Origin of the sequence: Secundilactobacillus folii (assembly GCF_009720675.1) — a bacterium.
In the GTDB taxonomy this organism is placed as follows: domain Bacteria; phylum Bacillota; class Bacilli; order Lactobacillales; family Lactobacillaceae; genus Secundilactobacillus; species Secundilactobacillus folii.
On the sequence record NZ_WNJO01000004.1, the window covers coordinates 57,672 to 115,342 of the forward strand.

Consider the following 57,671-nt stretch of genomic DNA (forward strand, 5'->3'; position numbering starts at 1 on the left):
TAAAGAGGCGTTACAGGAATTTGAAAATTTGCGTGGCCAGTTGGATGTAATCTTACTGGACTGGATGTTGCCTAAATTAGATGGTCTAGAAGTTTTAAGACGGATTCGACGAAATAGTGATATTCCGGTGATCATGATGACCGCACGGGATTACGTTGGTGATAAAGTTGCAGGTCTCGATACTGGTGCGGATGATTATATCACCAAGCCCTTTGAAATTGAGGAATTACTGGCAAGGTTACGTGTTATCTTACGGCATAAAAAGAAGCACACACCGCAGGAAGAGACCCAAAATTATCGGGTTGATGACCTGGTGCTGAATCCCAAACTTAGACAGGTTACCCGAAATAATAAGATTATTCAGCTCACACAGCGTGAATATGAGTTGCTTTTGACCTTGATTCAGCATTCTGGTGAGACGATGTCACGCGATGACTTATTGAACACGGTTTGGGGCATTGATTTTGAAGGACAGCCCAACGTTGTGGACGTGTACATTAGGTATCTGCGCTTAAAAGTCGATCACGATTTTGAACACCAGCTGATTCACACCGTAAGAGGTATTGGTTACGTTTTAAGCGCTAATTATCAGGGTTAGGAGATTAAAATGGCGTCTAAAAATAAACGGCCAGAAACGACCACCAAACAGATTCAAAGCCGATTTATGTCTTTATTTACGGTTTTTGCGTTGCTGATTGGCTTCGGCGTTGTGTCGGTAGTGGGTGTTCAGTTAGTGCGCCAGCGTCAACAGGAGTCTGTTGAGCTGTTAAGTAGTTTGAAAAGATCCATCATTGATGACCGTCCCGATTGGAATCAGTGGCGAAAAAGTAGCACGATCAACACTCGGGATACTTTCGTTCGTGTGCATAATAGTCGGATCGGCGAAGCACCTGGCACCTATTACTCTAAGGGGACCCAGGACTTTTTAAAGGCTAAGAAAATTCACGTTTTGGGATTTCCAGCATTAACTTACGTTAGTCATTATGGCTTTATGTACTACCGTTCTGGGACCCGCTTAGGCATCCGTTCCGAAATTTGGTTGAGCTTGCAACCCATGGTCGCTGTTCTTATCTCAGTACTGATGACCGTGGTCATCTTTTTACTACTTGGATTGACCATTGGCAGCTATTTAATCACGCTCAGTGCCAAACAACTGACGCGTCCTCTGTTGCAACTGACTAATGCCGCTGCCAAGCAAAGTCAAGATGCGAATGACTATGCGTCAGCGTTGCCGGTACCTGATAATCCCCTTGAGGTTGAACAGTTAGCTAGTAGTTTTAACCAACTGCTAGAGACCGTCAATCAAAAAAGTGAGCAGGAAAAAGCGTTCGTTTCGAATGCTGCCCACGAGTTACGAACGCCAATTGCCGTCATTTTGGGTCACAGTAAGTTAATTCAACGACGGGGAAAGAGTCATCCAGAACTCGTGAATCACTCCGTGGCGTTTATTACCGATGAAGCAACCCGGATGCAAAGGCTGGTCAATCAGCTGCTTGTTTTATCAAGAGCCGATCGTGCCAAAAGTGAACGAAGTTATATCAACCTTTCTGACGTTGTGTTTGAAACGGTTGAGGAGGAGCGAGCAGTTTTATCCCAACGAATTGCTGTCACTGGAGACCATTCCGCTGTGGTGTACACCAATGCTGATAACGTCCAACAAATTCTACGGACGTTGCTTGATAACGCAGGCAAATACTCCCCAAAAGGGAGTTTAATTTCAGTTAAAATTCAGACTACCGATACTAAAATTATATTGTCGGTTACTGATGAAGGTCCGGGGATCAAACCTGAAGATCAGCCACGAGTTTTCGATCGATTTTACCGCGGTGATTTTGCTCGCGATGAGCATATTCAAGGAACTGGCTTGGGTTTATCAATTGCTAAACAATTAGCTAATCTGAATCAAATCGAACTAGATGTCACTTCGAATCAGCCAGTAGGCACAATTTTTACCCTCAGTTTTAACAATCCTAAGTATCAATTAAGTTAATATCAGGTATCCAGCATGGAGGCTAACAGCTCAAACTTAGAAGTTTGAGCTGTTAGCCTTTTTATTTTGAATTTGTGTAAAATTTTTCCTTGGATAAACTAGACACCCTTCCCTGAGAACTGCCCAAGTCTTACCATTGCAAGCATTTCTGATATTTTCTAATAAAACTCTTTTATTTTGGCTGTATTTTAAAATCTTTCTTTTTTCTAAACTAAGGGCATCAAGTTTGATAAGAAGAAGGGAGCCCGAAATGAAAACTATTTCAATCGTTGTACCTTGTTATAACGAAGAAGCTGCAATTCCAATTTTTTATCGCACGATTGAGTCGATACTACTCACGTTTTGCGAAAAGGAAACCGAGATGTATCGATGGGAGTACTGGTTTGTTAACGACGGCTCAACGGACAAGAGCCTTGACCAAATGAAAATTATTAACGCCTCCGCGCCTCATCAGGTTCATTTCGTTGATTTCTCGCGAAATTTTGGTAAAGAAGCTGCTTTAAAAGCCGGCTTAGAACAAGCCAAGGGTGATTATGTGGCTGTCATGGATGTTGACCTCCAGGACCCACCCGAATTACTACCTCAAATGATTCGCATTTTGAATACCACGGATAACGATGTTGTCGCCACAAAGCGGGGTGACCGAAAAGGAGAACCAAAAGTTCGATCATGGTTATCCAACCTATTTTATAAACTGATTAATCATATTTCACAGGTCAAGATGCAGCCGGGTGTTCGGGATTATCGCCTGATGCGGCGTGCCGTAGTAAAAGCTGTTCTTGCCTTACCTGAATCAAATCGTTTTTCGAAGGGAATCTTTAGCTGGGTCGGCTTCAAAACAGAGACGATCACGTTTAAGAATCGGCCTAGAGTTGCCGGTGAGACGCATTGGTCAATGAGGCAACTGCTAGATTACTCGTTAGGTGGTATTTTGGACTATTCTGAGCTTCCCCTTACGCTGGCTTCCTGGGGTGGTATTAGCGCGTTTGTGCTGGCCATTATTGGGATGGTCACCGTAGTGGTTAGAAAAATGATGTTTGGTGATCCGACAATGGGTTGGGCGTCTCTAGTCTCAATCATTTTATTCGTTGGTGGTATTCAGCTATTTAGTCTTGGCATTATTGGTAAATACATTAGCAAGATCTACTTAGAAACCAAGCACCGCCCAGCGTTTCTAATTCGTGAAAAGAGGTGATTGGATGTCGCGCGCAAAAGAAATTGGACCAATCGCGTTAAATTGGTGCGGTTTCATTATTTTTTCAATGCTGGTTTGCTTAACTCAGTATACTTTGGCCTATGATCGACAGATTACTGGGGTTGTTCAACACTTTGTCAGTCCAAGCCGTACCATCATCTTCAATCTGATTTCAATCACGGGTTCCCCCATGGTCACACTAGGATTGGGAATGCTCATCGCACTCTTCTTTATTATTCGTGAAGATTTACAGAAGGGTGCTCTGGTGATTTCAGTTTTCCTATTTACAAATGGGATTGGCTGGGTACTGAAAGATTTACTGCGCCGGCCACGACCGCTGGCTCAGCTCACGCAGACCCAAGGCTTTAGTTATCCTAGCTCCCACGTGATGGGCTCACTGTTATTAGTGATCGTTGTCTTACACTTTTGGCACCCAGTGTTGGTCCGAAACCGTGTGCTTCAAATCGTCATTTTGAGTGGCTGGTTTGGTCTGGTTTGCCTCTCGCGAATCTATTTACAGGCTCACTTTTTAACGGATGTGATTGGTGGCGCATGGCTAGCGGCTGTGAGTTATCAGTCCGTTGAATTTGCAGTCCAGGGATTCGTTGATCGTCATACGCATCAGGATTCAGCAGAATCAAAGACTTAACCGTTCCTGGTATTTAATTCTGAGAAATTCTCAGAAGTTTCACTATTTTACCCTGTATTTCATTCTGGTATACACGACTATGCTGGTATCTATAAAGAAATGGAACGGAGAAATACTATGGCACGTTTACAAAAATTAAGTTCAAAGATGATACTTGCGGGTCTTCTGACAATTGTCTGTTTGACAGTTATCTTTGGTTACTATCGAATTACGCCGTTTGGTTCAAATAATTTACTTGTGGGAGATATGTCGGCACAATACGTCCAATTTTTGACTTACTTTCGTCATATTTTCCTCGGCGGGCACTTTGAGACCTTCAGTTTCACGTTTGGTGTCGGTGAGAACATGGTTCCCATGATGGCTTACTACCTCATGAGTCCGTTTAACTTATTAGTCTTACTAGTTTCAACAAGTCACATTCCAACGATCATTACCCTGATTTTTATGCTTAAAATGGCTTGTATCTCAGCGACAATGACTTATTTCTTGGCTAAACATACTGGTCAAAGTCGCTGGAGCGCCGTAATTTTTGGCGTTGCCTTTAGCCTTTGCGGGTTCATCGTGGCCGACTACCTCAACATTATGTGGTTAGATAGTCTGATTTACCTGCCACTGATTGCGGATGGCATCGATCGACTTGACGAAAAGTCTGGCAAAATACGGCTTTTTGTGTGGTTAACTTTGAGCCTTCTTTCCAACTATTATCTGGGTTACATCACTGGCATCTTCACTCTGATCTATTTTATTTACGTCAGGTATGTGCGACACGAATCGCTCCGCTCGCGTATGTCAGTCGATTTCGTGGTGACTGAAGGTTTGAGCGTGTTCTCAAGTATGGCGATTTTACTGCCAACTTTAATGGGCATGCTCAAAACCGCAAAAGTGGCTTCTGTAGCTGCGGAATTTGCACTGCGGCCGATGTTTGGCTGGGAAATCGTTTCTCAATTAGGCAGTGGCAGCGAAAATTATACGAATCGACTCAGTCACGCGCCAGCAATTTTTATTACCCTAACGCTGACCTTGTTAGTGTTCAGTTATTTCGTTAATAAAACCATTGACAGTCGAAAAAAGAAAGCAGCGCTGACGGTCTTTATCATTATGCTGTTGTCAATGTTTATTCAGCCACTGAACACCGCTTGGCACATGTTCCATCAACCTGCGGGGTCACCTTTCCGAGATGCTTTTTTAGTGAGCTTTCTTGCGATTACTCTAGCTTATGAGGCTTGGATTGCGAACCCCAGAATGTTGTCAAAAACTAAACAGGCTGGTATCGTGGTCGGCACTCAGTTATTACTAATTTCCGGCTTTCTTTATCTACGATTAGCTAAAAATGGCCCCAGTGCATTTGGTCTTGCCAGACATTACGGCTATCAGCCAAATTCAGCTGCAGTTTTGTTAGTTAATTTAGTTGTTGTGGCGATTGCCGGTAGCTTGATTTTTGTCAGAGCCAAACGGCAAAACATGTTGACTCTGGGTGTGTTAGCGACAGTGATGGGCGAAAGTATTTTTAATTTTGGCTACGAGCTGCGGCACGCACCATTGGGTAATCAAGCCGGTTACAAGACTGACATCGCGCAGGAAAGCAAACTGTTTACTCAGTTACCAAGCTCACAAGCGTTATACCGAACTAATTTTACTGGCCGGTCGTTGCCCAATTCGTTTAAAGGGACAGCTTACTCGGGCTATAATGACTCCTTACTCTATAATTTTAATGGTATTAAGCAGTATGACTCGACCATGAACGAACAGACCCGCGAGAGTTTGAAATCGTTGGGGCTTTACAGTAAAAATGCACGCCGAATTAGTAATTTAGGTTTAACAAGTGTGTCAGCCTTTCTGTTAGGTGTCCGCTATGAGGTCAATACTCAAACTGGCGTCACCAAGAATCCCAATTATATTGGAATGGGCTTCCCTGTATCCAGCCGGTTCAAACAGCTGACGCTGCATAAAAAGGCCATTTTAACTAATTTAAGAACTATTTTACAAGCCATCAAACCAAGTCAAAAAGCTTACTTTCTTGGTTTAAAAAAGAGTCAAAAATCAGCAAGTCCCGTTATTACTAAGACTGGTCGCCATCCGTATGCCTTCCAAGTGAAAACCAAAGTTAGCGGTCCTGTTTACCTCGATTCTAAGAGTACAATGATCAATAATTCCAGCATCATTGTGAATGGCAAACCGCTTAACATCATGGGGACTGTCAATAATACCTACCTTGTGAACTTAGGCAATTATGCGGCTAACCGGAAGTTAACGATTCGAATTTCCGCTAAAAATGCTAGTGTCTTCAGTAAGGTGCACGTTGTTGATTTGGACATGAATCGTTTCCACTCGCTAGTCACAGCCCAGACTGGATTTAAACCCCAAATCAAGCGGAATTCGATCACAGGCACTGTGACGCGGACTAACAGTAAGGATAAATATCTTTACGCTTCGATCCCTTACGATTCTGGTTGGCACGCCACCGTCAATGGTCGTCGAGTTAAGGTCAGTCCGGCCTTGAACAACTTTATGACGATTCCACTGCGAACGGGCAAAAACCGAATCAATTTAACTTATCATGTACCTGGTTTAGCCACTGGGTGGGTATTAAGTGCACTCGGTGTGTTAAGCTTCGGTGCGTTTGCGATCTATCGGCGTCGACGCAATTGAGATTGAGCTTTTAAATTAAATCGCTAGTTGTCATCTCTCGTAGTATGAGGATTACAGCTAGCGATTTTTTGATCGTTTACCTGCACACGGACTGACTAAGAGCCGTGAATTCAATCATTGTCAATTTTGGATTATGAGCTGGCAAATTGCTTGATTTCCGCTCAGTGATCACGAAAAGATCTCTCAGCTAATTGACATCTCTAACCGAATTCTAATATAATCCTCATAAGACGTTTAATCACGTCGATTGAGAGGGAGTGTTAAGGGATGGATCAATCATTAGCAGTGTCAGTTAACCAAGCGTTGAGTGATGATTATCAGCGGTTAGCCGATTATTTACATATTGAAACGGTCTCGGCTCAGCATCGGGGTATTAACGAGACCGTCGCGTTTTTAAAGCAGAGTTTTGAAGCTCTGGGTGCAATAGTTCAGATTTTCGACGAGTTCGAGGGCAATCCATTTGTATTTGCCACTTTTTCGGCAGGTCCCCAAGGCAATGCCAATAAAACATTACTGTTTTATAACCACTATGATGTTCAACCGCCGGAACCCTTAGACGAATGGCAGACCAAACCGTTTGATCTGGCCGAGGTTGACGGCAAATACGTCGCTAGGGGTGTAGCGGATGATAAGGGTGAATTAATGGCCCGTCTGTCAGCAGTTAAAGCTTTGCAAAATGCCGGCGGTTTACCGTGTAATTTGAAGTTTATCGTTGAGGGCGAAGAAGAAGTTGGCAGTTTGCACGTTGATCAGATGACCGCGGCTCATGCGGCTGATTTGAGGGCGAATGCGCTCGTCTGGGAGACTGGTGGTAAAGATGCCAATGAGGACTTCGCCATTACTTGTGGCGTGAAGGGCATTGTTAGCTTTGAACTGACGGTTAGCACCGCCGATGTTGATCTGCATTCATCGTTGGCAGCTTATGCGGATAACGCGGCCTGGCGGCTGACTAAAGCACTCGCTTCGTTGAGAGATGCAGATAATCACGTTCTTGTAGATGGTTTTTATGACGACATTAAACCACTGACGCTATCTGAGCAGCAAGCTGTTCACGACATGCATTTTAACGGGGAGAAAACCAAGCAAGCGTGGGGATTAAAGCGCCCCTTCGTTTCGACTGACCCGAAAATGGCAATTGTGAATGAACCTACCATGACCATCAATGGCCTTACTTCAGGCTATGAAGGTGATGGTGTTAAGACCGTTATCCCAAAGTTTGCTAAGGCTAAGCTAGATTGTCGTTTGGTACCGGGTCAAGAGCCGCAGCACATCGCTGAGCTAGTTGCTGCCCAACTGGTCAAAAACGGGTTTCCTGACGTTAAGCTTCAGTTTCTACTCGGTGAGCAACCGTTTCGCTCAAACCTTGACGCCTCATTTATTCAGCAGGCCGCAACGGTTGCGCATGAAGTGTACGGTGACCACGTAGCGTTAGTTCCAAACGCTGCTGGCGGCGGGCCACAAGCCCCATTCTATGATGCCGTGCAGGTTCCAATCGTGGCAGTCGGCGCTAATTGGTCTGGTTCGGGACCGCATGCGCCGAACGAAAGTGTCCGGATTTCGGACTATGCTCAGGATGTTTTGTATACGGCAAGACTTCTACAGGCATTTGGTAAGCAATAAACTAGCTTTCACAGATTGTGATAGCAGTTATTTTTGAGTTTTAACACCAAAAGTCCAACCTTTCTCAATCATTTCCAGCAAAATAAGTTGACCAATGTTTTATAATAGAGTTGTACGGGTAACCAGCAATTATTCAGTTGAGTCTTTAGATTCTAAATAGTTAGCAATTTCGTTTTGTAGAACTATTTGCGGTTTCATGAAACAAATTAAAGCCTAAACCTTTGCATTTTCACCAAACATTCGTATAATGAAAGTCAACATTAGTCAAAGTAGATTGCTGAGTTGGTGAATGGAGGGAGTAGCGTGCAAAATCAAAATATTTCCGATATTATTGAGCAGTACCTCAAAGAGATTTTATCGGACACCGAGCACGTCGAAATTCGCCGATCTGAAGTTGCGGATCTATTCAACGTGGTCCCATCACAGATAAATTACGTTATCAAAACACGTTTTACATTGTCAAATGGATATTTGGTGGAGAGTAAACGTGGCGGTGGCGGATATATTCGGATCGAAAAAGTTAACTTGTTAGATGATACCGATGTTTTAGACTCCTTAATTGAAACGATTGGTGATTCAATTGGACAAAGAGATGGTTACGCCGTCGTTCAGGGGCTTTACGAAAGTGGCGTTATTGGTCGGCGAGAGGCTAACATTATTTTGACCATTATTAGTAGAGAAACTCTGCAGATGGACAACCGTGCAGAAGAGAACGGCTTGAGAGCGCGGATATTAGTCAGCATCTTGAAACATTTACGTTACGAGAGCTAGGAAAGTGAGGAATTGATATGGATAACCTTTTTACCCCCAGTGCAAAGAGCGTCTTGGCTTTAGCTCAAGATCAGGCGAAGTACTTTAAACACCAAGCGGTCGGCACAGAGCACTTACTTTTAGCACTCACTATTGAAAAGAATGGAATTGCCAATAAGGTTTTGCAGCAATTCTCCATTAGCGAAGATGATGTCCGTGAAGAAATTGAACGTTTTACCGGCTACGGTACTTTAAACAACGTTGATAAGGACACTTACTTGCCATATTCACCGAAGGCAAAGGACATGCTGTCTGTTGCCGGTGAAGAGGCCAAACGAATTGGCGCCACTAAGATCGGTACGGAACACTTGTTGCTGGCACTGCTCAGTGATGAGACGATTCTATCTTCACGAATTTTAATGAATTTAAACATTGATTTAGCCCAGGCTCGCAAAGTTATTTTGCGTAAGCTCGGGGTAACAGAGACTCAGGATAAGCGGCGTAATCAACGCGCCCGCAAGACGCAGGGTGGCACGCCAACGCTTGATTCACTGGCGCGTGATTTAACACAGCTTGCTCGTGATGACCGGATGGATCCAACGGTTGGCCGGAATCGAGAAGTTCGTCGTGTGATTCAGATTTTAAGTCGTCGGACTAAGAACAACCCGGTTTTAATTGGTGAACCAGGGGTTGGTAAAACGGCGATTGCTGAAGGCTTGGCCCAACGGATCGTTAAGGGTGACGTGCCAGAAGATATGAAGGAAAAGCGGTTGATGGCGCTCGACATGGGCTCATTAGTTGCAGGCACTAAGTACCGTGGTGAATTTGAGGACCGACTAAAAAAGGTCATTGAAGAAATCTATAACGATGGCCAGGTCATCTTGTTTATCGATGAACTGCATACCTTGATCGGTGCCGGTGGTGCTGAAGGTGCAATTGATGCCTCTAATATTTTGAAGCCGGCTTTAGCACGTGGTGAACTGCAGACGATTGGTGCGACTACTCTAGATGAATACCAGAAGTACATTGAGTCCGATGCTGCTTTGGAACGTCGATTTGCAACGGTTCAGGTCAACGAACCTACGGAAGACGAAACAGTTGAGATTCTTAAGGGTCTGCGTCCTCGTTACGAAGAACACCACAAGGCTAACATTACTGATGAGGCTTTGGACCAAGCTGTCAAGCTATCATCGCGTTATATTTCAGACCGGTACTTGCCAGACAAGGCGATCGATTTAATGGATGAGGCTGCAGCTAAGGTTCGCATCAGCCAAATGGACAAGCCGAACACGCAGTCAAAGCAGGAAGCTAAGTTGTCAGACTTGTCAGACCAGCGTGAAGCTGCTATTTTGGATCAGCGTTTTGAAGAGGCGGCTAAGCTTCGTGAACAAGAAATTGCATTGAAGGATAAGCTGGATAAAAAAGCTGAAAAGCAGTCCGAGTCGGGTGATAAATACAGTTTGAACGTTACCGGTGAAGACGTTGCCGAAGTTGTGTCAGAGTGGACTGGTGTTCCAACCACCCAGTTGCAACGAACGGAACAGGAACGTTTGATCAACTTGGAAGGTATTTTGCATAAACGAGTCGTCGGTCAAGAGGAAGCCGTTTCAGCTGTTTCTCGGGCCATTCGGCGGGCTCGTTCCGGGTTGAAAGATCCTAATCGTCCAATTGGTTCATTTATGTTTCTTGGCCCTACTGGGGTTGGGAAGACTGAGCTTGCAAAGGCTCTGGCCGAAGCAATGTTTGGTTCTGAAGACAACATGATTCGGGTCGACATGAGTGAGTACATGGAGAAGTATTCGACTAGTCGGTTGATTGGGTCAGCACCAGGATATGTGGGTTACGATGAAGGTGGTCAGTTGACTGAAAAGGTTCGTCAAAAGCCATACTCAGTTGTGCTGTTTGATGAAGTTGAAAAAGCTCATCCAGACGTCTTCAACCTGTTGCTTCAGGTTCTTGATGATGGCTACTTGACCGATTCCAAGGGTCGCAAGGTCGACTTCCGTAACACGATTTTGATCATGACTTCTAACTTGGGTGCTACCCGTCTTCGTGATGAGAAGACCGTTGGATTTGGTGCTGAGGACAAGAGTGGCGACTACACGGCAATGGCCGATACCATTCGGGATACGTTGAAGCAGAGTTTCCGTCCTGAATTCTTGAACCGAATCGATGAAATCGTGATTTTCCACGCGCTTAAGAAGAAGGAACTTCACCAAATCGTCAAACTGATGGCTAGAACCGTTATTCAACGGATCAGCGACCAAGGCATTCACGTCAAAGTCACTCCAGCTGCCATTGATGTGATCGCCGATGCAGGCTTTGACCCAGAATATGGTGCCCGGCCAATTCGGCGGGCATTGCAAACGAAGGTTGAAGATCGGCTGAGTGAAGCCTTACTTTCAGGCGAGATTCAAGCTGGCAATCAGGTTACGTTAGGTGCTTCTCATGGAAACATCACGGTCAGTGTAAAGGAACCAGAGAAACCGAAGACTAATCCAAATCAGCCAGTAGGCAGTAAATAGTATTCAACACGTAAATTAATGAGTTCGGTTTTAGCTGAGTTTTGGCTGAGACCGAACTCATTTTTTTAATTCCGGTGCCGGAGACTAGGAAGCTGAACAAGTCAGGCTTTCATGCTGATTAAGTGTAGTTCTGGTACCGTTATCAGTAATTTCGTGTTAAACTGGTATTCAGATTAATTTACGGTGTACGGTGAAATAGAAGGGATAGTTGGAGATTGAAACGAGAAGTACAGCTTGAAAGGACTCACCAAGCAATTTTAGATGCAGCGCGAAGCCTTTTTCTTACTAAGGGATATTCTGGCACGTCAACTCGTGACATCGCAAAAGCCGTTGGCATCACTCAGCCGGCACTTTACCATCACTTTGAGGATAAAGAAGTGATCTTTTTGCAAGTCATCGATACGGTTGGGGGTTCTATCAAACAACGAATCGACGCTATCAATGCGCAGAAAACTGAGATTGAGGCGGATGAACGATTGGTACGCATCACGCAAGTGCTGACCGATACGCATCCTCGAGACATTTTTACGGTCATTCATTCTAGTTTTTCTGAGTTGAAGCCGGAAAATATGCGGCAACTTGGCATGCTTTTCCAAGTCGATTATTTGACGCCAATTGAGAATTTTTTCAAGAGTGATGATGTGCATTTGCGGAACCATTTAGAACCGAAGGAAGCTGCGGAATTTTACATCACTAGTTTGAGCCCGCTGTTTAGTCGCTTCCACAGCATTGGCGGGGTGGAAATGACCCAGGAGCAACATATTCGCCTATTACTGGATATGATTCTGCACGGCTTAACATCAAGTGAAGACTAACCGTTTGACAATTGAATATGAAGTAGGTATACTACTTGCAGTATGTAACTGTGAACTGAAATGAGTGGTTGCGATCTATTGTCCGTAACGGCTCTCATAAAAACCAAAAGTAAGAAATTATTCTTATTTTTGGATTTTTTTTGCCATAAAACAGTGAAGAATGCGTTTTCTTCTGAAATGTAATCAAACTGTAACATTGGTTTCAGCCCACTGAATTTAATGGAGAGGTGAACAACTTGGCAGGACACTTGGTTAAATATGGCAAGCACCGGACCCGCAGAAGCTACGCACGAATTAAGGAAGTTTTAGACCTTCCTAACTTGATTGAGATTCAAAAAAATTCGTACCAATGGTTTCTTGATGAAGGCCTTCGGGACATGTTCGATGACATTATGCCCATCGAAGATTTCCAAGGAAATCTTTCATTAGAGTTCGTTGATTACCAGTTACTGGAACCAAAATATACCGTTGACGAAGCAAGAGAGCACGATGCCAACTTTTCGGCACCATTACACGTCACTTTACGGTTGACCAATCATGAGACTGGTGAAATTAAATCCCAAGATGTTTTCTTCGGCGATTTTCCACTGATGACGGAACAAGGGACGTTTATTATTAACGGTGCCGAACGGGTTATCGTTTCTCAATTAGTCCGTTCTCCTGGCGTTTATTATAATGAAGAGACTGATAAGAACGGCCGCACGGTTTACGGTGCAACTGTCATTCCTAACCGGGGTGCATGGTTGGAATTTGAAACCGATGCGAAAGGTCTTTCTTACGTTCGTATTGACCGGACCCGTAAGATTCCAATGACTGAACTTGTTCGGGCATTGGGCTTTGGCTCTGACGATGAAATTCTTAAAATGTACGGCGATAACGACAGCTTGCAAGCAACTCTGGAAAAGGATGTTCATAAGAATACCGAAGACTCTCGTGTTGAAGAGGCCTTGAAGGATATTTACGAACGTCTACGTCCCGGTGAGCCTAAGACTGCTGATTCATCTCGTAGTTTACTGACTGCTCGTTTCTTTGATCCGAAGCGCTATGATATGGCGCCAGTTGGCCGTTACAAGACTAACAAGAAGCTCGTTTTAAAGAATCGTTTGCTCGGTTTAACTTTGGCTGAAACCTTGGCTGACCCAGATACTGGTGAAGTCTTGGCACAAAAGGGCGATGTGATCGATAAAGATCGCCTGAAGACCTTAACACCTTACCTTGACCGTGATGATTTCAAGACGGTAACCTATACACCATCTGATGAAGCGGTCGTCACTGAACCAATTACACTTCAGACCATTTTGGTACAATCGCCTGATGATCCAGAGCGTGCAATTCCAGTGATCGGTAATGGTCACATTGATTTAAAATACAAGCACATTACTCCTGCTGATATCTTAGCTTCAATCAATTACTTCTTCGATTTACAAGATGGAATTGGTTCGACTGATGACATTGACCACTTGGGTAATCGTCGAATTCGTTCCGTTGGTGAGTTGCTGCAAAACCAATTCCGAATCGGTTTATCCCGAATGGAACGGGTTGTCCGTGAGCGGATGTCGATTCAAGACGCTGCGACAGTGACTCCTCAACAATTGATCAACATTCGACCAGTGGTTGCTTCCATTAAGGAATTCTTTGGTTCTTCACAACTATCACAATTCATGGATCAAACGAACCCATTGGGTGAACTAACGCATAAGCGTCGGCTTTCAGCCCTTGGCCCTGGTGGTTTGACTCGTGATCGTGCTGGTTACGAAGTTCGTGACGTGCACTATACCCACTACGGTCGGATGTGCCCAATCGAAACGCCTGAAGGTCCAAACATTGGTCTGATCAACAGTTTGTCCAGTTATGCTCGAATCAATAAGTATGGGTTCATTGAAACACCATACCGTCGTGTTTCGTGGACGACTCATAAAGTTACTGATAAGATCGATTATTTGACGGCCGACGAAGAAGATAATTACGTTGTTGCGCAAGCTAACTCACCGTTAAACGATGATGGTTCGTTTGTGAATGACGTGGTTATGGCGCGTGCCAAGTCAGAAAACATTGAAACCAGTATTGATAACATCGATTACATGGACGTTTCACCAAAGCAAGTTGTCTCGGTCGCTACGGCCTGCATTCCTTTCTTGGAAAACGATGACTCTAACCGTGCTTTGATGGGTGCGAACATGATGCGTCAAGCCGTTCCGTTGCTTGACCCTCACTCACCATTAATTGGTACTGGTATCGAATATAAAGCTGCTCATGACTCTGGTGTTGCTCTGTTGAGTAAACATGAAGGGACTGTTGAGTACGTTGATGCTCGTCAGATTCGAGTTCGTCGTGAAGACGGCGCATTAGACACTTACAAGTTAATGAAGTTCCAACGTTCTAACGGTGGTAAGAACTACAACCAACGGCCAATCGTTAAGGTCAACGACCATGTTGATGTTGATGAAGTTTTGGCTGATGGACCATCGATGGAAGACGGCGAATTGGCATTGGGTCAAAACCCGTTAGTTGCTTTCATGACTTGGCAAGGTTACAACTTCGAAGATGCCATCGCCATTAGCGAACGATTAGTTAAGGACGATGTTTACACGTCAATTCATATTGAAGAATATGAATCCGAAGCACGTGACACGAAGTTAGGACCGGAAGAGATCACTCGTGAGATTCCTAACGTTGGTGAAGATGCACTTAAGAACCTGGATGAAGAAGGGATTATTCGGATCGGTGCTGAAGTGCATGATGGTGATATCTTAGTTGGTAAGGTGACGCCTAAAGGTGTGACTGAATTATCTGCTGAGGAACGGCTGTTGCACGCCATCTTTGGTGAAAAAGCCCGTGAAGTTCGTGATACGTCACTTAAGGTACCTCATGGCGGTGGCGGTATTATCCAAAACGTCCGGATCTTCACCCGTGAAAATGGTGACGAATTATCACCTGGTGTTAACATGATGGTTCGTGTCTACATCGCTCAAAAGCGGAAGCTGCAAGTTGGTGATAAGATGTCAGGCCGTCATGGTAACAAAGGGACCGTTTCAGTTGTGATTCCTGAAGAGGATATGCCTTATATGCCAGATGGGACACCAATTGACATTATGCTGAGTCCTATGGGTGTGCCTTCTCGTATGAATATCGGTCAAGTGCTTGAGATCCATTTGGGCATGGCTGCACGTAAATTAGGCATTCACATTTCAACTCCTGTCTTCGATGGTGCTCGGGATGAAGATATCTGGGCAGCCGTTAAAGAGGCAGGTATGGCTGACGATGCTAAGACCGTTCTTTATGATGGTCGTACCGGTGAACCATTTGACAAGCGGATCGCGGTTGGTGTCATGCACTATATGAAGCTGGCTCACATGGTTGACGATAAGATTCATGCTCGTTCAATTGGACCATACTCCTTGGTTACACAACAACCACTTGGTGGTAAAGCACAATTTGGTGGCCAACGGTTTGGTGAAATGGAAGTTTGGGCTCTTGAAGCTTACGGTGCTGCTTACACGCTGCAAGAAATCTTGACTTATAAGTCAGATGACGTTGTTGGCCGTGTGAAGACGTATGAAGCCATCGTTAAAGGCGAGCCAATTCCGAAGCCGGGTGTTCCTGAATCCTTCCGTGTGTTGGTTAAGGAATTACAATCACTGGGTCTGGACATGAAGGTCTTGGGCAGCGATAAGAAAGAAATTGAGTTGCGCGACATGGACGATGAAGATGATGACGTTGTTAACGTTGACGCTTTGAGTAAATTCGCACAGCAACAAGAAGAACAAAAGAAGGCCGCTGAGCAGAATCAAGAAGCCCCAGCAGCAAATACGAACACAGATGAAGCTAACACTAACGCTAAGGATTAATTAAAGGGAGGTCGATCCATTGGTCGATGTCAATAAGTTCGAAAGCATGCAAATTGGACTTGCATCGCCGGACAAGATTCGGAGTTGGTCTTATGGCGAAGTTAAGAAGCCTGAAACCATAAACTACCGAACTTTGAAGCCAGAAAAAGACGGACTGTTTGATGAACGGATCTTTGGTCCAACTAAAGATTGGGAATGTGCTTGTGGAAAATACAAGCGAATTCGTTACAAGGGTGTTGTTTGTGACCGTTGTGGCGTGGAAGTTACCCGTTCAAAAGTTCGTCGTGAACGGATGGGACACATTGAATTAGCTGCCCCAGTTACTCACATCTGGTACTTCAAGGGTATCCCAAGTCGGATGGGCCTTGTCTTAGACATGAGCCCTCGTTCACTTGAAGAGATTATCTACTTTGCATCATACGTTGTGTTGGAACCAGGCAACACACCACTTGAAAAGAAGCAGTTACTCTCAGAACGTGAATATCGTGACAAGAAAGCCGAATATGGCAATGGATTTACCGCTGAAATGGGCGCTGAAGCCATTAAGAAACTCTTGCGCGACGTTGATTTGGATAAGGAAGTTTCAGAATTAAAGGAACAATTGAAGGAAGCTACTGGCCAAAAACGGACGCGTGCCGTTCGTCGTTTGGACATTTTGGAAGCCTTCGTCACTTCTGGTAATAAGCCGGAGTGGATGGTCATGGATGCTATTCCGGTCATTCCACCTGACCTACGGCCGATGGTACAGTTGGAAGGGGGCCGTTTCGCCACTTCTGATTTGAACGATTTGTACCGTCGGGTAATTAACCGGAATAATCGTCTCAAGCGGTTATTGGATCTGCATGCTCCCGGTATCATTGTTCAAAACGAAAAGCGGATGTTACAAGAAGCTGTTGACGCTTTGATCGATAACGGGCGTCGTGGACGTCCAGTTGCCGGCCCAGGCAATCGGCCACTGAAGTCGTTGTCACACATGTTGAAAGGTAAGCAAGGGCGATTCCGTCAAAACTTACTTGGTAAGCGTGTTGATTACTCTGGTCGTTCAGTTATCGATGTTGGACCTTCACTACGGATGAACCAAATGGGCTTACCAGTGCCAATGGCAATGGAACTCTTCAAGCCGTTCATCATGAAGGAACTGGTCAGTCGTGGGTTAGCTTCTAATATTAAGAATGCTAAGCGAAAGATCGACCGTCAAGATGACGATGTCTTCTCCGTTTTGGAAGATGTTATCAAGGAACACCCTGTTTTGCTGAACCGGGCACCTACACTTCACCGGTTAGGGATTCAAGCTTTTGAACCAGTACTGGTAAGTGGGAAGTCAATGCGGCTTCACCCATTAGCTTGCGAAGCTTACAATGCCGACTTTGATGGTGATCAAATGGCGATCCACGTTCCACTATCTGATGAAGCACAGGCTGAAGCACGTTTGCTGATGCTTGCAGCTCACCATATTCTGGCACCAAAGGATGGGAAACCAGTGGTTACACCATCTCAAGATATGGTTATTGGTAACTATTATCTAACGATGGAAGAAGCCGGCCGTGAAGGCGAAGGCATGATCTTTAAAGATATGAACGAAGCCGTTATTGCTTATCGTAATGGGTTAGTTCACTGGCACTCTCGTGTTGGTGTTCAAACTTCTTCTTTGAAGGGCAAGCCATTTACTGACGAACAAAAGAGTAAGATTTTGGTTACTAGCGTTGGAAAGTTAATTTTCAATAATATTTTACCGAAATCATTCCCATACTTGAATGAGCCAACGAGCACGAATCTAAACGGTTATGTGCCTGACAAGTATTTCTTGGATAAGGGTGAAGATATTCATGATTATCTGAAGAATGCGGAGTTGATTTTGCCATTCAAGAAGGGCTTCTTGAGTGATATTATCGCGGAAGTTTACAAGCAGTATAAAGTGACTGAAACATCACTGCTACTTGACCGGATGAAGGACTTAGGCTATGACGAATCGACTCAATCTGGCCTAACCGTCGGAATCGTCGACGTTACCGAAGTGCCTGATAAACCACAAGTTATTGATGAAGCACACAAACAGGTTGCAACGATTACCAAGCAATTTCGTCGTGGTTTAATTACCGACCACGAACGTTACGAGCGAGTTATCGGCGTTTGGAACGATGCTAAGGATAATCTGCAAGATAAGCTGATTCATAACTTTGATCGTCAAAATCCAATCTTTATGATGAGTGATTCTGGTGCTCGTGGTAACATTTCAAACTTCACTCAACTTGCTGGGATGCGTGGTTTGATGGCCGCTCCAAATGGTGAAATCATGGAGCTGCCGATCACTGCGAACTTCCGTGAAGGACTTTCCGTTTTGGAAATGTTCATTTCCACTCACGGTGCTCGTAAAGGAATGACTGATACTGCCTTAAAGACGGCCAACTCAGGTTATCTGACCCGTCGTTTGGTTGATGTCGCGCAAGATGTTATCGTCCGTGAGAAGGATTGTGGTACCGACCGTGGTTTAACCATTAGCGCTATCAAAGAAGGTAACGAAATGATTGAACCATTGTATGACCGGATTCTTGGTCGTTACGCAATGAAGGCTGTTCATGATCCTAAGACTGGTGACGAAATCGTTGGCAGAAACCAAATGATCGATGAAGACATCGCACAAAAGATCGTTGATGCTGGCATTGAAAAGGTTACGATTCGTTCGGTCTTCACTTGCAACACGGCACACGGTGTTTGCGAACGTTGCTACGGTCGAAACGTTGCTACCGGTGATCCAGTTGAAATTGGCGAAGCAGTTGGTACTGTTGCTGCTCAATCAATTGGTGAACCAGGGACTCAATTGACCATGCGTAACTTCCATACCGGTGGTGTTGCTGGTAACGAAGATATCACCCAAGGGCTTCCTCGTGTTCAAGAAATTTTTGAATCTCGGAACCCTAAAGGTAAAGCTGAGATTACTGAAGTTACTGGGACTGTTGAATCAATCGAAGAGAATCCGGCAGAACGGACGAAGGAAATTACAATCAAAGGTGAAGCCGATACTCGTAGTTATACTTTGCCAATCAATGCCCGTCTACGTGTGACTGAAGGCGACTTTATTCACCGTGGGGCAGCACTGAACGAAGGTTCTGTTGATCCTAAGGAATTGATCCGGGTTCGAGATGTCCTTTCCACTGAAAACTACCTCTTGCATGAAGTTCAAAAGGTTTACCGAATGCAAGGTGTTGCTATCTTGGATAAGCACGTTGAGATCATGGTTCGTCAGATGCTTCGTAAAGTTCGGATTATGGATCCAGGTGATACCGACGTCTTGCCAGGTACTTTAATGGATATCAAGGACTTCAAGGATCATAACTACAAGTCTCTGATTTCTGGTGGTACACCAGCTACGGCTCGTCCAGTTATCCTCGGAATTACTAAGGCAGCCCTTGAAACTAATAGTTTCTTGTCAGCCGCTTCATTCCAGGAAACTACTCGGGTCTTGACCGATGCCGCTATCCGTGGCAAGAATGATCCACTGATTGGCCTGAAGGAAAACGTGATTATTGGTAAGATCATTCCAGCTGGTACTGGGATGCCTAACTACCGTAAGATCAAACCAAAGGAAGTTGGTGGCACTTCCACTGATGGTGTATACTCGATCAACGAGTTGGAACGCCGGATGAAAGAAGAAGACGCTAAGTAATTTGGTTTAAAAAAGAGAATGTAACAAAATTCATTTGGATCACAGAGTATTGTGATTGAAAAGTGGGTTCCCCCTGAACTTGGGGGAACCCACTTTTTGTATCGTTAGGCGCTCGCAATCTGAGTTTTGAACCGATTTAAGCAAGGTAATCGTTGTTAGATAGATACTAAATCTTGAGTGAAAAAACGAGTGGTATTTTTGCAATCTGCGAATTCTATCACGCTGGCTTTTACGTCAGTATCTGATACCCGAGTTCAAGAAGATAACTAAGCGCCATAAAGGGGACAAATGCCAAGCGCCGCTGTTTGATAACTAGACTAGTAACTAGGGCGAAGGCACTGCTTAAAAGTAACAGCCACCCGAGTGCATTTAATCCGTGAAGGATAAATAGGCTTAGTAAGATATCTAAATCGCCAGCGCCAACGTATCGATTGTTTATATCAATAAATTGGAGGGCGAACCATAAGAGGACCACCAAGATTATGGCTGAATTTGGCGAACCGTTTAAGAGGTTGGCAGCCGCCGAGACCATCATTAATAACCAGCAATAAATTGCGGGGAAGGCCATGTATCGATTATCGCTGATGGCAGCAAAGAAGAGAATCAGACCAGCAATCAGATCAAGTGTACTGGGTAGTGTTGGCTGCCAACAAACTAGCAGACACGCAAAGTAAATCTCGGCCAATAAAGTTGCCTTAGGAATTCTTTGACCACACCATTTACAGTGTCCATGGAGTATAATATATGAAAGAATGGGTAATAAATGGTACCATTCAATGGTCTCATCACATGAGTCGCACTTCGAACGGGCGGGGGTTAAAAGGCTTTGCCCAACCAGTCGGCGTGAGTAACTGGCGTAAAAGAATGATCCTAGTGTGGCGCCTAAAATAAATTGTAATATTAACATTTTTTCACCTCGTAGATAAATACGGCAGAACTTCCGTGGATGTTTGCAAGCGGCTGTAAATTATTCGCGAATGTATCGTGGTTATCGTTGACATTAAACAACCATGCGTGGTATTCTTTTAAAGGTGCTTTTTGTAGACCGGTTTCTGCTTTGCAGACATGCTGACGGAAAACATAGCACGATAAAGAATCAGCATCCGCTTTTATTTTTACCCGAAAATGAATCACCTGGATGTGTGGACTTAAAATAAACTAGAAAAAGGAAGGAGGACTCTTAGATGCCTACAATCAACCAATTGGTTCGTAAAGGTCGTAAATCTAGAAGTTCTAAATCAAATGCCCCAGCTTTGAACTATGGGTATAACAGTTTTAAGAAGAAGCAAGTTAGTAATCCTGCACCACAAAAACGTGGTGTTGCAACTCGTGTCGGTACGATGACACCAAAGAAGCCTAACTCAGCTTTGCGGAAGTATGCACGTGTTCGCTTGTCTAACTTAATTGAAGTGACTGCCTACATTCCTGGTATTGGTCATAACCTTCAAGAGCATAGTGTTGTTTTAATTCGTGGTGGCCGTGTCAAGGATTTACCTGGTGTTCGTTACCACATTATCCGTGGTGCTTTGGATACTGCCGGTGTTGAAGACCGCCGTCAAAGCCGTTCCAAGTACGGTACTAAGAAACCTAAAGAATAAGACTAAACACTAGTTTCAACAAGGAGGATATTAAGTAATGCCAAGAAAAGGAAACGTTCAAAAACGTGAAGTCCTTCCTGATCCAATCTACAACTCAAAGATGGTTACCCGTTTAATCAACCACTTGATGTTAGATGGTAAGCGAGGCACTGCATCACAGATTCTTTATGGTGCATTTGATTTAATTAAGAAGGAAACTGGCAACGATCCTGTCGAAGTATTCGACGAAGCAATGAAGAACGTAATGCCGGTTCTGGAAGTTAAGGCTCGTCGTGTTGGTGGTTCTAACTACCAAGTACCGATTGAAGTTCGTCCAGACCGTCGTTCAACTTTAGGCCTTCGTTGGATCGTTCAGTACTCACGTTCACGTGGGGAACACACAATGACTGAACGGTTAGCACGTGAGATTATGGATGCTGCCAACAATACTGGTGCATCAGTTAAGAGACGTGAAGATACACACAGAATGGCCGATGCCAACCGTGCATTTGCTCATTACCGCTGGTAATTTGCAAATTTACTTGCTGTCAGCACCACTACGGTGGGCTACGCCACAAGCTAGCTAAATTGTTGATAGTGAAGTTTTCGGGATGGCTATAATTGAGTCTTAATTTAGCCATCCCTTTTATGACAATGTCATTTAACTGAGAGGAGTTACAGATTTAACATGGCAAATACACGAGCTTTTCCACTAGAAAAGACCCGTAACATCGGGATCATGGCACATATCGATGCTGGTAAAACTACCACCACTGAACGGATCCTGTATTACACTGGTAAGATCCATAAAATTGGTGAAACCCACGATGGTGCTTCACAAATGGACTGGATGGAACAAGAACAAGAACGTGGTATCACGATTACTTCAGCTGCTACAACGGCTGAATGGAAAGGCCACCGTATCAACATCATCGATACCCCAGGACACGTGGACTTTACCGTTGAAGTTGAACGTTCACTGCGTGTGCTTGATGGTGCGATTGCGGTCTTGGATGCCCAAGCCGGTGTTGAACCCCAAACTGAGACCGTTTGGCGTCAAGCTTCCGACTATGATGTTCCACGGATCGTTTTCGTTAATAAGATGGATAAGATTGGAGCCGATTTCGACTTTTCAGTTCAATCAATCAAGGATCGTCTCCAAGCTAACCCAATTGCTGTTCAAATGCCAATCGGTGCTGAAGACAACTTTGAAGGGGTTATCGACCTGCTTGATATGAAGGCTGATATTTATGACGAAGATGAACTTGGTTCTGAATGGGATACCGTTGATATTCCTGAACAATACAAGGCTGAAGCTGAAAAGCGTCGTGACGCAATGATCGAAGAGATTGCTGACGTTGATGACAGTATTATGGAAAAGTATCTTGAAGGTGAAGATATTCCAGTTGCTGAATTAAAGGCTGCGATTCGTAAAGCTACCTTGAACCTTGAATTATTCCCAGTTCTCGCCGGTTCTGCATTCAAGAACAAGGGTGTTCAAATGTTGATGGATGCCACTGTTGACTATCTACCATCACCATTGGACGTTAAGCCATACAAAGCTACCAATCCTGAAACTGGCGAAGACATTGAATTGAAGGCTAATGATAATGCCAGCTTTGCTGCTTTAGCATTCAAGATTGCCACAGACCCATACGTTGGTCGTCTGACATTTATCCGGGTTTACCAAGGTACCTTGGAATCGGGTTCATATGTATTGAATGCTACCAAGGACAAGCGTGAACGTGTTGGTCGTTTGCTGCAGATGCACTCGAATCACCGTCAAGAGATTCCAGAAGTCTTCTCTGGTGATATTGCCGCTGCTATCGGCTTAAAGAACACCACCACTGGTGATTCTTTGACCGATGTTGATCACCCACTTCACTTGGAATCAATGGAATTTCCTGAACCAGTTATTCAGGTTGCTGTTGAGCCAAAGACTAAGGCTGACCAAGATAAGATGAACAACGCCTTGCAAAAACTTTCAGAAGAAGACCCAACTTTCCGGGCTGAAACTAATCCTGAGACTGGTGAAACTTTGATTGCTGGGATGGGTGAACTTCACTTGGATATCATCATCGACCGTATGCGTCGTGAGTTTAAGGTTGAAGCTACTGTTGGTGCCCCTCAAGTTTCCTATCGTGAAGCCTTCACGAAACAAACTTCTGCACAGGGTAAATTCGTTCGTCAATCAGGTGGTAAAGGTCAATATGGTGATGTTTGGATTGAATTCACGCCTAACGAAGAGGGTAAAGGATTTGAATTCGAAGATGCCATTGTTGGTGGTGTTGTTCCGCGTGAATACATTCCATCTGTTGAACAAGGTGTTAAAGAATCAATGGAAAACGGTGTCCTTGCCGGTTATCCATTAATTGACCTGAAAGCTAAGTTATACGATGGTAGTTATCACGAAGTCGATTCTAGTGAAGCAGCCTTCAAAGTTGCCGCATCATTAGCTCTACGTAATGCTGCTAAAACGGCTGCCCCAGTTATCTTGGAACCAATCATGAAGGTTGATATTCTTGTACCTGAAGAGTACATGGGTGATATCATGGGTCAAGTAACTGCTCGTCGTGGACGTGTTGATGGTATGGAAGCACGTGGCAATGCACAAATGATTCATTCATTCGTGCCACTGGCAGAGATGTTCGGTTATGCCACTACTCTTCGTTCTGCATCACAAGGTCGCGGTACCTTTACAATGACCTTTGATCACTACGAAGCAGTGCCGAAGTCAATTCAAGCTGAAATCATTAAGAAAAACGGTGGCACACCAGCTGCTGAATAGTCTTAAAAAAGTCGTTGCATTTTTGCAACGATTTTTTGATACATAATATTATAGAAGAAAAAATATTTCTCACGAGTTGATAGCAGGTATTTGTCGCGTTGAAAAGGAGAAATTTAAAAAACATCTCGATAATCCTTGTCAAGCCGCGTTTTATTTAGTATTATAGATAGGTGCTGAATTTCAGGGGGGGATAACCCTGCCCTGAATTTGCATAGCAAAGCGATGATGTGAAAGGTTGCGGCACGCCCGGCCGCTTTGCCACGGGGCGTGGCGGTAATTTTCACGGAGTTAGTCTTATTTTTAAAATAGACGTAAGGAGGGAATCCAATGGCAAAACAAAAAATTCGTATCCGTTTGAAGGCTTACGAACACCGCATTCTTGATCAATCTGCAGAAAAGATTGTTGAAACTGCAAAACGTACAGGTGCAGAAATTTCTGGTCCTATTCCGTTACCAACGGAACGTACGATTTACACGGTGCTTCGTTCACCACATAAGTTTAAGAAGTCGCGTGAACAATTTGAAATGCGCACGCACAAACGGTTAATCGATATTGTTAACCCAACACCTAAGACGGTCGACTCATTAATGAAGTTAGACCTGCCTTCTGGTGTGGATATCGAAATCAAATTATAATTCTAGATTCAAGACAATAAATTACATTATATCGGAGGTGTACTCATGACCACAAAAGGAATCTTAGGTAAAAAAGTCGGGATGACGCAGGTCTTCACTGATAACGGCGAATTGATCCCAGTAACTGTAATTGAAACCACTCCTAACGTTGTATTACAAGTTAAGACGGTTGAAAACGACGGCTACAATGCAATTCAATTAGGCTATGAAGATAAGCGCGATGTTTTAAGTAACAAACCCGAAAAAGGTCATGTAGCAAAAGCAAACACGACTCCTAAGCGCTTCATTCATGAAATCAGAGATGTTGAGCTGGGAGATTACAAAGTAGCAGATGAAGTTAAGGCAGACATCTTTGATGCCGGTGAATATGTTGATGTCACTGGTACAACAAAGGGTCATGGTTACCAAGGCAACGTTCATAAAGATGGTCAAAGCCGTGGACCAGAAAGTCACGGTTCTCGTTACCATCGTCGTCCAGGTTCATTAGGTGCAATTATCAACCGGGTCTTTAAAGGTAAGCCATTACCAGGCCGGATGGGTAACAACACGCGGACGATTCAAAACTTAAAAGTTGTTCGCGCAGACGTTGAAAACAATGTTTTATTGATCAGCGGGAATGTTCCTGGTGCCAACAAATCATTCGTTGAAATTAAGAGTGCCGTTCGCGCACCTAAGAAATAAGAAAGGAGGAAACGTAAATGACTAGTGTTACATTATTTAAGCAAGACGGCAGTCAAAATGGTGATGTCACTTTAAACGATGCTATTTTTGGAATCGAACCAAATGATCACGTCGTTTTCGATACTGTTTTAATGCAACGTGCTTCACAACGTCAGGGAACACATGCGGTTAAGAACCGTAGCGCTGTTCGTGGCGGTGGCAAGAAGCCTTGGCGTCAAAAGGGTACCGGTCGTGCTCGTCAAGGTTCAACTCGTTCGCCACAATGGGTTGGCGGTGGAACTGTATTTGGTCCGACCCCACGCTCATATGCCTATCACCTTCCAAAGAAGGTTACTCGCTTAGCATTGAAGTCAGTCCTTTCTCAGAAGGTCGCTGACGGTTCATTAGTAGTTGTTGATGCTTTCAAATTTGATCAACCAAAGACTAAGGAATTTGCTCAATCATTGGCTAGTTTGAACGTTTCAACAAAGACTTTAGTGGTTCTTGAGGAAGACAATAACAATGCAGAATTGGCAGCACGTAACTTAGCTAACGTTAAGGTTATCAATGCCAAGGGTATCAACGTATTAGATGTCATCAATAGTGACAAACTTGTGTTGACCCAAGCTGCTCTTTCTCAAATCGAGGAGGTGCTCGCATAATGGAAGCACGCGATATTATTTTACGCCCAGTCATTACAGAGGCATCTACTGCTTTGTTTGACGATAAGCGTTATACCTTTGATGTTGACGTACGCGCTACGAAAACACAAGTTAAAAAAGCAATTGAAGAGATTTTCGATGTTAAAGTTGTTAAAGTTAACATTATGAATCTCAAAGGTAAGTTGAAGCGACAAGGACGTTACGAAGGCTATACTAAGAAGCGTCGTAAAGCGATTGTCACGCTTTCAGCTGACTCAGAAGAAATTAAGTTATTCAGTGAAGAATAACCATCATTAATGTAGGAGGGAATCAACGTGGCGATTAAAGTATATAAACCAACCAGTAATGGTCGGCGCAATATGACTAGCCTTGACTACAGTCAAGTAATTACGAAGTCAAAGCCTGAAAAGTCATTACTAGAATCAAAGAGTCACACCGCTGGCCGTAATAACTACGGTCACAAAACAGTTCGTCATCGTGGCGGCGGTAATAAGACTCAGTACCGGATCATTGACTTCAAGCGTAATAAAGATAATGTCTCTGCCACAGTTAAAGGGATTGAATATGATCCAAACCGGACAGCTAACATTGCCTTACTTGTGTACACTGACGGAACTAAGGCTTACATCTTAGCACCTAAGGGACTTAAGGTTGGCGATCAAGTTCAATCAGGACCCGATGCTGATATCAAAGTTGGTAATGCATTACCATTACAAAACATTCCAATTGGGACTACAATTCACAATATTGAATTAAAGCCTGGTAAGGGTGGCCAATTAGTTCGTTCAGCTGGTGCTGGTGCTCAATTACTTGGTAAAGAGGGCAAGTACGCCATGGTCCGTTTAACTTCTGGTGAAGTTCGGATGGTATTAGGCGTTAACCGTGCAACCATTGGTATCGTTGGTAACGAAGAACACGAATTAATCAACGTCGGTAAAGCAGGACGTAACCGTTGGGTTGGCAAGCGGCCACAATCTCGTGGTTCAGTAATGAACCCTAACGATCACCCACATGGTGGTGGTGAAGGTAAAGCACCTATCGGTCGTCCATCACCATTATCACCATGGGGTAAGAAGACTATTGGTAAGAAGACACGTTCTACTAAAGCTCGTTCAAACAAGTTTATTGTTCGTCGTAAAGGTAGAAAGTAATAAACTTATTGCGTAATTAATCTCACTCATAAGGAGGGTAATCTAATGGGTCGTAGTTTAAAAAAGGGACCATTTGCTGATGAACATCTGCTGAAAAAGATTGATGCTCAAAAGGATCAAGATAAGAAGTCTGTTATCAAGACTTGGTCACGTCGTTCAACGATTTTTCCTAGCTTTATTGGCTACACGATCGCTGTTTACGATGGTCGAAAGAACGTTCCAGTTTACATTCAAGAAGACATGGTAGGTCACAAGTTAGGTGAATTTGTGCCTACTCGGACCTTCCATGGCCATTCAACTGATGATAAGAAGACGGCAAAATAATAAGGAGGATTAGCTAATGGCTGAACAAGTTACATCAGCAAAGGCAACTGCGAAGACTGTTCGTGTTGCTGCGCGTAAGGTCCGCCTTGTCATTGATCTTATCAGGGGCAAGAGCGTGGCCGAAGCGATTGCTATTTTGAAGTTTACCCCTCGTGGTGCTTCACCAATCGTTGAAAAAGTTTTAATGTCAGCAGTAGCAAACGCTGAAAACAACTTTGACTTGGATCGCTCTGATTTGGTTGTCAGCGAAGCTTTTGTTAACGAAGGACCAACCCTTAAGCGGTTCCGTCCCCGTGCTAAAGGCTCTGCTTCGCCAATCAACAAGCGAACTAGTCACATTACTGTAGTTGTATCTGAAAAGTAGGAGGGATAAAGCGTGGGTCAAAAGATTAATCCAACCGGATTACGTGTCGGAATTATTCGCGACTGGGAAGCAAAGTGGTATGCTGAAAAAGACTTTGCTGCTTACCTTGGCGAAGACCTGAAAATCCGTAAATATATCGAAAAACGCCTTGCAGACGCCTCAGTCTCAACAGTTGAAATTGAACGTGCCGCTAATCGCGTCAACATTTCAATTCATACTGCTAAGCCTGGTATGGTTATTGGTAAAGGTGGTTCAGAAGTTGAGAATCTCCGTAAGGAGTTAAACAACTTAACTGGCAAGCGTGTCCACATCAATATCATCGAAATCAAAAAGCCTGATTTGGATGCTAAGTTGGTTGGCGAAAACATTGCACGTCAACTTGAAGGCCGTGTTGCTTTCCGTCGTGCAATGCGTCAATCAATGCAACGGACAATGCGTTCTGGTGCTAAGGGTATTAAAACCCAAGTTGCCGGGCGCTTGAATGGTGCCGATATGTCTCGTGTAGAAACGTATTCAGATGGTACGGTTCCATTGCATACATTACGTGCAGACATTGATTATTCATGGGTAGAAGCACACACAACCTATGGTTCATTGGGTGTTAAGACTTGGATCTATCGTGGTGAAATTTTACCTGACAAGCCTAACGCTAACAAAAATACTGAGCAAGGAGGGAAATAACATGCTAGTACCAAAGCGAGTAAAGCACCGTCGTGAACACCGTGGTAAGTTACGCGGTACAGCAAAAGGCGGTAAGTCAGTTGCTTTCGGTGATTATGGTTTGCAAGCTCTAGATTCAAGCTGGATCTCAAACCGTCAGATTGAGGCAGCTCGTGTTGCCATGACGCGTTATATGAAGCGTGGTGGTAAAGTTTGGATCAAGATTTTCCCTCACAAATCCTACACTGAAAAAGGTGTTGGTGTTCGTATGGGTAATGGTAAAGGTGCACCTGCAGGTTGGGTCGCACCAGTTAAACGCGAAAAGGTACTGTTCGAAGTTGGTGGCGTTTCAGAAGAAGTTGCTCATGAAGCTTTACGTTTAGCAGCTATGAAACTACCAATCCGGACAAAGGTTATCCCTCGCGAGGAAGTAGGTGGCGAATCAAATGAAGGCTAAAGAAATTAAAGAATTAACCACTGCTGAAATGCTTGAAAAAGAAAAAAGCTACAAGGACGAATTATTCAACCTTCGTTTTCAATTGGCTACTGGCCAACTGGAAAACACTGCTCGTTTGAAGCAGGTTCGTAAGGATATTGCACGGATCAAAACCGTGCTTCGTCAACAAGAATTAAATAAGTAAGAATACGATAAAGGAGGAATAATTAATGGCTGAAGAACGTAATGCTCGTAAGACGTATCGCGGTCGTGTGACATCTGACAAGATGGATAAAACAATCACGGTTTCGGTTGAAACTTACAAGAACCATCCAGTTTATGGTAAACGGATCAAGTACACTAAAAAGTACAAAGCACATGACGAAAACAATGAAGCTAAAATTGGCGATATTGTGGAAATTATGGAAACTCGTCCGTTATCTAAGACTGTCCGTTTCAGACTGCTTAACGTTGTCGAAAAGGCAGTTACTCTCTAGATTCGACATTTATCGTATTCGGTTTACTTAGAAGTGAAAGGAGGACACTAACGTGATCCAACAAGAATCTCGTTTAAAAGTCGCTGATAACTCTGGTGCCCGGGAAATTTTAACTATTAAAGTACTGGGTGGCTCAAAGCGACGTTATGCAAGTATTGGTGACGTCATTGTTGCTACTGTTAAACAAGCAACACCAGGTGGCGTTGTCAAAAAGGGCGACGTTGTTAAGGCAGTTATCGTTCGTACTACTTCTCGTGTACGTCGTACCGATGGCTCATACATCAAGTTTGATGAAAATGCTGCGGTATTAATCCGTGATGACAAGAGTCCACAAGGTACTCGTATTTTCGGACCAGTTGCGCGTGAGTTACGTGACAATGATTATATGAAGATTGTTTCTCTTGCACCAGAAGTGCTTTAATCGTTCGAAAATAAGGAGGTGCCAAACAGGATGTTCATTAAAACTGGTGATAAAGTTCGTGTGATCAGCGGTAAGGATAAGGGTAAGGAAGGTACTGTTACTAAAACTCTGAACGCCCAAAACCGCGTCGTTGTTAAAGGTATCAACATGATCAAGAAGCATCAAAAAGCTTCTCAGACTAGCCCTCAGGGCGGCATTATTGATACTGAAGCACCAATCAATGCTTCAAATGTGATGTTGATTGATCCTTCTAACAATGAACCAACCCGTGTTGGTTTCCGCGTTGAAGATGGCAAAAAGGTTCGCTTCGCTAAAAAGAGCGGCGAAACCATCGATAAATAATCTAAGGAAGGAGGACATATTAACTAATGGCTAATCGTTTACAAGAAAAGTATACTAAAGAAATTGTGCCATCAATGATTGAAAAATTTAAGTATTCTTCAATTATGGAAGCACCTAAGATCGATAAGATCGTGTTAAACATGGGTGTTGGTGACGCAACGACTAATGCTAAGAACTTGGATGAAGCAGTTGAAGAATTAGGCTTGATTGCTGGTCAAAAGCCTTTGATCACTAAAGCTAAGAAGTCAATTGCTGGTTTCCGTTTACGTGAAGGTAACGCTATCGGTGCTAAGGTTACACTGCGTGGCCAACGGATGTATGAATTCTTAGACAAGTTAATTAACGTTTCATTACCTCGTGTTCGTGACTTCCATGGTGTTAGTTCTCGTGCCTTTGATGGTCGCGGTAACTACACATTAGGTGTCCGTGAACAATTGATTTTCCCAGAAATTGATTATGATAATGTTAACCGTGTTCGTGGTCTTGACATCGTTATTGTTACGACTGCTGAAACCGATGAAGAATCACGCGAGTTGTTAACACAACTTGGCATGCCATTTACTAAGTAAGGAGGGTATTATTGTGGCTAAAAAATCATTGATTGTTAAGAGTCAGCGTCCAGCTAAGTACTCGACACAGGCGTATACGCGTTGTGAACGTTGTGGTCGTCCACATTCAGTTTATCGCAAATTCCACTTATGCCGGCTTTGCTTACGGGAACTTGCCCACAAGGGTCAAATTCCTGGCATGAGAAAAGCTAGCTGGTAATTCATCACACACCAAAGGAGGATAAACGTTAATGTCTATGACTGACCCAATTGCAGACTTCTTAACACGGATCCGTAATGCCAACATGGTATACCACGAATCGTTAGAAGTACCTGCATCAAAGATGAAGCGCGATATTGCTGAAATCTTGAAGCGTGAAGGCTTCATTCGTGACGTTGAATACATTGATGATAACAAACAAGGTATCATTCGTGTATTTTTGAAATACGGTCGCGACAAGCAACGCGTTATTTCAGGTTTAAAGCGTATCTCAAAACCAGGTTTGCGTACCTACGTAAAATCTGATGCAGTTCCAAAGGTTTTAAACGGTCTAGGAATTGCTATCATCTCAACATCTGAAGGTGTTGTGACTGACAAAGAAGCACGTGCAAAGAAAATCGGTGGCGAAGTTCTCGCCTACGTTTGGTAATTATTTAAAAAGTAAGGAGGTGCCTATCAAATGAGTCGTATTGGTTATAAGTCTGTTACTATTCCAGATGGCGTTGATGTTAAACGCGACGGTGATGATGTTACGGTCAAAGGTCCCAAGGGAACTATTACTCGTACATTTTCACCAATCATCACCATGCAAGTTGCTGACGGAGAAGTGAAATTCGATCGGCCAGACAACAACAACAAAACTCGGGCCCTACACGGAACTACCCGTGCTAACTTCAACAATATGGTTGAAGGGGTCACTAACGGTTTCTCTAAGACTTTGAAGCTCGTTGGTGTTGGTTATCGTGCCCAATTAAAGGGTAAATTGATTTTGAGTGTTGGTTATTCTAACCCAGTTGAAATGGAAGTCCCTTCCACATTGAAGTTAGAGGTCCCCGATAACAACACAATCATCATTAGCGGAATCAGTAAGCAAGAAGTCGGTGACTTCGCAGCTGAGATCCGTGCCGTTCGTTCACCAGAACCTTATAAGGGTAAGGGTATTCGTTACGAAAACGAACATATCCTGCTTAAGGAAGGTAAAACTGGTAAGTAATGCTGCATAAGCATTTAACAAATAAATTTAAGAGGTGACTATTTTGATTTCGAAACCAGATAAGAATAAGACACGTCAAAAGCGTCATATGCGTGTCCGGAACAAGATTTCTGGTACTGCAGAGCGCCCACGCTTAAATGTTTTCCGTTCAAACAAAAACATCTACGCTCAAGTAATTGATGACGTAGCGGGTGTGACGCTGGTCAGTGCCTCGACATTAGATAGCGAAGTAGCTGCAGGTAACAAGACGGAACAAGCTCAAGCTGTTGGTAAGCTTGTTGCTGACCGCGCTACTGCTAAAAAGATTACTGAAGTTGTTTTTGATCGTGGTGGCTATTTATACCATGGACGTGTACAGGCTTTAGCTGAAGCAGCACGTGAAAACGGCTTACATTTCTAAAAAGGAGGAATAACCACTAATGGCTAATTTTATTGATCCTGAAAAACTGGATCTCGAAGACAATGTTGTTGCGATCAACCGAATTACAAAAGTTGTTAAAGGTGGACGCCGTTTACGTTTTGCAGCTCTAGTTGTCGTTGGCGACCACAACGGTCACGTTGGCTTCGGTACTGGTAAAGCGCAAGAGGTTCCAGAAGCTATTCGTAAAGCTGTTGAAGACGGCCGTAAGAACTTAATTCAAGTACCGATTGTTGGGACAACTATTCCACATGAAGTTATCGGTAACTACGGTGGTGGTCAGATTCTTCTGAAGCCTGCTGCTGAAGGTTCTGGTGTTACCGCTGGTGGTGCTGTACGTGCCGTTATGGAACTTGCAGGTGTTGCCGATGTCACAAGTAAGCGTCTCGGTTCTGATACACCTATCAACGCAATTCGGGCAACGTTTGAGGGATTAAAACGACTCAAGCGTGCTGAAGAGGTTGCTGATTTACGTGGTGTTTCAGTTCAACACTTAGCTGAATAGGAGGATCTCAACATGGCTGATTTAAAAGTAACTTTGATTCACAGTGCTGCTCATCGTCTTCCTAAACAACGTAAGATTGTTGAAGCTCTTGGCTTGAAGAAAGTTAATAGCTCTGTTGTTCGTCCAGACAACGCAGCGACTCGTGGTGCTTTATTTCAAATTGCACACTTGATCAAAGTTGAAGAAGTAAAGTAATTAATACTAAATAAGGAGGTGCCTTAATTCATGAAGTTGAACGAATTACAACCATCTGAAGGATCACGATTTACACGTTCGCGTAAGGGTCGTGGCCGTTCTGCTGGTAACGGTAAGACATCAGGTCGTGGCCAAAAGGGTCAAAAGGCTCGTGGCAATACGCGTCTTGGTTTCGAAGGTGGCCAAATGCCACTGTATCGTCGAATTCCTAAACGTGGATTCACAAACATTAACCGTAAGGAATATGCATTAGTTAATCTTTCTACGCTTAATGAGCGTTTTGAAGACGGTGCTGAAGTGACACCAGTGGCTCTGGTTGAGGCTGGTATCGTTAAGAACGAAAAAGATGGTATTAAAATTTTAGGTAATGGCGAAATTTCAAAGAAGCTCACGGTTAAAGCACAGAAGTTTTCTGCTAGTGCTAGCGCCGCTATTGAAGCTGCAGGCGGTAAAACTGAGGTGATTTAATGCTTTCGACCATGAAAAACGCGTTTAAGGTTAAAGATATTCGCAATAAGATCTTCTTTACACTGATGGTTTTGGTTGTCTTCAGACTTGGTTCTTACATTACAGTGCCAGGTGTTAATGCGAAGGCATTACAAAGCGTTGCGTCTTCTGGATTGGTTAGCATTTTAAACATGTTCAGTGGTGGTGGACTGACGAACTACTCCATCTTTGCGATGGGTGTTTCACCATACATCACAGCACAAATTGTGATCCAACTTCTACAGATGGATATCGTTCCTCGATATGTAGAATGGAGTAAGCAAGGGGAAGTTGGTCGTAGAAAGTTAAATCAACATACGCGTTACTTAACAATTATTCTGGCGTTTGTCCAATCAATTGGGATTACAGCGGGTTTTAATACGTTAAGTAGTTTGAATTTGGTTCAAAACCCTGGAATTAAAACTTACGCAATGATTGGTTTGATTTTGACTGGTGGAACTATGTTAACCACCTGGATGGGTGATATGATCACTGACCATGGACTGGGTAATGGAGTTTCCATGATTATCTTTGCTGGTATCATTGCAAGAATGCCAACTGGGTTACAAGAGTTATATCAAAATTATTTGCAGGACTTAACAGCTTCTAACTGGTGGGAAGGTGTACTGATCGTTCTATTGGTGTTAGTAATTGTATTGATCATCGTTACCTTTGTAACGTGGGTTCAACAAGCTGACCGTAAAATTCCGATTCAGTATACTCGCCGTGTTTCTGGAGATCCTGATAGCAGTTATCTGCCTTTGAAGGTTAACGTCGCCGGTGTTATTCCTGTTATTTTCGCAAGTTCATTTATTGCCACGCCTCAAACCATCTTAATGGCGTTCGCGAATAATCACTCAGAGGATACTTGGTATCAAGTATTGACCAATATCTTCAACATGCAATCAACAGGCGGAACGATTTTATATACCATATTGATTGTTCTGTTTACTTTCTTCTATGCGTTTGTTCAGGTTAACCCTCAAAAGTTGTCTGAGAACTTACAGAAGCAGGGAAGTTATATTCCTGGTGTCTGGCCTGGTCATGAAACTCAAGTCTACGTCTCCAATTTATTGATGCGCTTGAGTACGGTCGGGGCTTTGTTCTTAGGGTTGGTTGCTCTGATTCCGCTAGTTGCTCAAAACGTTTGGAATCTTGATGAATCTATTGGACTTGGTGGTACTAGTTTACTTATTGTTGTTGGTGTTGCTATTCAAACGATTCAACAGATTGAAGGGCTTATGATGAAGCGAACTTACGTTGGCTTTATCCAAGATACCCGCCCAACTGAATGAGATGAGTAATGGTGTGGTGACCTTGTTCAGCACACCATCTTGTCATTGAGAGTTCTGCTAGGAGGAAATAAGATGTCAATGAATTTAATTTTAATGGGTTTGCCTGGTGCTGGTAAGGGTACCCAAGCACAGAAGATTGTCGGTGATTTTGATATTCAGCATATTTCAACAGGTGACATTTTCCGTGAGGCCATGAAAAATGAAACCGAGATGGGATTAGCGGCTAAGAAATTTATCGACAAAGGGGAATTAGTTCCTGATGAAGTTACCAATGGAATCGTAAAAGAGCGTCTTGCTCAAGACGATGTCAAAGATGGCTACATGTTAGACGGTTACCCTAGAACCATTGATCAAGCCGAGGCATTAGATCAGTTTGGCGCGGAACTTGGGCGCAATATTGATGCTGTTATCAACATTCATGTTGAACCCAGTGTTTTGATTGAAAGGTTATCAGGCCGATATATTTGTCGAACATGCGGTGCTACCTATCACAAAGTTTACAATCCAACTAAGGTTCCAGGAACCTGTGATGTTTGTGGTGGTCATGACTTTTATCAACGTGAAGATGATAAACCAGAAACGGTTAAGAATCGATTAGATGTCAACTTGAAGATGAACACGCCGCTTGTTGATTTTTATCAAAAGAAAGGTCTTCTTCATACAGTTGATGGAGACCGGGATATCAATGAGGTTTACCGTGACATCAAAGATCTTCTCAGTCAATTGGCGTAAGGTCCTTCGTCGCGTGGAATTCCTTGCTTCAAAGGTGATGGTGTGGTAAACTAACTCAGGTTAGCCTCATTTATGATTGGGGCAGTCCGGGCACTATTTAATCATAGTTATAAATCACTCAAGGGGGTACATTCGTGGCAAAAGACGTCATCGAAGTCGAAGGTAAAGTCACTGAAACATTACCAAACGCGATGTTTCGGGTAGAACTTGAAAACGGTCATGAAATTTTAGCACACGTTTCTGGGAAAATTCGGATGCATTATATCCGTATCTTACCAGGAGACCGAGTTACTGTTGAAATGTCACCGTATGATTTGACCAAGGGCCGGATCACTTACCGGTTTAAGTAATCGGCCATTTGGTTTGTAATAGACAATAGGAGGTTTAGATTCTCATGAAAGTACGACCATCTGTTAAAAAAATGTGCGATCATTGCAAAATTATTAAGCGTAAGGGTCGAGTAATGGTTATTTGCTCAGCAAACCCTAAGCATAAGCAACGTCAAGGTAAATAATTCACTATATAGGAGGTGCCGTGTAAATGGCTCGTATTGCTGGAGTTGACTTGCCCCGTGACAAGCGTATTGTCATTGGCTTAACTTACATTTTTGGTATTGGCAACAGTACTGCTGAAAAAATCATTGAAGAAACTGGCGTATCACCAGACGTTCGCGTTCGTGATCTCAGTCCTGATGATGAAGATAAGATTCGTGCAGCCGTCGACAATTATCAAGTTGAAGGTGATTTGCGTCGTGAAGTCAGCATGAACATCAAGCGTCTTCAAGAAATTGGCTCATACCGTGGTATGCGTCACCGTCGTGGTTTACCTGTTCGCGGTCAACACACGAAGAATAACGCCCGCACTCGTAAGGGTAAAGCTACTACGATTGCAGGACGTAAGAAATAATTATCTCAAAGGAGGTTATGACGTTTTATGGCAACTAGAAAAACTTCGCGTAAACGACGCGTAAAGAAGAATATTGAGTCCGGTGTTGCTCACATTCATTCTACATTTAATAACACACTGGTCATGATTACTGACATGCAAGGAAACGCAATTGCTTGGTCATCTGCCGGTTCATTAGGCTTTAAGGGCAGTCGTAAATCAACTCCGTTTGCTGCACAAATGGCTGCTGAAGCTGCTGCTAAGGGTTCAATGGAACATGGTATGAAGACTGTAGAAGTTGCTGTTAAGGGTCCAGGTTCGGGTCGTGAAGCTGCTATCCGTGCTTTACAAGCTACTGGTCTTGAAGTAACTGCCATTCGGGACGTAACTCCAGTTCCTCACAATGGTTCTCGTCCTCCGAAGCGCCGTCGAGTATAGTGTACTATCCCGTTTTAGTGGACATACAACTACATGATGGGACTTATTTAAATGGCTCAACGCGTTTTGAAAGGGGTAAAAGATAAGAATGATCGAATTCGAAAAGCCTAACATTCACAAAATTGAAGAAAGCGACGATTATGGCAAATTTGTCGTTGAACCGCTCGAACGGGGTTATGGGACCACGTTGGGGAATTCTTTAAGACGGATTCTGCTTTCATCGCTACCTGGAGCTGCTGTCACAAGTATTCAAATTGACGGCGTTTTGCACGAGTTTTCTACTATTGAAGGTGTCGTGGAAGATGTGACTCAAATCATTTTGAATACTAAGAAGATTTCACTTAAGCTTGAGGGCCCAGACGATGAGATCGAATCAATGGAAATTGACGTCAAGGGACCTGCTCAAGTAACTGCTGGTGACATTACTGCTGACAGTGATGTAACAGTTCTCAATCCTGATCTTTATATTGCAACCGTTGCAGAAGGAGCTACTTTCCATATGCGGATGACTGCAAATAAGGGTCGTGGCTATGTTTCTGCTGATAGAAATAAAGCTAAGGAAGATATGCCAATTGGCGTTTTGCCTATTGACTCTATTTATACCCCAATCGAACGTGTTAACTATCAAGTTGAAAACACGCGAGTTGGTCAAAGAGACGACTATGATAAACTAACTATGGATGTTTGGACTGATAGTTCGATTACACCAAGTGAGTCCATCAGTCTCGCTGCCAAAATTTTAACGGAGCACTTGGCAATGTTTGTTGATTTAACAGACGAAGCTAAGAACGCCGAAATTATGGTAGAAAAAGAAGAGACCCACAAGGAAAAGATGCTTGAAATGACCATTGAAGAACTTGATTTATCAGTTCGGTCATACAACTGTCTCAAACGAGCTGGGATCAACACTGTTCAAGAGTTGACTAATAAGACCGAAGCCGACATGATGAAGGTTCGTAACTTAGGCCGGAAGTCACTGGAAGAAGTCAAAGCAAAGCTCAACGATCTTGGGTTATCACTTCGTAAAGAAGATTAATTTTAAAAAGGAGGGTATCCAGTAATGAGTTACCGTAAATTGCAACGAACAAGTTCACAACGTCGGGCTTTACTGCGGGATCTGACCACTGAATTATTAATTCACGGTCAAATTAAGACCACCGAAGCCCGTGCCAAAGAAGTACGTTCTACTACTGACAAGATGATCAGCTTAGGTAAGCGTGGGGATTTACACGCTCGTCGTCAGGCTGCTTCGTTCCTTCGTGACGTAGTTGCCGACGTTAAGGAAGATGGCGATGACATCCAGATCACAACTGCACTGCAAAAATTATTCAGTGAAGTTGCGCCTAAGTATTCTGACCGAAATGGTGGCTATACTCGTATTTTAAGAACCATGCCCCGTCGTGGTGATGGTGCACAAATGGTTATTTTGCAACTTGTTGACTAGTTTTAATCAGTAATCGTGATCAGCTCTGTTGCTGATCGCAATAGAATCACACCAGGTTTATGGCATAAAGCGTTATGATGATGAAGAGATTCAAGTCTAGCTTGAATGCGGGTCATCCGTGCGCCATTTACTTGGTAGTGATTTTTTTGTGTCTGTATTTTTCTACGATAATTGTCATTGAACGTTACTTGGATAATTATGGTTACACAAAAAGGCCTCGAAAATTTATTGTCGAGGCCTTTTGAAGTACATATTAATTTTTAATCATGATAGATTGAACGCGGGATACCATAACGAGAGCGTCCCCAAGTTCTTTGTAGCCACGGTACAAACCAGAAGTCCAATCCGAAACTCCTGCCTGACCCATTCAAGAGGGCGAATGCGACAAAGAGTATCCAAACCGCTGACCAAGTGTGAATGAAGAATAGGAACCCTAAAATAACCAGGAAGTTTGCACACCAACTGGCGAGTCCAAAGAAGATCAGAATTCCTAATACCAATTCGATCGTGCCAATAGTTGGCGAAACGGTTGAGAGCCATCCGGCGGTGCCACCCATATTGCTCATGCCATCCATAAACAGTGCAATACCGAAGAAGAGACGGAGTGGCAATGACCATAAAACGTTACCATTTCGTGCAGTGTTGGCGCCGAATACAGTCCGATTATTAGCAACCCGGAAGAATTCATCCATTGTGTATTTCCACATTGCATAACCTGAGTGAATTTTTGCAAAGTACATATAGTTGGAAGCGTGTTTCATGCAGGTCGCAATCCAGCCACGGATTCGTTTACCACCAAAGACTTGTGCAATACCATAACGAGCACCAAACGAAACGGTGAAGCCCATATTTTTATCTGTGAAGGCTGTGTAGTTTGACGTTCCATTAATGTCTTCAGTAATGTTTTGAGAGGTGACCACTGCTTCATTTTCAGCCTCCTGTGCTGTTTGGGGAACAGCGCGCTCTGCACCTTCCTCGGTTGCGTTGGCATTATCACCAGCTACATAGATACTTTTATCTTCAAAGCCCTTTGCCTGGAGATAAGTATTCGTAACCAGTCGACCGCCTCGACCAGCTTCAATACCAAATTCATCAGCAGTGTGATTAGTCTTGACACCAGCTGTCCAGATCAATGTTTGTGTTGAGATTGGATCCTGTTCTTTGATCTCAACGGAATCTACATTAACCTTAGTAATCTGTGAGTTCTTCCGAATTTCGACATTATTTTTCTTGAAGTAGCTTTCAGCATGAGCTGCATTTGTACGGTCCAGCATGTTAATAATCGTTGGTGCGGCTTCGACCAAAATTACTTTGATCTCGTTAGGATCAACTCGGTTTTCCTTTGCTAAAACTTTACGGTAGTCAATTAATTCGCCGACCGTTTCAGCGCCGGTAAATCCAGACCCGCACACAACCAAGGTCAGCATTGCTTGGCGTTTTTGAGGATCACGTTCAACGGCGCCACGGCGAATAACATCACTGATGTGGTCACGCAAAGCAATGGCATCCTCCATTGACCAGAGTGTGTAGCTGTTTTCTTTTACCCCCGGAGTGCCAAAATCATTTGGTTCACCACCCATACTGATCAGTAAACTGTCGAATGGATAAGTTCCATTTTCACCGATCACCGTTTTATTATCCTTATCGATCTGGGAAACGGTATCAGTCACTAACTTGACGTTCTTCGTGTGATTGAATAAGTGCTGTAAATCATATTGAATAGCATCTGGTTGAACTCGTTCAGTTGCAACCTCATGAAGTTGAGTCAAGTATGTGAAATATGAGTGACGATCGATCAATGTGATCGTCACATCAGAATTAGATTTAAATCGTTTAGCGAGTTTTTTGGTGGCAAGAATCCCCGCAAATCCCGCTCCAACGACAACGATATTCTTTGACATTAATATACCTCCTAAAAAATTAAATTATGAAAGCGTTCTCCCACCTCTTTAATTATAGGCTAGATAACTGAGCATGCCAAACGATAAACCATAAATATGACAAAAATCTAATCTGTAATTACCTATCGCAGGTCTAGATTTGTTATAATGATGAACGAATTTACTAGAGACGGAGAATTTAAATGGCCATTATCCAAGTACAAAATTTAAATTATCAATATCCAAATACTGATTCAAAAGCAATCAATGATGTCAGTTTTGAGATCCAGGAAGGCGACTGGGTCGCAATCGTTGGCCATAACGGCAGTGATAAAAGTACTCTAGCTAAGCTACTGATCGGGTTAATGAGTGCTGATTCCGGGGATATTATAATTGACGGTCAGAAACTGACATCTGAGAGTGTCTGGCAAATTCGTGAAAAAATCGGCATGGTCTTTCAAAATCCGGACAATCAGTTTGTCGGGGCCACTGTTGCTGACGACGTGGCATTTGGAATGGAAAATCGACAGGTCGATCGGGCAACGATGGAGGCCAGAGTTGATGAAGCGCTTAAACAAGTTGACATGTCAGCCTATAAAGACCGTGAACCAGCTAATTTATCGGGTGGTCAAAAACAGCGGGTGGCGTTGGCTGGCGTGATTGCTGTAGCCCCCAAAATTTTGATTATGGATGAAGCGAATAGTATGCTGGATCCACGTGGACGACAAGAGATTTTGGAAACAATCAAACGGCTGAAAGACGACTTGCAGTTAACAGTTTTATCCATCACTCATGACATCGATGAGGCAGCTAATGCAGATCGTATTCTGGTGATCGATGACGGTCGGTTCGTTGATGAAGCGGATCCGTCGGGCATTTTTAGTCACGGTGAACAGTTGATTGAAATGGGATTGGATGTTCCATTTTCTGAAAAGCTCAAACAGGCACTGGCTAAACGAAACGTTGCTGTTCCCCAGACATACTTCAACGAAGGGAGCCTTGTAGATTGGCTACAGACATCACGTTTGAACAAGTAAACTACTGGTATCAATCCGGTACACCGTTTGCGGTTCAGGCTTTAAAAGACATTAATTTAGCCATTCAACCAGGCTCGTTCACAGCTGTCATTGGGCAAACTGGCAGTGGTAAATCGACGTTGATCCAACACTTGAATGCGCTGCTTAAGCCGACTAGTGGGCAGGTGAAGGTTGGTGAACAAATAATTGATCACGAAACGAAGAATAAACATCTTAAGCCTTTACGTAAAAAGGTTGGCATCGTTTTTCAGTTTCCAGAAAATCAATTGTTTGAGGAAACCGTTATTAAAGATATTGCTTTTGGACCACAGAACTTTGGTATGGATGAGGCCCAGGCCACGAAACTAGCAGGACAAATTGCGGGATTAGTTGGTCTGGATGCATCTTTGCTAAATCGTTCGCCGTTTGATTTATCCGGCGGGCAAATGCGCCGGGTCGCAATCGCTGGCGTTTTAGCATTGGAACCAGAAGTACTGGTACTTGATGAACCGACAGCTGGTTTGGATCCTCGTGGCCGTCTCGACGTGATGAACTTGGTGACTAAACTACAACGGCAACAACATTTGACAATCGTCCTAATTACCCACCAAATGGATGACGTTGCTAACTACGCTGATCAGGTACTCGTTATGGCCAACGGTGAACTTGCCAAACAGGGGACACCCAGGGAAATTTTTAGTGATTCTGATTGGCTTACTAGCCATCAGTTAGGGTTACCTTCAGCGACTAAATTTGCGGTTAAACTTGAACAAGTTGGCTTTTCGTTTGATCCAATGCCCCTCACTGAAGATGAGTTGGCTGATCAATTGGCTCCTCAGCTATCAAAAGGGGGAAGCGACCATGGATAAATTTATGTTCGGCCGTTTCATTCCGGGCAATTCGTGGGTTCACAGGATGGACCCACGTGCAAAACTGGTTTTATGTTTTTTGTATATTGCAGTGGTTTTCTTTGCAAATGATTTTTGGACTTATTTAGTCATGACGTTATTATTGCTTGTCTCCGTATTTGCGACCAAAATTCCGCTTGGCGTTTTCATTCGTGGTTTGATGCCACTGTTTTGGCTGATGATCTTTACGGTTTTAATTCAAGTCTTCTTTGGTGTTGGTGGTCATGTTTATTGGCACTGGGGCTGGTTAGTCTTATCGCAAAACGGCATCAATAGCGCTGGCCTAATTTTAATGCGCTTTGTGTTGATCATCTTGATCTCAACCATCTTGACGTTTGCTACTCAACCCTTGGAAATTGCTGATGGCATCGAATCATTGTTAAGCCCGTTACGCAAACTGCATTTCCCAGTCGCAACGCTTGCCTTGATGTTATCGTTAGCATTGCGCTTTGTGCCAACCTTAATGGATGAAGCTGAAAAGATCATGAATGCGCAACGCTCCCGGGGAGTTGACTTTGGAGAAGGTGGCCTTCGACAGCGGATCAAAACGATTGTGCCGATTTTGATTCCCTTGTTTGTGAACGCTTTTAACCGGGCAATTGATATCTCCACTGCGATGGAAGCACGGGGATATCAGGACGGCGAGAATCGGACGAAATATCGGCAGTTAAAGTGGCAGCGCATCGATACAATTTCCTTTGCAGTCTATGCAGTCTGTCTGGGAGGCGTCATTGCGTTGCGCTATCTTAGTTGAGAGGAATAAATGTTTTGAGATATAAAATTACTTTAGCATATGACGGGACCAATTTTGCTGGCTTTCAACGGCAGCCCCACATGCGTACGATTGAAAGTGAACTCACTCGAGTGGTCAATAAAATGGCTAAAAATCCTGATCCGGCAATCGTTATCTATGGTTCAGGACGAACGGATGCTGGCGTCCATGCCTTAGCACAAGTCGTTCATTTTGATATGCCTTTTAATTTGACGGCAGATAATATGCGCCGTGGTCTAAACAGTATGTTGCCAATGGATATGGAAGTGCTTAAGGTTGAAATTGTGAGCCAGGACTTTCATGCCCGTTATGATGTGTCAGGAAAACGCTATCTTTATCGCATGGATCTTGGTGAATTTCGAAATCCCTTTAAACGTAATTACACGGGTCACTGGAAGTTTCCAACGGATGTGGAGAAGATTAATCAAGCTGCCAAAGACTTGATTGGAGAACACGATTTTAGCAGTTTCGTGGCCTCTGGTTCGTCAGCTCGAACTCATTACCGAACTATTTACGAAGCTGGCTGTCGGCTAGACAAAGCTAATAACGAATTAGTGTTTGAGTTTTATGGGAACGGTTTTCTCTACAATCAGGTTCGCATTATGGTAGGGGTACTAGTTGAGATTGGATCTGGTACGCGTCCAGTTGATGATATTCAGCGTCTATATCGTCTGAATGACCGTCGAGCAGCTCGACGGACTGTTCCAGCTAGCGGATTGTATCTCAAGCACGTTTACTATGAGGGCGATGATCCTAAACATCCAACTAAGCTGCCTAAGCGACAACGCTAAACTTGAATTTAACGGTTAGTTATTTGGGAGCCTTATTTTGAGAAAATTCAAGGTCAAATTTCCGTGATCTTGTGAAAACAAATTCTGAAAAGTCTTGACTAAGGGGCCAGAAATTTGTATTATGTTAATTGGTATTGTTTGCCCCACGATAAGCCCCGGAAACTTGTTAACGGATGTCAAACAAACACTGAATTGGAGGAATTTTAATCGTGCGTACAACATATATGGCTAAACCAGGTGACGTGGATCGCAAGTGGTACGTGGTTGATGCAACTGATGTTCCCTTGGGACGTCTTGCTTCAGCTGTCGCAAACATCTTACGTGGAAAGAATAAGCCAACGTTCACCCCAAACGTAGATACTGGTGATCACGTTATCGTGATCAATGCTTCAAAAGTTGCTTTGACGGGTAAGAAGGCTTCACGGAAGATCTATTACCATCATACGAGCCATCCAGGTGGTTTAAAGCAACGCACTGCTGGTGATTTTCGTGCAAAAGATCCAGAAAAGTTGATTGAAACTTCTGTTAAGGGTATGCTTCCTCACACTTCATTAGGTCACAAGATCGGCTTGAAGCTTCATGTTTACGCTGGCGACCAACATGACAATGCTGCTCAAAAGCCTGAAGTTTTGGATATCACTAACCTAATTTAAGGAGGAAATCGAATTGGCTCAAGTACAATATCGCGGCACTGGCCGTCGTAAAAATTCAGTAGCTCGTGTACGTTTAGTACCAGGTACTGGTAAGATCGTTATGAACGATAAAGCAATTGAAGATTACATTCCATTCGCTAACTTGCGTGAAGTGGTTGTTCAACCATTCAATGTTACTGAAACTCTAGGCAACTATGATGTTTTAGCTAACGTTAACGGTGGCGGCTTCTCTGGTCAAGCTGGCGCTGTTCGTCACGGCATTGCCCGCGCCCTGCTTGAAGTAGACCCTGATTTTCGTGGTCCACTAAAGCGTGCCGGTCTTTTGACTCGTGATGCACGTATGAAAGAACGTAAGAAGCCAGGTCTTAAGAAAGCTCGTAAGGCTGGTCAATTCTCAAAGCGTTAATCTACGGATTATCTGCTTTGCAAAGGCTGGTATGCTGGCCTTTATACGAACATTTTTACCAGAAACGGTCATTCCAATATGGGGTGGCCGTTTTTTTCTTACGGCGAATTGTCAAACCAAGTGCAACACTTTATCAAAGAAAACTTCATACGGGCTTCGATAGCCTAAGATCCTTCTAGGTCGCCGATTTAGATCCAGCTGGCATTGGTGGACCTCTTCATTGGAACGCATGCGAATTAACTGATTTCGGGGGAAATAGTCTCGAATCAAACCATTAGTATTTTCGTTTGTGCCACGTTCTTGTGGTGAATAGGGTTTCGGCCAGTAAACTGTGATGGCTAATTCTGCGGCCACTTCTTCCAAATGCAGAAATTCTACGCCATGATCTGGAGTAATCGAATGGACGAATGCTTTAGGAACTGAGCGTAAAAGCGATAATACAGTGTTATTGATAGATACTGCATTCTTGTGTGGTGCTTTACCAATTAGTGAATATCGTGTTTTTCGTTCCACCAATGTTACAAGTACTTCTTCGTTAACTTTCCCAAGTACGGTATCTAGTTCCCAATCGCCAATTCGTGAACGATTATTGATGAACGCTGGTCGTTCGCTAGTAGGAATATAAGGCACGTTTGGTGTTGCATGTTTTCTACTGCCTTTCGGATATTGCCGATGTCCTTTGCGACGCAAATAACGGCGGATACCAGTATCTCCGCGAGAAGTAAATGGTAAGTCTAGATTATATTTCTCAATATCATGATAGATCGTATTAAAACTAATATTGGTGATATGTTCACTTTTCAGACGTGCGACAATTTGTTCTGGTGACCAATGATGATCAAGAATTAAATTGGCAATTTTAGTTCGAAAAGCAGGTGCTTTGGACAAAATACTTGGCTTATGCAAATGCGTTCTAGCAGTTTGATAATTTCCTTGTGCAATACAGGCCTTATATTCACCTGAAAGTCGCCGTAATTCGCGCGAGATCGTACTAGGGCTTCGCTTCAAACGTAAGGCAATATTGCGAATCGTAAGATGATGTGAGCGCAAAACAAGAATACTTTCGCGCTCATCTAGTGTAAGATGATGATAGCTCATGACGAGTACTCCTTTATGTTTTTCTTGGTTGTTAAACATTGTACCCATCATGGGCTTTCTTTTGTTCAATTTGTGTTGCACTTGAAGTGTAAATCTACCAAATTAGTGTTCTTCGGAAAGTATTCGCGAATAAGGCCATTTGTGTTCTTATTGGTACCACGTTGTTACAGCGCGTGTAGATAAAAAAGAACATTTTTGTATGGAAATGAAAGTTGCCCTAATTTTTACATGCCTAAACATGAAAAAGTTAGCAAAAATAAAAGGATAAGAACTGGCCGAAAGGCTTATTTTTTTATCGTCAGAAAGCAAAAAAGGGACAAGCTAACATTTCTCAATGTAGAAATATAGTTTGTCTCCATTCTGAAGCGACTTCAACTGAAGTCGCTTTTTATGTTTTCGTAAATTGGAATGCTAGTAGCTTAGCATATACGGGGATGGAATTGTAAGCATCACTTAGTTTTCACCGTTACTGTGAAAAAGCTATTTATAGAAAACCGTGAACAGGCATCAGGAGGTTCTTACGTCGTTTATGTGAATTAAGTTTAAGTGCATGCGATTTCAAATTGCATCCATATAGTATAAGTATCACCTAAAATGAGTGTTACTTGCCTTCTGAGCTAATGAACAACGTAAAAATTTAAAATAAAATGTAGTAACAAAAATTTTTGTATATTCTATGGAACCGTGAATAATTTATGCTGTCGCTACAGAACGCTATTAATAATGGTCTGAATGTTTTTAAGAATCCAATCATCGGAATAATTACTAGGATTTGCAACAAGTTGTTGCTTTTTCATCAGGTAGTAATCTTCAATACTTTTTGCATTAAGGTTATTTTGCATAAGAAAGTGAGAATCAATGAGTCTTGGAATTGTGAATTCAGTCTCTAGTTCGAATAATTCGGCGTTTTGTTGAGTAAACTCGCCAGACATTGAGCCTTTTTCAAAAACATCTATAATTTTATGACGTCGGATTTTGTTGGCTTGGTCTATTTTGCCAACTAGTGCGGGGTATGCCACTCTCAAATCAGTCATAAATGGTTCGAATTCATAGGTAGCTACGGTTAAGCTCTTGAGGAATATTCGTTGGAATCGTTCCGTATAAGAAGCAGTCACAGGAATTTCGATTTCAGATTCAATATATTTTGTGATCTGATCAACCATGAGTGTCAAGATGGATTCTTTTGAATCGAAATGTTTATAAAATGTTGCTTTTGAAATATGCATCATTGAAGCGATATCGTTGATACGACTCTTCTGGAAACCATTGGTTCGAAAATGAGCCATCAGCGTGTCAGTTAATTCTTGTTTTGAATCATCAGTATCGTAGCGCCCGGTGTCATGATTGACATTTGTCATTGAAATCAGCTCCTCTATATTTAATTGTACATTAGCCAGTGCAATAAGTGAACAAATTATACAAAAAAGTCATTTTTAGTTTACTTGGTATATAATTTGTTGTACACTTATTTTTGTTCAGTGATTTATATTTTGAAAGGGGAGATCTTTTTTGAAGTTTTGGAATGATACTGAGTTAGGTGTTTTTTCAGCATCAAAAGATATTTTTGTATCACCGTTTTACAGTGATGGCAAGACTTTTGGTACACCGACAAGAATTTCTGGTGTCGTAGTTGATGGACATTTCTACATTCGTCCATACAATGGTATGCGCTCAAGCTGGTATCAAGCAGCTGTGACACAACAGGCTGGAAAAATCAGAATTGATGGGAAGGACTATTTGTGCACATTTCATTCAGCTCGTGACGCTGGTGTTAATGATGCGGTCAACAAGATGTATCAAAGTAAGTATGCCTCAAGTCCTTATATGCCTCATATGCTATTAACAAGGGCTGATGGTCCAGTTAAGGCAACGGTTGAAGTGTTACCGCGGGATGGTGAATGAGAGGAGAATTAGCAATGCCAAATAAAAATTATATCGAAAGTAAAGTTGTTATCATCATGGGGGCTTCGAGTGGTATTGGTGAAGCAACTGCTCGGCGATTGGCTAAAGATGGTGCAAAAGTGATTATCTCAGCCCGCAGAGAAGATCGATTAGAAAAATTAGCAGATTCGTTGTCAGCCTATAATGTAAAGTATCAAGTTGGCGATGTGCGAGTATTTGAAGATGTGCAAGCTGTAATCAATACGGCAATGACTGAATATGGAAGAATTGACGTTTTGTATAACAATGCCGGTATCATGCCACTTAACCCGTTATCAAAATTACGTTTAGACGAGTGGCAGGCGATGCTTGATACAAATATTATGGGCGTTTTAAACGGAATTGCCGCAGTTTTACCGATTATGGAAAAGCAAGGTAGTGGTCAAATTTTGGCAACTGATTCTGTGGCTGGACATGTTGTCGAGCAAACTTCTGCGGTATATGCTGGTACGAAATTTGCAGTTCGTGCAATTATGGAAGGACTACGTAAAGAGGAAAAGGATATGGGAATTCGCTCAACTATCATATCACCAGGTTTAGTCGATACTGAACTTTATACGACAGTTGATGATGAAGATACTCAGGCTTATCTCAAGCAGAAGGCAAAGATTGATGGGCTTGGTCTGAATCCCGAAACTGTTGCTAATGCTGTTGCTTATGCTATCAATCAACCTGAAGGGGCAACAGTAACTGAGGTCTTTATTCGTCCAACTAGACAAGAAGGATGATAAATTGATGACAAAAGCAGTTTTACGAATCGTTTCATTTGCATTTGTTTTAACAAATTTTATGGCAGGACTTGATACCAGTATCATTAATACGGCTTTACCGAAAATTGTCAGTGATTTTCATGCCTCTGATCAAATTGGTTTAATTACTGGAATGTATTTATTTGGTGTCGCATGTTCGACAGTCGTTTGGGGAAAATTAGCTGAAAAATATGGTAGCAAACGAGCATTCTTAGCCGCAACCAGTTTATTTACAGCCGCTTCATTAATGGGTGGCCTAGTTAATACAGTTGATTTAGTCATTCTGTCACGGCTACTCATGGGAATTGGTGGTGGTGGCATGATGGCATTACCTTTTATTATCTACGTCGATTTGTATCCTAATCCAAGTGACCGAGCTCGGATTAACGGTGTTATCGCTTCAGTCTATGCCTTTTCAACAATGGTTGGGCCGTTAATTGGTGGCTGGCTAGTGGATTATTTATCCTGGCATTGGGTATTTTTGGTTAATGTCCCAGTAGGCGTTCTTTGTATTATTTTAACTACCGGCTATTATCAACCGAAAACTGTTGCCAAGAACATATCTCATAAACTTGATTATGTTGGCGTCATTGTGATGATCTGTTTAATTGCTACTTTAGTCTACTTACTACAAAGTGTAGGATCCCTTTCTGCCATTGCTATAATTGTATTATTAGTAGTTGTCATCGTACTTTTGATTCTGTTTATTTTAATAGAGCGACGTGCACAGATGCCGTTGATTCCATTAGAGTTATTTTCCAATCATGCCTACATGGGGCAAACGACGGCTGAGGTTCTAATATTGTGTATGACGTTTGCATATGGAGTTTATGCGCCGATGTGGGCGCAAAACGTTCTAGGCACATCAGCCAGTTTAGGTGGTGGCACGCAACTTGCCAGTTCAATCGCCATGATACTGATTACCCGAATTGGTAGTGGCCTGTATGATAAATTGACGCCATTTAAGCAATCTACAATTGGCTTTGTTTTTTTACTATGCTCAGCTGTTCTGCTGAGTGCTGCAGACGTTGGGAAGAGTTATTGGTATATTGTTGTGAGCGGTGCGCTTCAAGGGATTGGGATGGGATTGACATTCCCATTACTAAGTGTCACTTTTCAAGAGTCTGTTGATAAACGTTTGGTTGGTGACGCGACGACCTTAAATATGTTGCTAAGGACGATTGGTCAAACGTTAGTGGCTAGTGTGTATGGGCTGATTTATAATTTTGTGATTAAACAATCTGTTAGAGGAACCAACGGCGCCGTTTCAATACAAATGATGAATCGAATTAGCGACAAAACGTTCCTAAACAGCATCACTAGTAAGTTGGACCTGCTACTGCGCCATATTGAATTTAACGGAATCCATGCAGTCTTTGTCTTAGTTTTAGGGTGGGCAGTATTAGCATTAGTAGTTAATACGTTGACTTGGCAACATATAGCAAAAAGTTTAGTAACTAAGAAAACTTAGAAGTATCGAAAATTGTGTTAGACATTTGAAAATAGAGACTATCTGATTTATGTGGCGCAGATTATTCGTAGGATTTTGTCCGCGGCGAATTGTCAAACCAAGTGCAACACTTTATCAAAGAAAACTTCATACGGGCTTCGATAGCCTAAGATCCTTCTAGGTCGCCGATTTAGATCCAGCTGACATTGGTGGACTGTTGTTTCTATGCTTGCTGCCACTTAGGCCACCACCTAGTTATAATGTCGAAGTTGATGCTTCGCTTTTTCCTCTAGTCAGCATTATACGTGAAATACGTATATTGAAGTAGGGTTTCTGCAAGTGACTAAAAACTGCCTCCATTCTGGAGGCAATCGTCTTGTTACTGTTATGTATGTGTCATTGCCCGCCCAGCCAATTGTAGTTATGACTTGAATTTATATGTTGGTGAAGTTATACGTTACTGAAAAATGGCCGGATTTTGGCCGGATTATCTGTTTCTATATTCTGATGTTTTCTTGCCGGTTCACTCGAAACGTTGATTTTCAGGAATTCTTCTTAGGCTTTCTTATCGTTTCTTGCTTGGACTATAAAGCCAGGTCTTAAGAAAGCTCGTAAGGCTGGTCAATTCTCAAAGCGTTAAGATTTGTATCTTCGCGTTGCAAAAGGCACTCCTTGGGGGGTGCCTTTTTTGGTTCTAAAATGCATGATGTCTCTAATTTTAGAGTTTTTAAATTAAGTTCAATGGGTCGTTAGATCATAAAACTGTTCCAAAGCTCATTCATTTTCACATAAATTTCCCATTAGCTCTCTTTAAAAGGTATAATTAAAACTGTGAAAAGAGAAAGGGGAGGGACAATTTTGAGTTTAGAAACTTTTCCCGGCGATTTAGCGCAATGCTTTTCGATTATTCACCGGGCATTTCAAAGGGATACACAGCCGATCTATAAGCAAATCAACTTGAATGTGACTAACGCATACATATTATTGTTGCTGGATAAACGTGGGGAACGAAGTCAAAACGAACTAGCAAGGACTTTGGTTATTAATAAGGGACAAATAACCCGTGAAATCAAGCGATTGACGGAGTTAGGCTATGTTTCACAGACCCAATCAGCAGACAATAAAACGACTAATATTATTAGAATTACAGCTGGTGGTCGGAAGGTAGTTCCCCAGATTATTGCGGTTCGAAATGAATGGTGGCAGGAACGATTAAGTAAAAATCATGTCAGTGCCGACTCACCGTTTGCCGAAACATTGCAGACGATTATGGACGAACTGATTGAACGTAAGCAATAGTTTAACTGGTATGAATAGGATGGGCGATGATTTCCTTATTTTGAAATCATCGCCCATCCTATTCACTCATAATTTAGTTTGCTGAAGCAGCCGCTTTTGCTCGTGCTTTTTGCAGTGCCGCTTTGCGCGCAAATTTAGCTTTTTCTAACCGCTGTGCCCAGATATTGATGCCTCCAGCAGCAAGCATTAAAATCAGCGATACCAGCATAATATTATGCAGGCCATTATGGAGAATGACACGCATCTGAGGAATCAGATTGGCTGGTAGGGAATTGACACTTGCAGCATCACTTAGCTTATTCATCATCTTCATTGAAATGCTGCCATTAGAAGCGTTGACACCCTGACGTAAAGCACTGTTCATAATGATTCCGAATATCGATGCCATAAATGTTTGACTGAGCATCCGAATCAAAAAACTAAATGAAGTCGCGATTGGAACGTCCTTTGGGGCCGCGTCTTGCTGAACTTTAACTTGTAACTCGTTGAAGCAAGCACCGTTGCCAAAGCCCTCAAAGGCGCCAGCCAGCAGTAATACCCAGTAGGGTGTTTTTACCCCCATTACGACCATTAATAAGAAAGCCACGACCAGCGTGATGATTCCCAGTCCAATGACTTTTTGCGGCGTCAAAAAGCGCCTTAATGGAGCTACAGACCCGGAACCAATAAAGTCCGTGGCAGAACTTGGAATCTGGGTGGCACCACCAATTAGTGCACTGGTTCCCAGTAATCCTTGGGCCCACATTGGGCTGTAAATGAGGAAGCCTAGAAAGGCCGCCCAGATGATCATAAAAAGGACGAAATCAATGACTAACGAGCGGTTTTTAAATAACCGTCGCGGAATGATTGGGTCTTCCACACGTCCTTCGACGTAGATCATGACACCTAGACTGACTCCGGCAATCACTAAAGCCAAGAAGATCCAGGCCCACGAGGTGGCACCAATCATTTCAATACCAGCCAGTAACGCAATCAAACCAACCGTCATTAATGACGCACCTGCATAGTCAACGGCACTGTCGACACGGTATTTTGGATTAGATTTATAGTAAATTCGAACCAAAATAGCTGAAATCAGACCAACCGGAACGTTTAGAAAGAAGACCCAATGCCAGCTAAAAGTATCAACGATGTAGCCGCCAACCAGCGGTCCGATAATTGTCGCCATGCTGTAACTAGCTGAAACGAAACCTAGGACCTGCATCCGTTTGCGTGGATTCTCATACAAATGCGCGTAAATAATGTAGGGCAATGAAACGACACCGCCATTACCGATACCGGCAATGGTTCGAGCAATAATCAAAAAGATGATGTTGGGTGAGATTCCCTGAAGAAACGACCCAACAACGAAAAAGCAGGCGGCCAACTGGTAGGCCTGCTTATTGCCGATATGTTCACCTAATTTACTCCAAATTGGTGTGCTGACAGCCGTTCCAAGAAGAAACACCGCGACGATCCAACCCATCAATTCGATGCCGTGAAGATCAGAAATAATTGCTGGTAGTGCAGTATTGATAATCGTATTATCTAACCCGCTCATGGCGTTGGATAACAACAGGGCGCAGGTGACGATAATCACGTTTCCTTTTGACACTGGAGAGCCTTCTTTCGATCAGTATATGAATTGCTTAATGATAGTTATAAGTAAAACTCTTTTACCTTTTGAACACCTTTTTATCTTACAACGAAACCATTAGTAATTGAAAGGTACAATATTAATGTAAACGTTATCTATATTGAAATGAGCTCTGCATTTTGTCAGAATTGGTCTTTCAGGCTGATCAGCGTCATTTGCTTCTAACCGGTTTGACGGTTAATCTAGAAGTATGAGTCGTCATAAAAGGGGAATGGAAGATGGCATTTAAACAATCGGTAAAATTAGTTTTAGCTATGACTGCATGTATGTGCCTAGTGCTTTTAGGTAGCTGTGGTCAGCAAACTAACGCGGCTAAAGCAAACAAAGTGGCGTTTGTGACAACGGCACAGAATCAGCAAAAACAAGTCTGGTACCTATTAGACGCAGGAGTTCCACAGTCAGATAGTCAGGTAAAAGCTGTTTTGGTGACGCAAAACGGAAAGGTGACAACCTATCCCACTACCAAAATGTCACTGACCAAGGTGGCTAATAAGTCTGTTAAACAAGTCGTTTCTACGGCAAAAAGTAATGGACAGGTAAACCGCCAAAGAACTTTGAATTCAAGGTTAAAGCAGTTTAATGCAGCGGTTAAATTGGATCAAAGTATTTATCGCAATGCTCAAAAAGATGGTTGGAAAAAGGGTATCTCACAAACTAAAAGTCAATTGGAGAGTGATCAAAAGCAACTTAAACTGTTCCGAAATTCAACTAAGAGTTTAAAGTTTAAATCCCCAACTGCATTTCAGCTATCGGCCAGGGTTCATAAAAACCAAGCTGGAAAACAAATCGTTGGTGAAACAATTCGCTTTAAATACAATAACTGGTTTCTGGGTAGCCAACGTGATGGTCGAGTTCGCCAAGTCACCCAACATCAGCAAATTTCTCTGGGTACATCATCATTGATGGGCAGCCCAGTGACGGTGTCTAAAGTCAAATACATTGGCTATCTGGGGTCAAAGGCGACGCTGATGACGGCAACCCAAAATGGAAAAGCCAAGAGTAATTTTGACACACCAACGGTTAAAGGTGTTAGGTAAGCCAAATTGAATGACGACATTATTTCGTCAGTTGTTTTATGTTGAAACCGATATCCCATCAGTAAATTAAAGTTACCAGTCATGTTTAATCAAAAAAGCGATACTAGACTAATTTCCAAATTGTGCCGGAAATCTGTCTAATATCGCTTTTTTATTGGAATCGATCCAAATTAACGTTAAATTTGTTTTTAAATGAAGTACAGACTATTAATGATCGTTACTCACCAAATGAAGCCTCTGCAAAAGCCTTTGCGGTCCGAATCATGTTGGCAACGAAGCCGTATTCATTATCGAACCAAGTTGCAGTTTTAACCACCTGGAACTTACCGTTTGTTGTAACCTCAGTTAAGGTTGGATCAAAAACACCACCGTGAGTATCGCCAATAATGTCCGACGAAACGATCTCGTCTTCATTCCAGCCAAACGCCGGGTTATCATCCGTGTACGGTTTAACGGCTGTATTGACTTGTTCAGCCGTAACACCTTCAGTGCGCAGCACAGAAACCAGTTCACAAACAGAACCATCGATCACTGCGACCCGCTGTGCGTGACCCTGTAGATGGCCATCAAGGTCGGGAATCACTAAACCGATTGCTTTGGCAGCCCCAGTGGAATGCGGAATCGTGTTTGCCGATGCAGTTCGGTTAGGACGCAGCTTACTGCCCTTAGGTCCGTCAAGAATCATTTGGGAACTAGTAAAGGCGTGAATCGCCGTCATGGTCCCAACTTCGATGCCAAATTCCTTGTTCAACGCGTCTGCCATTGGCGCTAAAGCGTTAGTGGTGCAAGAACCGGCCGAGATGATCGTATCGTCAGCGTTGAGCGTGTCATCATTCACGTTGTAGACGATCGTCTTGATGGGGCCGGCTGGTGCGGAAATTAAAACTTTTTTCACACCAGCGTCTAAGTGCGCCTGAGACTTCTCTTTTGAGGTGTAGAAACCGGTACATTCGAGTACGAGCTCGACACCGTTTTGATCAGCCCAAGGAATGTTTTTGGCATCGCGTTCCGCATATACCCGGAATTGCTGACCGTCAATCACCAAGGAATCGTCAGTAGCGGAAACATCATAGGGGACCGTTCCATGAGTTGTGTCATACTTAAACAGGTATGCCAGCATGGAAGGCGTGGTTAAATCATTAATTGCAGTAACTTCAATATCGGGATCTTTTAATTCGAGAATGCGACGTAAAACCAAGCGACCGATCCGACCGAAACCATTAATACCTACTTTAACCATGTTTTATCTCCTCCTTGTCGAGTCGCCTCAGGGCAACTTTCATGTATGATTATACGGAGATTGCATGACCTGGCAACTGTAACGACTTCAGGTATAGACCAGGAAGCGTTGGGAGGGTTGCTCGACCCGATTGTAAGGGTTGGATGTTCCGTTTGGTGGCGCTTGACTTAATCGATTTTTAGGTCATTTAGGTTTAAGCAAACCACTTTGAAACTGGTGATGAGTGGCTAAATTCATTGACATTGCGGCAATTCATGCTAAACTGTATTTGAGCAGTTACAAATGTAAACGGAGGTCAAACCATGAGCGAAGCATTACAAAACAGTATTGAAGAAATCACGCCCTCAGAATGGGAATTAATGCGCATCGTGTGGACGAAGGGTCAAGTTTATTCTCGTGAGCTGATCGATTTATTGCAGCGCAAGCGCAAGTGGTCCGACTCAACCATTAAAACGCTGTTGCGACGGTTAGTGCAGAAGGGATTATTGGCAACCAAAAAAGAAGATCGACGTTTTTTGTACACGGCAACGATTAGTGAAACTGACGCCATGAACGGATCAGCTGAGCAACTTTTTGATCATTTATGTGCGATGAAGAAGGGTAAAACACTGGTTGATTTAGTTGATCACGTGACGCTCACTAAGGGCGATATTGCGCAATTACAGGCGGTTTTAGCAAGTAAAGCAGTTGATGCCCCGAATCAGGTTCAATGCGATTGCCTGCCAGATGATTGTCAGTGCTGATTAAAAAAAGCATTTAAACGGGTGAATTCACTTGATTGGATTCACCCGTTTTTGACGTTCTCGCTTCTAGCCTGGTTAAGAAGTGGTGTGTTATGATATTAACCAATATGAAACGCTTTCAATGAGGTGAGACAAATGTTTATTGGCGTTGATTTAGGTGGCACAAATATCAAAATCGGACTGCTTGACGATGATCTTCACGTTCAAGACAGACTTAAAGTAACGACCGAATCTGAAACTAATAGCCAAGTTGTCATGACTAACTTAGTTAACGGGATCAAAAAAATAATCGCACAAACTGGTACGTCAACGACGCAGGTTAGAGCGATTGGCATCGGTGTGCCAGGTCAGATGGATATCAAAAGCGGTGTGTCGATTTTTTCACCTAATTTTTTTAACTGGGATAACGTGCCAGTGGCGGAAATCGTTCAAAATGCATTTCACATTCCGACCGCCATTGACAACGATGTGCGCGTGAACCTTTATGGTGAATGGCAATTTGGTGCCGGCGCTGGCAAAGACGACGTGCTGATGGTCACGTTAGGTACGGGGCTTGGGGCCGCGATGATTGCTGACGGGCGGATGCTTTACGGTAAGTCAAACAGTGCAGCTGAACTTGGCCATTTGAATATGTATCGTCACGGTCGGCCCTGTGCCTGTGGCAGTTCAGGTTGTCTTGGCCGGTACGTGTCAGCTCGCGGCATCGTCAAGACGGTTCGCGAACACTTAGCGGCCCACGAGACTAGTGTGATGACGGACTGGGTCAATGACAATGAAGACAATCTGACTGCGGCAATGGTTTCCACAGCTTATGATCAACATGACCAGGTGGCTCGAGAAGTGATGCTCGAAACGGGCGAGCTGCTCGGTTACGGGCTTTCGAGTGCGATTAACCTTTTCAATCCGGAGCGCGTGATCATTGGCGGCGGGGTGGCTCAGGCCGGAGACCGCTTATTGCAGCCGGCTAGAGCAGTGGTTGCTGGCCACGCGCTCAAAGTTGCCCGTGAGGTGTGTGATATTGTGCCGGCGAAACTGGGTCCCTGGGCAGGCATGGTTGGCGCAGCTGTCTATGCAAACCAAACGGTGATTGGCGGTTAAACAGTAAACATCTTTGATTATGAAGGAAGTTATCAAGGCGAATTTTTAATTTCAAGTTGAGAGCCTGTTTAGGGACCTAAATGAGCTGTTTCACAAGCTGAAAGCTATTTCAAATTGACCACCTCAGCAGTGTACATTCGCCCACTATCGAGGCTAACGTACTTTAAAGTACTGGTATTGCCACCCATCCAAGTCCGAAAGACAATAAAGCGGCCATTATGTAGAACTTGGCCACTCTTTAAAGGTTGTGCATAGTCCCATATGCCGCTATGAGCCGTTGTTTGATACGCCCAGACTTTATTGATATAAACGCTTTTATTACCAATCTTTTTTGATTGGTACTTTAATTGATAACGTAATCGAATTTGCTGAACCGTGTATTTTGAAGCATAAGTTTGTTTGCCAATGGTGACAGTGTGCTTCAGTGAGGCACCAGTTGATTCTACAGTGCCCAATAAACTGGCTTTTAAATAGGCAAATGCAGTGCCCAAACGGCGTCCTAATTGATTACTCAGCATGTGAACATCCCCCCTAAAATGCATTATAGTTCATGTGGCATTAAAACAAAATT

Annotated in this window: 63 protein-coding genes and 1 pseudogene (1 of these 64 only partly in view); 56 read left to right on the plus strand and 8 right to left on the minus strand. The window is 43.2% G+C overall.

What is annotated here, in order from left to right:
* From GM612_RS04315 to rpoC, 11 genes are all read left to right on the plus strand, one after another.
* Positions 1–598, plus strand: the 3' portion of a protein-coding gene (locus GM612_RS04315; RefSeq protein ID WP_155431160.1) for a response regulator transcription factor. Its footprint begins 104 nt before the window's first position; the window shows 598 of its 702 coding nt (coding positions 105–702); its start codon lies off the left edge, out of view; its stop codon occupies positions 596–598.
* A 9-nt stretch (positions 599–607) separates the two neighbouring features.
* Positions 608–1,990 (plus strand): sensor histidine kinase, encoded by a 1,383-nt coding sequence (locus tag GM612_RS04320; protein ID WP_155431161.1) that lies wholly within the window; start codon positions 608–610, stop codon positions 1,988–1,990.
* Positions 1,991–2,240: 250 nt separating this feature from the next.
* On the plus strand, positions 2,241–3,185 hold the full coding sequence (locus tag GM612_RS04325) for a glycosyltransferase family 2 protein (protein ID WP_155431162.1): 945 nt from the start codon (positions 2,241–2,243) through the stop codon (positions 3,183–3,185).
* A 4-nt stretch (positions 3,186–3,189) separates the two neighbouring features.
* A complete protein-coding gene (locus tag GM612_RS04330) occupies positions 3,190–3,834 on the plus strand; it encodes a phosphatase PAP2 family protein (RefSeq protein ID WP_155431163.1) in 645 nt (214 codons plus the stop codon).
* Positions 3,835–3,951: 117 nt separating this feature from the next.
* Positions 3,952–6,483 (plus strand): YfhO family protein, encoded by a 2,532-nt coding sequence (locus GM612_RS04335; protein ID WP_173021222.1) that lies wholly within the window; start codon positions 3,952–3,954, stop codon positions 6,481–6,483.
* Between the two features lie 267 nt (positions 6,484–6,750).
* Complete coding sequence (locus GM612_RS04340; protein WP_155431165.1) at positions 6,751–8,103, plus strand: M20/M25/M40 family metallo-hydrolase; 1,353 nt, start codon at positions 6,751–6,753, stop codon at positions 8,101–8,103.
* Between the two features lie 303 nt (positions 8,104–8,406).
* Entirely contained in the window at positions 8,407–8,874 is a 468-nt protein-coding gene (locus tag GM612_RS04345; protein ID WP_343031795.1) for a CtsR family transcriptional regulator, read from the plus strand.
* 17 nt (positions 8,875–8,891) lie between these two features.
* On the plus strand, positions 8,892–11,378 hold the full coding sequence (locus tag GM612_RS04350) for an ATP-dependent Clp protease ATP-binding subunit (protein ID WP_155431167.1): 2,487 nt from the start codon (positions 8,892–8,894) through the stop codon (positions 11,376–11,378).
* 215 nt (positions 11,379–11,593) lie between these two features.
* Positions 11,594–12,193, plus strand: coding sequence for a TetR/AcrR family transcriptional regulator (locus tag GM612_RS04355; RefSeq protein WP_155431168.1), 600 nt, complete (start codon positions 11,594–11,596; stop codon positions 12,191–12,193).
* A gap of 227 nt (positions 12,194–12,420) precedes the next feature.
* The gene (gene rpoB / locus GM612_RS04360; protein ID WP_343031796.1) at positions 12,421–16,041 is read left to right on the plus strand and encodes a DNA-directed RNA polymerase subunit beta; all 3,621 of its coding nucleotides are present in this window, start codon (positions 12,421–12,423) and stop codon (positions 16,039–16,041) included.
* A 19-nt stretch (positions 16,042–16,060) separates the two neighbouring features.
* Complete coding sequence (gene rpoC / locus GM612_RS04365) at positions 16,061–19,705, plus strand: DNA-directed RNA polymerase subunit beta' (protein WP_155431170.1); 3,645 nt, start codon at positions 16,061–16,063, stop codon at positions 19,703–19,705.
* A 229-nt stretch (positions 19,706–19,934) separates the two neighbouring features.
* Here the strand turns inward: rpoC and GM612_RS04370 are convergent, their stop codons facing one another.
* Positions 19,935–20,612, minus strand: a complete 678-nt coding sequence (locus GM612_RS04370; RefSeq protein WP_155431171.1) for a prepilin peptidase — start codon at positions 20,610–20,612, stop codon at positions 19,935–19,937.
* A gap of 277 nt (positions 20,613–20,889) precedes the next feature.
* On the opposite strand from GM612_RS04370, the gene rpsL reads away from it, so the two are divergent.
* The 32 genes from rpsL to rplQ all read left to right on the plus strand — a co-directional run bounded on the left by rpsL (position 20,890) and on the right by rplQ (position 38,383).
* Entirely contained in the window at positions 20,890–21,303 is a 414-nt protein-coding gene (gene rpsL, locus GM612_RS04375; protein ID WP_155431172.1) for a 30S ribosomal protein S12, read from the plus strand.
* Positions 21,304–21,340: 37 nt separating this feature from the next.
* A complete protein-coding gene (rpsG, locus tag GM612_RS04380) occupies positions 21,341–21,811 on the plus strand; it encodes a 30S ribosomal protein S7 (RefSeq protein WP_155431173.1) in 471 nt (156 codons plus the stop codon).
* 159 nt (positions 21,812–21,970) lie between these two features.
* Positions 21,971–24,070, plus strand: coding sequence for an elongation factor G (gene fusA / locus GM612_RS04385; protein WP_155431174.1), 2,100 nt, complete (start codon positions 21,971–21,973; stop codon positions 24,068–24,070).
* Between the two features lie 327 nt (positions 24,071–24,397).
* Positions 24,398–24,706 (plus strand): 30S ribosomal protein S10, encoded by a 309-nt coding sequence (gene rpsJ, locus GM612_RS04390; RefSeq protein ID WP_054709151.1) that lies wholly within the window; start codon positions 24,398–24,400, stop codon positions 24,704–24,706.
* Between the two features lie 45 nt (positions 24,707–24,751).
* On the plus strand, positions 24,752–25,387 hold the full coding sequence (gene rplC / locus GM612_RS04395; RefSeq protein ID WP_155431175.1) for a 50S ribosomal protein L3: 636 nt from the start codon (positions 24,752–24,754) through the stop codon (positions 25,385–25,387).
* A gap of 17 nt (positions 25,388–25,404) precedes the next feature.
* Positions 25,405–26,028 carry a 50S ribosomal protein L4 gene (rplD, locus tag GM612_RS04400; RefSeq protein ID WP_155431176.1) on the plus strand — a complete coding sequence of 208 codons (624 nt, stop codon included), beginning with the start codon at positions 25,405–25,407 and terminating at the stop codon, positions 26,026–26,028.
* Positions 26,028–26,315, plus strand: a complete 288-nt coding sequence (gene rplW, locus GM612_RS04405; protein WP_155431177.1) for a 50S ribosomal protein L23 — start codon at positions 26,028–26,030, stop codon at positions 26,313–26,315. The genes rplD and rplW overlap by 1 nt, the downstream gene beginning before the upstream one ends.
* Before the next feature lie 27 nt (positions 26,316–26,342).
* Positions 26,343–27,179 (plus strand): 50S ribosomal protein L2, encoded by an 837-nt coding sequence (gene rplB, locus GM612_RS04410; RefSeq protein WP_343031797.1) that lies wholly within the window; start codon positions 26,343–26,345, stop codon positions 27,177–27,179.
* A gap of 45 nt (positions 27,180–27,224) precedes the next feature.
* Positions 27,225–27,503: a 30S ribosomal protein S19 gene (rpsS, locus tag GM612_RS04415; protein ID WP_155431178.1), complete on the plus strand. Its 279-nt coding sequence runs from the start codon at positions 27,225–27,227 to the stop codon at positions 27,501–27,503.
* 16 nt (positions 27,504–27,519) lie between these two features.
* A complete protein-coding gene (rplV, locus tag GM612_RS04420) occupies positions 27,520–27,867 on the plus strand; it encodes a 50S ribosomal protein L22 (protein ID WP_155431179.1) in 348 nt (115 codons plus the stop codon).
* Between the two features lie 12 nt (positions 27,868–27,879).
* Positions 27,880–28,548, plus strand: coding sequence for a 30S ribosomal protein S3 (gene rpsC / locus GM612_RS04425; RefSeq protein ID WP_343031798.1), 669 nt, complete (start codon positions 27,880–27,882; stop codon positions 28,546–28,548).
* A 1-nt stretch (position 28,549) separates the two neighbouring features.
* Positions 28,550–28,984, plus strand: coding sequence for a 50S ribosomal protein L16 (rplP, locus tag GM612_RS04430; RefSeq protein WP_155431180.1), 435 nt, complete (start codon positions 28,550–28,552; stop codon positions 28,982–28,984).
* Entirely contained in the window at positions 28,974–29,168 is a 195-nt protein-coding gene (rpmC, locus tag GM612_RS04435) for a 50S ribosomal protein L29 (protein ID WP_155431181.1), read from the plus strand. The genes rplP and rpmC overlap by 11 nt, the downstream gene beginning before the upstream one ends.
* A 25-nt stretch (positions 29,169–29,193) precedes the next feature.
* Positions 29,194–29,460: a 30S ribosomal protein S17 gene (gene rpsQ, locus GM612_RS04440; RefSeq protein WP_155431182.1), complete on the plus strand. Its 267-nt coding sequence runs from the start codon at positions 29,194–29,196 to the stop codon at positions 29,458–29,460.
* Positions 29,461–29,512: 52 nt separating this feature from the next.
* Entirely contained in the window at positions 29,513–29,881 is a 369-nt protein-coding gene (rplN, locus tag GM612_RS04445) for a 50S ribosomal protein L14 (RefSeq protein ID WP_343031799.1), read from the plus strand.
* Between the two features lie 30 nt (positions 29,882–29,911).
* Entirely contained in the window at positions 29,912–30,223 is a 312-nt protein-coding gene (gene rplX, locus GM612_RS04450; protein ID WP_155431183.1) for a 50S ribosomal protein L24, read from the plus strand.
* A 26-nt stretch (positions 30,224–30,249) separates the two neighbouring features.
* Positions 30,250–30,792, plus strand: a complete 543-nt coding sequence (gene rplE / locus GM612_RS04455; protein WP_155431184.1) for a 50S ribosomal protein L5 — start codon at positions 30,250–30,252, stop codon at positions 30,790–30,792.
* A gap of 13 nt (positions 30,793–30,805) precedes the next feature.
* Entirely contained in the window at positions 30,806–30,991 is a 186-nt protein-coding gene (locus GM612_RS04460) for a type Z 30S ribosomal protein S14 (protein ID WP_343031800.1), read from the plus strand.
* Between the two features lie 31 nt (positions 30,992–31,022).
* A complete protein-coding gene (gene rpsH, locus GM612_RS04465; protein WP_155431186.1) occupies positions 31,023–31,421 on the plus strand; it encodes a 30S ribosomal protein S8 in 399 nt (132 codons plus the stop codon).
* A gap of 30 nt (positions 31,422–31,451) precedes the next feature.
* Positions 31,452–31,985: a 50S ribosomal protein L6 gene (gene rplF, locus GM612_RS04470; RefSeq protein ID WP_155431187.1), complete on the plus strand. Its 534-nt coding sequence runs from the start codon at positions 31,452–31,454 to the stop codon at positions 31,983–31,985.
* Positions 31,986–32,028: 43 nt separating this feature from the next.
* Positions 32,029–32,385: a 50S ribosomal protein L18 gene (rplR, locus tag GM612_RS04475; protein WP_155431188.1), complete on the plus strand. Its 357-nt coding sequence runs from the start codon at positions 32,029–32,031 to the stop codon at positions 32,383–32,385.
* Between the two features lie 19 nt (positions 32,386–32,404).
* Positions 32,405–32,908 (plus strand): 30S ribosomal protein S5, encoded by a 504-nt coding sequence (gene rpsE / locus GM612_RS04480; RefSeq protein WP_155431189.1) that lies wholly within the window; start codon positions 32,405–32,407, stop codon positions 32,906–32,908.
* Between the two features lie 12 nt (positions 32,909–32,920).
* Positions 32,921–33,103 (plus strand): 50S ribosomal protein L30, encoded by a 183-nt coding sequence (rpmD, locus tag GM612_RS04485; RefSeq protein WP_155431190.1) that lies wholly within the window; start codon positions 32,921–32,923, stop codon positions 33,101–33,103.
* A 30-nt stretch (positions 33,104–33,133) separates the two neighbouring features.
* Entirely contained in the window at positions 33,134–33,571 is a 438-nt protein-coding gene (rplO, locus tag GM612_RS04490) for a 50S ribosomal protein L15 (RefSeq protein ID WP_155431191.1), read from the plus strand.
* Positions 33,571–34,884: a preprotein translocase subunit SecY gene (gene secY / locus GM612_RS04495; RefSeq protein WP_155431192.1), complete on the plus strand. Its 1,314-nt coding sequence runs from the start codon at positions 33,571–33,573 to the stop codon at positions 34,882–34,884. Before rplO ends, secY begins: the two co-directional genes overlap by 1 nt.
* Before the next feature lie 72 nt (positions 34,885–34,956).
* Positions 34,957–35,616: an adenylate kinase gene (locus GM612_RS04500; protein WP_155431193.1), complete on the plus strand. Its 660-nt coding sequence runs from the start codon at positions 34,957–34,959 to the stop codon at positions 35,614–35,616.
* A 134-nt stretch (positions 35,617–35,750) separates the two neighbouring features.
* The gene (infA, locus tag GM612_RS04505) at positions 35,751–35,966 is read left to right on the plus strand and encodes a translation initiation factor IF-1 (RefSeq protein ID WP_010619611.1); all 216 of its coding nucleotides are present in this window, start codon (positions 35,751–35,753) and stop codon (positions 35,964–35,966) included.
* A gap of 44 nt (positions 35,967–36,010) precedes the next feature.
* The gene (gene rpmJ / locus GM612_RS04510; protein WP_089088817.1) at positions 36,011–36,130 is read left to right on the plus strand and encodes a 50S ribosomal protein L36; all 120 of its coding nucleotides are present in this window, start codon (positions 36,011–36,013) and stop codon (positions 36,128–36,130) included.
* A gap of 26 nt (positions 36,131–36,156) precedes the next feature.
* On the plus strand, positions 36,157–36,522 hold the full coding sequence (rpsM, locus tag GM612_RS04515; protein WP_155431194.1) for a 30S ribosomal protein S13: 366 nt from the start codon (positions 36,157–36,159) through the stop codon (positions 36,520–36,522).
* A 27-nt stretch (positions 36,523–36,549) separates the two neighbouring features.
* Complete coding sequence (gene rpsK / locus GM612_RS04520) at positions 36,550–36,939, plus strand: 30S ribosomal protein S11 (RefSeq protein WP_054700933.1); 390 nt, start codon at positions 36,550–36,552, stop codon at positions 36,937–36,939.
* An 88-nt stretch (positions 36,940–37,027) separates the two neighbouring features.
* Positions 37,028–37,975: a DNA-directed RNA polymerase subunit alpha gene (locus GM612_RS04525; RefSeq protein ID WP_155431195.1), complete on the plus strand. Its 948-nt coding sequence runs from the start codon at positions 37,028–37,030 to the stop codon at positions 37,973–37,975.
* Between the two features lie 24 nt (positions 37,976–37,999).
* The gene (gene rplQ / locus GM612_RS04530; RefSeq protein WP_155431196.1) at positions 38,000–38,383 is read left to right on the plus strand and encodes a 50S ribosomal protein L17; all 384 of its coding nucleotides are present in this window, start codon (positions 38,000–38,002) and stop codon (positions 38,381–38,383) included.
* 260 nt (positions 38,384–38,643) lie between these two features.
* Here rplQ and GM612_RS04535 read toward each other — a convergent pair whose 3' ends face one another.
* Entirely contained in the window at positions 38,644–40,284 is a 1,641-nt protein-coding gene (locus GM612_RS04535; RefSeq protein ID WP_155431197.1) for an FAD-dependent oxidoreductase, read from the minus strand.
* A gap of 182 nt (positions 40,285–40,466) precedes the next feature.
* On the opposite strand from GM612_RS04535, the gene GM612_RS04540 reads away from it, so the two are divergent.
* From GM612_RS04540 to rpsI, 6 genes are all read left to right on the plus strand, one after another.
* Complete coding sequence (locus tag GM612_RS04540; protein ID WP_155431198.1) at positions 40,467–41,300, plus strand: energy-coupling factor ABC transporter ATP-binding protein; 834 nt, start codon at positions 40,467–40,469, stop codon at positions 41,298–41,300.
* Positions 41,270–42,148 (plus strand): energy-coupling factor ABC transporter ATP-binding protein, encoded by an 879-nt coding sequence (locus GM612_RS04545; RefSeq protein ID WP_155431199.1) that lies wholly within the window; start codon positions 41,270–41,272, stop codon positions 42,146–42,148. Before GM612_RS04540 ends, GM612_RS04545 begins: the two co-directional genes overlap by 31 nt.
* On the plus strand, positions 42,141–42,941 hold the full coding sequence (locus GM612_RS04550; RefSeq protein ID WP_155431200.1) for an energy-coupling factor transporter transmembrane component T family protein: 801 nt from the start codon (positions 42,141–42,143) through the stop codon (positions 42,939–42,941). The genes GM612_RS04545 and GM612_RS04550 overlap by 8 nt, the downstream gene beginning before the upstream one ends.
* Before the next feature lie 14 nt (positions 42,942–42,955).
* Positions 42,956–43,750 (plus strand): tRNA pseudouridine(38-40) synthase TruA, encoded by a 795-nt coding sequence (gene truA, locus GM612_RS04555; RefSeq protein WP_155431201.1) that lies wholly within the window; start codon positions 42,956–42,958, stop codon positions 43,748–43,750.
* A gap of 209 nt (positions 43,751–43,959) precedes the next feature.
* Positions 43,960–44,403, plus strand: a complete 444-nt coding sequence (rplM, locus tag GM612_RS04560; protein ID WP_343031802.1) for a 50S ribosomal protein L13 — start codon at positions 43,960–43,962, stop codon at positions 44,401–44,403.
* A gap of 13 nt (positions 44,404–44,416) precedes the next feature.
* Positions 44,417–44,809: a 30S ribosomal protein S9 gene (gene rpsI, locus GM612_RS04565; RefSeq protein WP_155431202.1), complete on the plus strand. Its 393-nt coding sequence runs from the start codon at positions 44,417–44,419 to the stop codon at positions 44,807–44,809.
* A 111-nt stretch (positions 44,810–44,920) separates the two neighbouring features.
* On the opposite strand, the gene GM612_RS04570 is transcribed toward rpsI, so the two are convergent.
* Both GM612_RS04570 and GM612_RS04575 read right to left on the minus strand, forming a co-directional pair.
* Complete coding sequence (locus GM612_RS04570; protein WP_173021223.1) at positions 44,921–45,907, minus strand: IS30 family transposase; 987 nt, start codon at positions 45,905–45,907, stop codon at positions 44,921–44,923.
* A 704-nt stretch (positions 45,908–46,611) separates the two neighbouring features.
* On the minus strand, positions 46,612–47,265 hold the full coding sequence (locus tag GM612_RS04575) for a TetR/AcrR family transcriptional regulator (protein WP_155431203.1): 654 nt from the start codon (positions 47,263–47,265) through the stop codon (positions 46,612–46,614).
* A gap of 151 nt (positions 47,266–47,416) precedes the next feature.
* Between GM612_RS04575 and GM612_RS04580 the strand changes: the two genes are divergently transcribed.
* The 3 genes from GM612_RS04580 to GM612_RS04590 are packed head-to-tail and all read left to right on the plus strand — an operon-like array spanning position 47,417 to position 50,068.
* Entirely contained in the window at positions 47,417–47,809 is a 393-nt protein-coding gene (locus tag GM612_RS04580; protein WP_155431204.1) for a DUF2255 family protein, read from the plus strand.
* A gap of 14 nt (positions 47,810–47,823) precedes the next feature.
* Positions 47,824–48,576, plus strand: a complete 753-nt coding sequence (locus GM612_RS04585; RefSeq protein WP_155431205.1) for an SDR family oxidoreductase — start codon at positions 47,824–47,826, stop codon at positions 48,574–48,576.
* A 7-nt stretch (positions 48,577–48,583) separates the two neighbouring features.
* Positions 48,584–50,068 (plus strand): MFS transporter, encoded by a 1,485-nt coding sequence (locus GM612_RS04590; RefSeq protein ID WP_155431206.1) that lies wholly within the window; start codon positions 48,584–48,586, stop codon positions 50,066–50,068.
* A 92-nt stretch (positions 50,069–50,160) separates the two neighbouring features.
* On the opposite strand, the pseudogene GM612_RS12655 reads toward GM612_RS04590, so the two are convergent.
* Positions 50,161–50,262 (minus strand): annotated as a pseudogene (locus tag GM612_RS12655) (IS30 family transposase); the annotation flags it as partial.
* Between the two features lie 643 nt (positions 50,263–50,905).
* Between GM612_RS12655 and GM612_RS04595 the strand changes: the two are divergent.
* Positions 50,906–51,346 (plus strand): MarR family winged helix-turn-helix transcriptional regulator, encoded by a 441-nt coding sequence (locus GM612_RS04595; RefSeq protein ID WP_155431207.1) that lies wholly within the window; start codon positions 50,906–50,908, stop codon positions 51,344–51,346.
* A 73-nt stretch (positions 51,347–51,419) separates the two neighbouring features.
* Here the strand turns inward: GM612_RS04595 and GM612_RS04600 are convergent, their stop codons facing one another.
* Positions 51,420–52,940: an MFS transporter gene (locus GM612_RS04600; RefSeq protein WP_343031803.1), complete on the minus strand. Its 1,521-nt coding sequence runs from the start codon at positions 52,938–52,940 to the stop codon at positions 51,420–51,422.
* A 260-nt stretch (positions 52,941–53,200) separates the two neighbouring features.
* On the opposite strand from GM612_RS04600, the gene GM612_RS04605 reads away from it, so the two are divergent.
* Positions 53,201–54,019 (plus strand): hypothetical protein, encoded by an 819-nt coding sequence (locus tag GM612_RS04605; protein WP_155431208.1) that lies wholly within the window; start codon positions 53,201–53,203, stop codon positions 54,017–54,019.
* Positions 54,020–54,236: 217 nt separating this feature from the next.
* Here GM612_RS04605 and gap read toward each other — a convergent pair whose 3' ends face one another.
* Positions 54,237–55,259: a type I glyceraldehyde-3-phosphate dehydrogenase gene (gene gap, locus GM612_RS04610; RefSeq protein ID WP_155431209.1), complete on the minus strand. Its 1,023-nt coding sequence runs from the start codon at positions 55,257–55,259 to the stop codon at positions 54,237–54,239.
* Between the two features lie 302 nt (positions 55,260–55,561).
* Here gap and GM612_RS04615 point away from each other — a divergent pair, with 302 nt between their 5' ends.
* A complete protein-coding gene (locus GM612_RS04615) occupies positions 55,562–56,002 on the plus strand; it encodes a CopY/TcrY family copper transport repressor (RefSeq protein WP_155431210.1) in 441 nt (146 codons plus the stop codon).
* 135 nt (positions 56,003–56,137) lie between these two features.
* A complete protein-coding gene (locus GM612_RS04620) occupies positions 56,138–57,100 on the plus strand; it encodes an ROK family protein (protein ID WP_155431211.1) in 963 nt (320 codons plus the stop codon).
* A gap of 104 nt (positions 57,101–57,204) precedes the next feature.
* Here GM612_RS04620 and GM612_RS04625 read toward each other — a convergent pair whose 3' ends face one another.
* A complete protein-coding gene (locus GM612_RS04625) occupies positions 57,205–57,618 on the minus strand; it encodes a hypothetical protein (protein ID WP_155431212.1) in 414 nt (137 codons plus the stop codon).
* Positions 57,619–57,671 lie beyond the last annotated feature (53 nt).

Coding starts and splice junctions, on each gene's coding strand:
- rplP (WP_155431180.1), top strand. CDS start 28,550: ATGCTAGTACCAAAGCGAGTAAAGCACCGTCGTGAACACCGTGGTAAG.
- fusA (WP_155431174.1), top strand. CDS start 21,971: ATGGCAAATACACGAGCTTTTCCACTAGAAAAGACCCGTAACATCGGG.
- GM612_RS04605 (WP_155431208.1), top strand. CDS start 53,201: ATGGCATTTAAACAATCGGTAAAATTAGTTTTAGCTATGACTGCATGT.
- rplC (WP_155431175.1), top strand. CDS start 24,752: ATGACCACAAAAGGAATCTTAGGTAAAAAAGTCGGGATGACGCAGGTC.
- GM612_RS04320 (WP_155431161.1), top strand. CDS start 608: ATGGCGTCTAAAAATAAACGGCCAGAAACGACCACCAAACAGATTCAA.
- GM612_RS04590 (WP_155431206.1), top strand. CDS start 48,584: ATGACAAAAGCAGTTTTACGAATCGTTTCATTTGCATTTGTTTTAACA.
- rpsE (WP_155431189.1), top strand. CDS start 32,405: ATGGCTAATTTTATTGATCCTGAAAAACTGGATCTCGAAGACAATGTT.
- GM612_RS04615 (WP_155431210.1), top strand. CDS start 55,562: ATGAGCGAAGCATTACAAAACAGTATTGAAGAAATCACGCCCTCAGAA.
- GM612_RS04350 (WP_155431167.1), top strand. CDS start 8,892: ATGGATAACCTTTTTACCCCCAGTGCAAAGAGCGTCTTGGCTTTAGCT.
- rplW (WP_155431177.1), top strand. CDS start 26,028: ATGGAAGCACGCGATATTATTTTACGCCCAGTCATTACAGAGGCATCT.
- GM612_RS04500 (WP_155431193.1), top strand. CDS start 34,957: ATGTCAATGAATTTAATTTTAATGGGTTTGCCTGGTGCTGGTAAGGGT.
- rplD (WP_155431176.1), top strand. CDS start 25,405: ATGACTAGTGTTACATTATTTAAGCAAGACGGCAGTCAAAATGGTGAT.
- GM612_RS04335 (WP_173021222.1), top strand. CDS start 3,952: ATGGCACGTTTACAAAAATTAAGTTCAAAGATGATACTTGCGGGTCTT.
- GM612_RS04625 (WP_155431212.1), bottom strand. CDS start 57,618: ATGCTGAGTAATCAATTAGGACGCCGTTTGGGCACTGCATTTGCCTAT.
- rpsK (WP_054700933.1), top strand. CDS start 36,550: ATGGCAACTAGAAAAACTTCGCGTAAACGACGCGTAAAGAAGAATATT.
- rpsQ (WP_155431182.1), top strand. CDS start 29,194: ATGGCTGAAGAACGTAATGCTCGTAAGACGTATCGCGGTCGTGTGACA.
- GM612_RS04540 (WP_155431198.1), top strand. CDS start 40,467: ATGGCCATTATCCAAGTACAAAATTTAAATTATCAATATCCAAATACT.
- rpsG (WP_155431173.1), top strand. CDS start 21,341: ATGCCAAGAAAAGGAAACGTTCAAAAACGTGAAGTCCTTCCTGATCCA.
- GM612_RS04330 (WP_155431163.1), top strand. CDS start 3,190: ATGTCGCGCGCAAAAGAAATTGGACCAATCGCGTTAAATTGGTGCGGT.
- rplE (WP_155431184.1), top strand. CDS start 30,250: ATGGCTAATCGTTTACAAGAAAAGTATACTAAAGAAATTGTGCCATCA.
- GM612_RS04325 (WP_155431162.1), top strand. CDS start 2,241: ATGAAAACTATTTCAATCGTTGTACCTTGTTATAACGAAGAAGCTGCA.
- rpsS (WP_155431178.1), top strand. CDS start 27,225: ATGGGTCGTAGTTTAAAAAAGGGACCATTTGCTGATGAACATCTGCTG.
- GM612_RS04340 (WP_155431165.1), top strand. CDS start 6,751: ATGGATCAATCATTAGCAGTGTCAGTTAACCAAGCGTTGAGTGATGAT.
- rpsL (WP_155431172.1), top strand. CDS start 20,890: ATGCCTACAATCAACCAATTGGTTCGTAAAGGTCGTAAATCTAGAAGT.
- gap (WP_155431209.1), bottom strand. CDS start 55,259: ATGGTTAAAGTAGGTATTAATGGTTTCGGTCGGATCGGTCGCTTGGTT.
- rpsJ (WP_054709151.1), top strand. CDS start 24,398: ATGGCAAAACAAAAAATTCGTATCCGTTTGAAGGCTTACGAACACCGC.
- GM612_RS04550 (WP_155431200.1), top strand. CDS start 42,141: ATGGATAAATTTATGTTCGGCCGTTTCATTCCGGGCAATTCGTGGGTT.
- GM612_RS04585 (WP_155431205.1), top strand. CDS start 47,824: ATGCCAAATAAAAATTATATCGAAAGTAAAGTTGTTATCATCATGGGG.
- rplQ (WP_155431196.1), top strand. CDS start 38,000: ATGAGTTACCGTAAATTGCAACGAACAAGTTCACAACGTCGGGCTTTA.
- rplF (WP_155431187.1), top strand. CDS start 31,452: ATGAGTCGTATTGGTTATAAGTCTGTTACTATTCCAGATGGCGTTGAT.
- secY (WP_155431192.1), top strand. CDS start 33,571: ATGCTTTCGACCATGAAAAACGCGTTTAAGGTTAAAGATATTCGCAAT.
- GM612_RS04620 (WP_155431211.1), top strand. CDS start 56,138: ATGTTTATTGGCGTTGATTTAGGTGGCACAAATATCAAAATCGGACTG.
- GM612_RS04525 (WP_155431195.1), top strand. CDS start 37,028: ATGATCGAATTCGAAAAGCCTAACATTCACAAAATTGAAGAAAGCGAC.
- rpsH (WP_155431186.1), top strand. CDS start 31,023: ATGTCTATGACTGACCCAATTGCAGACTTCTTAACACGGATCCGTAAT.
- GM612_RS04575 (WP_155431203.1), bottom strand. CDS start 47,265: ATGACAAATGTCAATCATGACACCGGGCGCTACGATACTGATGATTCA.
- rplO (WP_155431191.1), top strand. CDS start 33,134: ATGAAGTTGAACGAATTACAACCATCTGAAGGATCACGATTTACACGT.
- rplV (WP_155431179.1), top strand. CDS start 27,520: ATGGCTGAACAAGTTACATCAGCAAAGGCAACTGCGAAGACTGTTCGT.
- GM612_RS04535 (WP_155431197.1), bottom strand. CDS start 40,284: ATGTCAAAGAATATCGTTGTCGTTGGAGCGGGATTTGCGGGGATTCTT.
- rpmD (WP_155431190.1), top strand. CDS start 32,921: ATGGCTGATTTAAAAGTAACTTTGATTCACAGTGCTGCTCATCGTCTT.
- rpmC (WP_155431181.1), top strand. CDS start 28,974: ATGAAGGCTAAAGAAATTAAAGAATTAACCACTGCTGAAATGCTTGAA.
- GM612_RS04370 (WP_155431171.1), bottom strand. CDS start 20,612: ATGTTAATATTACAATTTATTTTAGGCGCCACACTAGGATCATTCTTT.
- rplX (WP_155431183.1), top strand. CDS start 29,912: ATGTTCATTAAAACTGGTGATAAAGTTCGTGTGATCAGCGGTAAGGAT.
- GM612_RS04570 (WP_173021223.1), bottom strand. CDS start 45,907: ATGAGCTATCATCATCTTACACTAGATGAGCGCGAAAGTATTCTTGTT.
- rpsM (WP_155431194.1), top strand. CDS start 36,157: ATGGCTCGTATTGCTGGAGTTGACTTGCCCCGTGACAAGCGTATTGTC.
- rpmJ (WP_089088817.1), top strand. CDS start 36,011: ATGAAAGTACGACCATCTGTTAAAAAAATGTGCGATCATTGCAAAATT.